General features: G+C 48.1%; 37 protein-coding genes and 2 tRNA genes. 19 read left to right on the forward strand and 20 right to left on the reverse strand.

What is annotated here, in order from left to right:
* Positions 1 to 180: 180 nt before the first annotated feature.
* The 4 genes from BGO59_RS24555 to BGO59_RS24570 form a co-directional block, all read right to left on the reverse strand.
* Positions 181 to 254: transfer RNA gene (locus tag BGO59_RS24555), tRNA-Asn, on the reverse strand.
* Positions 255 to 374: 120 nt separating this feature from the next.
* A complete protein-coding gene (locus BGO59_RS24560; protein ID WP_293687761.1) occupies positions 375 to 680 on the reverse strand; it encodes a hypothetical protein in 306 nt (101 codons plus the stop codon).
* 104 nt (positions 681 to 784) lie between these two features.
* Positions 785 to 1,414 carry a 16S rRNA (guanine(527)-N(7))-methyltransferase RsmG gene (gene rsmG / locus BGO59_RS24565; protein ID WP_293687763.1) on the reverse strand — a complete coding sequence of 210 codons (630 nt, stop codon included), beginning with the start codon at positions 1,412 to 1,414 and terminating at the stop codon, positions 785 to 787.
* A gap of 71 nt (positions 1,415 to 1,485) precedes the next feature.
* The gene (locus tag BGO59_RS24570) at positions 1,486 to 2,679 is read right to left on the reverse strand and encodes a glycosyltransferase (RefSeq protein ID WP_293687860.1); all 1,194 of its coding nucleotides are present in this window, start codon (positions 2,677 to 2,679) and stop codon (positions 1,486 to 1,488) included.
* A gap of 168 nt (positions 2,680 to 2,847) precedes the next feature.
* Here BGO59_RS24570 and tgt point away from each other — a divergent pair, with 168 nt between their 5' ends.
* The 9 genes from tgt (at position 2,848) to BGO59_RS24615 (ending at position 13,758) form a co-directional block, all read left to right on the forward strand.
* The gene (gene tgt / locus BGO59_RS24575) at positions 2,848 to 3,978 is read left to right on the forward strand and encodes a tRNA guanosine(34) transglycosylase Tgt (RefSeq protein WP_293687766.1); all 1,131 of its coding nucleotides are present in this window, start codon (positions 2,848 to 2,850) and stop codon (positions 3,976 to 3,978) included.
* Positions 3,979 to 4,119: 141 nt separating this feature from the next.
* Positions 4,120 to 5,166, forward strand: coding sequence for a GNVR domain-containing protein (locus BGO59_RS24580; RefSeq protein WP_293687769.1), 1,047 nt, complete (start codon positions 4,120 to 4,122; stop codon positions 5,164 to 5,166).
* Between the two features lie 59 nt (positions 5,167 to 5,225).
* Positions 5,226 to 6,260: a glycosyltransferase gene (locus BGO59_RS24585; protein ID WP_293687772.1), complete on the forward strand. Its 1,035-nt coding sequence runs from the start codon at positions 5,226 to 5,228 to the stop codon at positions 6,258 to 6,260.
* A complete protein-coding gene (locus BGO59_RS24590; RefSeq protein WP_293687775.1) occupies positions 6,260 to 7,591 on the forward strand; it encodes a hypothetical protein in 1,332 nt (443 codons plus the stop codon). Before BGO59_RS24585 ends, BGO59_RS24590 begins: the two co-directional genes overlap by 1 nt.
* A gap of 62 nt (positions 7,592 to 7,653) precedes the next feature.
* Positions 7,654 to 8,676, forward strand: coding sequence for a glycosyltransferase family 1 protein (locus BGO59_RS24595; protein ID WP_293687778.1), 1,023 nt, complete (start codon positions 7,654 to 7,656; stop codon positions 8,674 to 8,676).
* Complete coding sequence (locus BGO59_RS24600; RefSeq protein WP_293687781.1) at positions 8,673 to 9,797, forward strand: glycosyltransferase family 4 protein; 1,125 nt, start codon at positions 8,673 to 8,675, stop codon at positions 9,795 to 9,797. Before BGO59_RS24595 ends, BGO59_RS24600 begins: the two co-directional genes overlap by 4 nt.
* A 12-nt stretch (positions 9,798 to 9,809) precedes the next feature.
* The gene (gene wecB, locus BGO59_RS24605; RefSeq protein ID WP_293687784.1) at positions 9,810 to 10,910 is read left to right on the forward strand and encodes a non-hydrolyzing UDP-N-acetylglucosamine 2-epimerase; all 1,101 of its coding nucleotides are present in this window, start codon (positions 9,810 to 9,812) and stop codon (positions 10,908 to 10,910) included.
* Positions 10,907 to 12,556, forward strand: a complete 1,650-nt coding sequence (locus BGO59_RS24610; RefSeq protein WP_293687787.1) for an alginate lyase family protein — start codon at positions 10,907 to 10,909, stop codon at positions 12,554 to 12,556. The genes wecB and BGO59_RS24610 overlap by 4 nt, the downstream gene beginning before the upstream one ends.
* Positions 12,553 to 13,758: a glycosyltransferase family 4 protein gene (locus tag BGO59_RS24615; RefSeq protein ID WP_293687789.1), complete on the forward strand. Its 1,206-nt coding sequence runs from the start codon at positions 12,553 to 12,555 to the stop codon at positions 13,756 to 13,758. Before BGO59_RS24610 ends, BGO59_RS24615 begins: the two co-directional genes overlap by 4 nt.
* An 86-nt stretch (positions 13,759 to 13,844) precedes the next feature.
* On the opposite strand, the gene BGO59_RS24620 is transcribed toward BGO59_RS24615, so the two are convergent.
* Positions 13,845 to 14,330, reverse strand: coding sequence for a thioredoxin family protein (locus BGO59_RS24620; protein ID WP_293687792.1), 486 nt, complete (start codon positions 14,328 to 14,330; stop codon positions 13,845 to 13,847).
* Positions 14,331 to 14,609: 279 nt separating this feature from the next.
* On the opposite strand from BGO59_RS24620, the gene yihA reads away from it, so the two are divergent.
* Both yihA and BGO59_RS24630 read left to right on the forward strand, forming a co-directional pair.
* Complete coding sequence (gene yihA, locus BGO59_RS24625; RefSeq protein ID WP_293687795.1) at positions 14,610 to 15,269, forward strand: ribosome biogenesis GTP-binding protein YihA/YsxC; 660 nt, start codon at positions 14,610 to 14,612, stop codon at positions 15,267 to 15,269.
* Positions 15,270 to 15,366: 97 nt separating this feature from the next.
* Positions 15,367 to 15,888, forward strand: a complete 522-nt coding sequence (locus BGO59_RS24630) for a DUF5606 domain-containing protein (protein WP_293687797.1) — start codon at positions 15,367 to 15,369, stop codon at positions 15,886 to 15,888.
* A gap of 155 nt (positions 15,889 to 16,043) precedes the next feature.
* Here the strand turns inward: BGO59_RS24630 and BGO59_RS24635 are convergent, their stop codons facing one another.
* From BGO59_RS24635 to priA, 6 genes are all read right to left on the reverse strand, one after another.
* Positions 16,044 to 16,907: a transglutaminase family protein gene (locus BGO59_RS24635; RefSeq protein ID WP_293687800.1), complete on the reverse strand. Its 864-nt coding sequence runs from the start codon at positions 16,905 to 16,907 to the stop codon at positions 16,044 to 16,046.
* Positions 16,897 to 19,455: a circularly permuted type 2 ATP-grasp protein gene (locus BGO59_RS24640; protein ID WP_293687802.1), complete on the reverse strand. Its 2,559-nt coding sequence runs from the start codon at positions 19,453 to 19,455 to the stop codon at positions 16,897 to 16,899. The genes BGO59_RS24635 and BGO59_RS24640 overlap by 11 nt, the downstream gene beginning before the upstream one ends.
* A gap of 225 nt (positions 19,456 to 19,680) precedes the next feature.
* Positions 19,681 to 21,117, reverse strand: a complete 1,437-nt coding sequence (gene pyk, locus BGO59_RS24645; RefSeq protein ID WP_293687805.1) for a pyruvate kinase — start codon at positions 21,115 to 21,117, stop codon at positions 19,681 to 19,683.
* Positions 21,118 to 21,223: 106 nt separating this feature from the next.
* Positions 21,224 to 21,622, reverse strand: a complete 399-nt coding sequence (locus BGO59_RS24650) for a type II toxin-antitoxin system VapC family toxin (RefSeq protein ID WP_293687808.1) — start codon at positions 21,620 to 21,622, stop codon at positions 21,224 to 21,226.
* On the reverse strand, positions 21,619 to 21,852 hold the full coding sequence (locus BGO59_RS24655) for a hypothetical protein (RefSeq protein WP_293687811.1): 234 nt from the start codon (positions 21,850 to 21,852) through the stop codon (positions 21,619 to 21,621). Before BGO59_RS24655 ends, BGO59_RS24650 begins: the two co-directional genes overlap by 4 nt.
* Before the next feature lie 35 nt (positions 21,853 to 21,887).
* Positions 21,888 to 24,413, reverse strand: coding sequence for a primosomal protein N' (priA, locus tag BGO59_RS24660; RefSeq protein ID WP_293687814.1), 2,526 nt, complete (start codon positions 24,411 to 24,413; stop codon positions 21,888 to 21,890).
* A gap of 208 nt (positions 24,414 to 24,621) precedes the next feature.
* Between priA and BGO59_RS24665 the strand changes: the two genes are divergently transcribed.
* Positions 24,622 to 28,365, forward strand: a complete 3,744-nt coding sequence (locus tag BGO59_RS24665) for an SdrD B-like domain-containing protein (protein ID WP_293687825.1) — start codon at positions 24,622 to 24,624, stop codon at positions 28,363 to 28,365.
* A gap of 111 nt (positions 28,366 to 28,476) precedes the next feature.
* On the opposite strand, the gene BGO59_RS24670 is transcribed toward BGO59_RS24665, so the two are convergent.
* A complete protein-coding gene (locus tag BGO59_RS24670) occupies positions 28,477 to 29,340 on the reverse strand; it encodes a M12 family metallopeptidase (RefSeq protein WP_293687827.1) in 864 nt (287 codons plus the stop codon).
* A 325-nt stretch (positions 29,341 to 29,665) separates the two neighbouring features.
* On the opposite strand from BGO59_RS24670, the gene BGO59_RS24675 reads away from it, so the two are divergent.
* On the forward strand, positions 29,666 to 30,670 hold the full coding sequence (locus BGO59_RS24675; protein WP_293687829.1) for a YpdA family putative bacillithiol disulfide reductase: 1,005 nt from the start codon (positions 29,666 to 29,668) through the stop codon (positions 30,668 to 30,670).
* Between the two features lie 71 nt (positions 30,671 to 30,741).
* Here the strand turns inward: BGO59_RS24675 and BGO59_RS24680 are convergent, their stop codons facing one another.
* Positions 30,742 to 31,437, reverse strand: coding sequence for a DUF1080 domain-containing protein (locus BGO59_RS24680; RefSeq protein ID WP_293687831.1), 696 nt, complete (start codon positions 31,435 to 31,437; stop codon positions 30,742 to 30,744).
* A gap of 152 nt (positions 31,438 to 31,589) precedes the next feature.
* Between BGO59_RS24680 and BGO59_RS24685 the strand changes: the two genes are divergently transcribed.
* Positions 31,590 to 32,516, forward strand: a complete 927-nt coding sequence (locus BGO59_RS24685; RefSeq protein WP_293687833.1) for a sugar phosphate isomerase/epimerase — start codon at positions 31,590 to 31,592, stop codon at positions 32,514 to 32,516.
* A gap of 138 nt (positions 32,517 to 32,654) precedes the next feature.
* Complete coding sequence (locus BGO59_RS24690; protein ID WP_293687834.1) at positions 32,655 to 33,071, forward strand: response regulator; 417 nt, start codon at positions 32,655 to 32,657, stop codon at positions 33,069 to 33,071.
* Between the two features lie 24 nt (positions 33,072 to 33,095).
* Here BGO59_RS24690 and BGO59_RS24695 read toward each other — a convergent pair whose 3' ends face one another.
* From BGO59_RS24695 to BGO59_RS24725, 7 genes are all read right to left on the reverse strand, one after another.
* Complete coding sequence (locus BGO59_RS24695; RefSeq protein ID WP_293687836.1) at positions 33,096 to 34,412, reverse strand: Gfo/Idh/MocA family oxidoreductase; 1,317 nt, start codon at positions 34,410 to 34,412, stop codon at positions 33,096 to 33,098.
* A gap of 184 nt (positions 34,413 to 34,596) precedes the next feature.
* A complete protein-coding gene (locus BGO59_RS24700) occupies positions 34,597 to 34,842 on the reverse strand; it encodes a type II toxin-antitoxin system HicA family toxin (protein ID WP_293687838.1) in 246 nt (81 codons plus the stop codon).
* An 81-nt stretch (positions 34,843 to 34,923) separates the two neighbouring features.
* Complete coding sequence (locus BGO59_RS24705) at positions 34,924 to 35,133, reverse strand: 2-oxoisovalerate dehydrogenase (protein ID WP_293687840.1); 210 nt, start codon at positions 35,131 to 35,133, stop codon at positions 34,924 to 34,926.
* A gap of 55 nt (positions 35,134 to 35,188) precedes the next feature.
* Complete coding sequence (locus BGO59_RS24710) at positions 35,189 to 36,496, reverse strand: Gfo/Idh/MocA family oxidoreductase (protein WP_293687842.1); 1,308 nt, start codon at positions 36,494 to 36,496, stop codon at positions 35,189 to 35,191.
* Positions 36,497 to 36,587: 91 nt separating this feature from the next.
* Positions 36,588 to 37,358: a hypothetical protein gene (locus BGO59_RS24715; RefSeq protein WP_293687843.1), complete on the reverse strand. Its 771-nt coding sequence runs from the start codon at positions 37,356 to 37,358 to the stop codon at positions 36,588 to 36,590.
* Between the two features lie 88 nt (positions 37,359 to 37,446).
* Positions 37,447 to 37,878 (reverse strand): ABA4-like family protein, encoded by a 432-nt coding sequence (locus BGO59_RS24720; protein WP_293687845.1) that lies wholly within the window; start codon positions 37,876 to 37,878, stop codon positions 37,447 to 37,449.
* 76 nt (positions 37,879 to 37,954) lie between these two features.
* A complete protein-coding gene (locus BGO59_RS24725; protein ID WP_293687847.1) occupies positions 37,955 to 39,163 on the reverse strand; it encodes a dipeptidase in 1,209 nt (402 codons plus the stop codon).
* A 207-nt stretch (positions 39,164 to 39,370) separates the two neighbouring features.
* Here BGO59_RS24725 and ubiE point away from each other — a divergent pair, with 207 nt between their 5' ends.
* The 4 genes from ubiE to BGO59_RS24745 all read left to right on the forward strand — a co-directional run bounded on the left by ubiE (position 39,371) and on the right by BGO59_RS24745 (position 44,281).
* On the forward strand, positions 39,371 to 40,099 hold the full coding sequence (gene ubiE / locus BGO59_RS24730) for a bifunctional demethylmenaquinone methyltransferase/2-methoxy-6-polyprenyl-1,4-benzoquinol methylase UbiE (protein ID WP_080054455.1): 729 nt from the start codon (positions 39,371 to 39,373) through the stop codon (positions 40,097 to 40,099).
* A 5-nt stretch (positions 40,100 to 40,104) separates the two neighbouring features.
* Positions 40,105 to 40,824, forward strand: coding sequence for a porin family protein (locus BGO59_RS24735; protein WP_293687854.1), 720 nt, complete (start codon positions 40,105 to 40,107; stop codon positions 40,822 to 40,824).
* Between the two features lie 235 nt (positions 40,825 to 41,059).
* Positions 41,060 to 44,083 (forward strand): amidohydrolase family protein, encoded by a 3,024-nt coding sequence (locus tag BGO59_RS24740; RefSeq protein ID WP_293687857.1) that lies wholly within the window; start codon positions 41,060 to 41,062, stop codon positions 44,081 to 44,083.
* 123 nt (positions 44,084 to 44,206) lie between these two features.
* Positions 44,207 to 44,281 (forward strand) — tRNA-Val (locus tag BGO59_RS24745).
* Positions 44,282 to 44,432 lie beyond the last annotated feature (151 nt).

Here is a 44,432-nt window from a genome sequence, read left to right on the forward strand (position 1 = left end):
CTAAAGGCAAGAAACTTTCCAAAATGAGCTAGACTTGGGTGAAGCCACAAACCTAGAAAAATACAACGCCCTCCACAAGTATTGGCCTTGATCCCAAGTATTGGCCTTGATCCAGATATTTCATGTGTGTAACGACTGTAACACAAAAAAGCCCCAAATCATAAGATTTGAGGCTTTTTGCTCCCGAAGCTGGGCTCGAACCAGCGACCCTCTGATTAACAGTCAGATGCTCTAACCGACTGAGCTATTCGGGAATCGTGGTGCAAAAGTAAGAGGTTTCGGGATACTACGCAAGCATTTACCCCGAAAAAAAGTCTTTTTTTGATCGACTTTCTGATAACCTAGTGTGAATCAAGCACCCTACTGCACCTTTTTTATCGGAACGCGTCGGGACGATGGTTAGGTACGTTCTCTAAAATCAGTTCCTTTATGCGACGAGCGTCCCCCTTTGAGAAGTTTCGGATTACAATCTCCGGACGAGCACGGGGAATTACCCGGATCGTGGCAAAGAATAATCCGTTATCGATTTCAACGCCGGATATGTCTGAAAAGAAGACGAAATTATCGGTCCCGCCAATGAGCTTGCGCGACCGGAATGTAACGCCTTTGTCATTGAAGGCTACCTCATCCGGTGTGAGGGGATCTTTAAAACTGCTGCTGCGGAATTTTTCGTTTGGCATATGTGGGAGTTGTAGTAGTAAGAACGAATGGTGAGGAACGAGAATGCTGACGCAATAAAGTTATTACCGGATGGATTCCCGCTCCTCACCACTCGCTCCCATTACTACTTTTTTGGTATATAAATCACTTTTTTGGTTTCAAAAAAAGGCTCGTTGAAGTAGTCGGATAAGTCGTAAACCCGGTATCGGTCCGGAATCTCGGCCAACTCTTCGGCTAGGTCGCCCCCTTTGAGATACAGAACACCATTGGGCCGATCGTTGTTGCCTGCTTTATGAATTTTATAACGTACCCAACCTAGAAAGGGCTTTAACCGTGTAACAGCCCGACTCACCACAAAGTCATAGGTGGTATTCAGTTGTTCGACACGCGCTTGCTCCGCCTTTACATTTTGAAGCCCTAACGCATCGGCCACTTCCTGTACCACTTTTATTTTCTTGCCGATACTATCGACCAGGTGAAAATCGACCAAGGGATACAAAATAGCCAACGGAATGCCCGGAAAGCCACCACCTGTACCTACATCCAGAATTTCGGTCCCCGGTTTAAAGTCCACAATTTTGGCAATGCCCAGCGAATGAAGCACATGCTTTTCGTAGAGCGCATCGATATCCTGCCGCGAAATTACATTGATTTTCGCGTTCCAGTCCCGATAGAGCCCATCCAATGCCGCAAATCGCTCTTTTTGCTCAGCAGTCAGGCCTGGAAAATAGTTTAGAATCAGGTCAATGTTCATCAGTAAATGCTAGAGTCTGAATCAGGATGAGTGATTGGATATGTACCAAGCGGCCTCGTAAGTTGATTCAGTTATTTCCAGTAAAGTCGTTTTTTACGCCGAACGAATAGGTTTGCGAGTCCCGATAGTCCGTAATAGATCGCTAATAAGATATCCATCAGCGGCATAATAGCCCAATGTACTGTATGTGCCAAACGATAGCTAACTCGTCCAACAATACCCCAAAAGGCGATCAGCCGAAGTGCAAAAATACCCGTTGCCGTCAGCAAAAATAACCATTCGTTGCTGGTAAACGAACGATGCTGCAATTCATGCGTAAGAACAACCAGGCCAACGGCCATTGCCAGTACCCACGACAATACGTGTGAACCGAGGAGTAACCCCAGCCGTAGTTTATGCCTCTGCTTATAGTATTTACCAGCGTTCAGATGCCGACGCTTCTGTTGGCGCCATTCAGACCATGTTTCTTTGGGAGCCGACCAGGTGAAGGTGTCGGGATGAAGGCATACAGCCGTGTTTTTGCCGGTAGCAACTTCGTTCACGAAGAGGTCATCATCGCCACCAACAACGTTCATGTGCGAATAAAACCCCCGATTGGCGAAAAACAGGCTGGTTCGATAGGCCAGATTTCGGCCAACACCCATATAGGGGCTACCCGCCAGGGCTAAGGAAATATACTGGACAGCGGTAAATAAGGTCTCTGAACGGATTAGCAGATTCAATAAACCCGGTTGGGTATAGTAAGGAGAGAAGCCCAGCGTAATGTCCTTTTGGTTCGTTACCAGTGGCGTTACCATGCCCGCCAGCCAGTTGGTTGATGCAGGGCGGCAGTCGGCATCCGTCAAAAGAACTATCGGATAAACTGCTTTTTTAAGCGCTATGGTAAGGGCATATTTTTTGGGGGTTACATGCTCATGCTCTTTGTCGATACGGATAAACCGTACCCGGCCGAGGTGTGCAATGTCATTTTCCAGAAAAAGCAGTGTGCCATCTGTTGAACGATCGTCCATGACGAGCACTTCAAAATGGGGGTAAACTTGCTCGTTCAGCAACGGTAGCAGCTCCCGTAGATTATCGAGTTCATTACGGGCGCACACAACCACCGTAACGCCCCCTGTAGATTCGTTCAAAAATTGCCGTTGCCCGTTAACATCACCTGGTTCAGACTGTCGATAGAGAGCCGTTCTGGAGTAAACAAAGAAGATGTAAATAAGCTGAATGCCGACTATGACCAGCCAGGCTATCAGTAGTGCCGTAATCACCAGGAGTAAATGTTTATTCGTTAATGCGTTGATTTTGAATGAAGCCGCAAAGATAAGGGAAAAGAGGGTGCAGAATAGGGAAGACCGAAAAGCAGCCAGGAATTTAGCATACTGTGTCGCTCGTATGGCCGCTTCATGTCCCTTCCACCTTTTCCTTTCTATCTTTGCAGTATGACATTTTCTATTACTGCCCATGACCCCCAGTCGAAGGCGCGAACGGGTGCCTTAACCACAGATCATGGCCTTATTCAAACACCAATTTTTATGCCAGTCGGAACGGCTGGCACGGTGAAAGCGGTTCATCAGCGTGAACTGGAAACCGATATTAATGCCGAAATTATTCTGGGCAACACCTATCATCTGTACCTGCGACCGGGGCTCGATATTCTTCGGCAGGCGGGTGGGTTGCACGCGTTTAATGGCTGGCAGCGCCCTATTCTGACCGATTCAGGAGGTTACCAGGTTTACTCATTGTCGGGAACGCGTAAGATTAAGGAAGAAGGAGTCACGTTCAAATCCCATATCGACGGCTCGAAGCACACCTTCACCCCCGAAGGCGTTATGGACATTCAGCGGATCATTGGTGCGGATATTATCATGGCGTTCGACGAGTGTACACCCTATCCTTGTGAGTATGGCTATGCTCGACAGTCGATGGACATGACGCACCGATGGCTCGATCGTTGCATTGCTCAGTTTGATGGTAGTGAAGGGCTGTATGGGTATCGGCAAACCCTTTTTCCTATCGTTCAGGGAAGTACGTATACCGATTTGCGCCGACAATCGGCCGAATATATTGCCAGCAAAGAGCGTGAAGGCAATGCGATTGGTGGGTTGGCAGTGGGTGAACCGGCTGAAGAAATGTATAAAACCATTGAATTGGTCAATAGCATATTACCCGCTGATAAACCCCGCTATCTGATGGGCGTTGGTACACCTGCCAATATTCTGGAAGCGATTGCCCTGGGCGTCGATATGTTCGACTGTGTGATGCCAACCCGCAATGCCCGTCATGGTATTCTGTTTACGACGGAGGGCATTATCAACATCAAAAACGAGAAATGGAGCCACGACTTTAGTCCGATCGACCCGGCGCTAGGTGGATATGCCAGCACATTTTACTCGAAAGCGTATTTACGTCATCTGTTTAAAGCTGAAGAGCTGTTGAGTGGGCAGATTGCCAGCCTGCATAACCTGACTTTTTATTTATGGCTTGTTCGGCAGGCTCGAACGCATATCGAAGCTGGAGACTTCGTAGCCTGGAAAAATGAGATGGTGGTCCAATTTATGCGTCGACTATAGGCCAGATAACCAACTAGTTAGCTAAAAAAAGTCTCCTAAGCACCTTGTTTAGGAGACTTTTTTTATGATTTGTCGTCATAGAGTTTGATTAAGGCCACTTCGGACCTTATAGAAGGATGCTAACTCCCGGACGATCTTAGTATGGTTACATCGACAAAGTTGGAGCCCTCCATACAAACCGGCTGGTGGCTATTACCCGCCGACCAGTTGCTGCCAACGGTGTGGAAAGCTCGGCAACGTGTCCTGCTGTGTACGTCTTTGTTTGCCATACTCGGTGTGGTAACGGCTTTTTTAATACCTCAGGAGTTTCGGGCAGAGGCCCGGATTATACCCGAGATGAATACGAGTGCGGGCAGCTTATTTAAACGACTGTCGTCAGTAGCTGCCTTTGCCGACCTCGACCTATCCAGTACGGAAGGTATGGATGCCGTTCGGCCCGACTTATACCCCAATGTCGTACAAAGTACACCCTTTGCGCTGTACCTGATTGGCCAGACGGTTTATCCGAGTGATGGTTCTGCCACAACGGTTGGCCAGCTTTTACTGCCTGATTCGACGGGCTGGTCACTCAGGAAATGGCTTTCATACAAAAAAGCAATAGCTATACGGCCTGTCTCGAACCGACTGAAGGGAACCGTACGCCTATCAGATCGGCAACAGGAGCTGGTCGAGGAAATCGGCGAACGCGTGAGCGCCAAACTGGATACGAGGTCGGGCATCATTACTATCGTGTCGCGAATGCCCGATGCCGAGGTGGCTGCACAAGTCGCCCAGGCGGCTATGACGTATCTGACGCTCTATGTAACAGACTACCGAACGGAAAAAGCACGGGCCGATTTCGCTTTTTATAGCCGTCAATTGGCCGAAGCCCGTCAACGTTTTCAGGATGCCCAGTTCAAAGTATTCCAGTACAACGATAATCATCGCCATGTAGTGCTTCAAACAGTAGGCATGGAGCGATATCGGTTAGATGCGGATGTGACTACTGCTGAGACCGTTTTTACCGAGTTATCGCGCCAGTACGAACAGGCGAAACTGAAAGTACAGGAGCAGACTCCCATTTTCAAAGTACTCGAACCACCCAAAGTACCGCATCAGCGGACTTCCCCTAAACGGACCATGATCCTGCTCGGTTTTATCCTGCTGGGGTTGATGGTGAGTGTACTGTCGGCTCTTGTCGGACAATAAAGCTTAAAAGCGCGTATCAGAGCGATGATAACCAATGCAAATCCGATGGACGTATCGATATGAATGTAGTCATTGTAGGAAGCAGCCTTGCCGATTCATTGGAGCAACACCTGTGCGATTCGTTTCGGGTACTGGGCCATGCGGCTTTTCTTGTTGATACCGTTGCTATGGGCCCTGTGGGCGCCAGAGGTAACTATTGGCTGTCGCGTTTTGTAGGGTTTTATGATCGACTGATTGGCAGACAGTTAGCAGGTAAAATTGTCAGCCATAAGCCCGATCTGGTGCTGGTGGTATATCGGTGTATGAATCCGATACTGGTAGAGCAGGTGAAGGCTCAATTACCCACTATACCCATTATCCAGCTCAATCCAGATGCCTTATCGAACCTGGAAAAGCAACAAATCATTGCTGCTGATTTTGATTATTACTTCTCGAAAGAGCCTTATATCGTGGAGGCCCTGCGTCACAAAGCCGGGCTAAACGCACATTATTTACCAGAAGGGTTTAACCCTCGGTACCACCAGAAACCACCGATTGAAAAAGCGGTTGCCGAATGGCTCACTGATATTGATGTGTTGGTGTTTGGCAGTTTGTATGCCTATCGCGTTCGGATGATCGAGCAACTAATTCGGGCAGGCATCAAAGTGGTGGTGTACGGAACTAAGGGCCCCTATATGCGTCCAGGTATGCGCACTGTTTTTCAACGCCAGCGCCTGACTGGCCAGTCAAAAAATCGGCTGCTTTACGGTGCCAGAATCGTTTTCAATAACCTTCATTACGCCGAGGTGACGTCGGTCAATCAAAAATATTTCGAGATCAACGGGATTGGCGGCTTTCAGCTCTGCGATTATAAACCGACGGTTGATTCCTATACCGGCGTTCCGGCCGACCTGGTCACCTACCGAACTATGGACGATGCGATTGATAAAATCCGGTATTATCTGGCCCGCCCGGCCCGGCGACACGAACTGGCGGCCCAACAGTACGCCCATTTTCAGGAACACCATACGTTCGACCAGCGTGTTTCGCAGCTTTTGCAAACCGTCGGATTGATGCCACCGATCAATCTGAAAAAAAACAGCGCTACGGACTGATGAAGCAATTACTACTACCATCCGCTGTTTTTCTGGGAGCCCTTTGGCCAGTCTATGGTTCATTTTATGAAGCGATAGCCGTAGGCTTTTCGGCATACACCTTTCAGTGCTTCTTCAATCAGGTTGGCAAGCGCATTGCTATTCTCGAATGCATAGGAGCTATTGCTGCATTTGAAGTTCTGTTCATTCCTGCGGTTACGTACTGGGTATTTGCAGCCTCTATGCCTATCGAATCGGCTACCTATTTCAGCTATGCGACCCCGGCTTGTATGCTATTCTATATAGGGATCAATGGAACGGAAACGTCTGAGTCGGAACCAACTCACCAGACTATCATTCGCTGGGCGTCCAATTATGTTCAGCATCGGCAGGCGGCTGCCGGCATGTTGTTCTTTGTGGGTTTAATCGGCTTTTTGGTGAAACAATTTTGGGCCGATGCGCCTACGTTTATGGGTACCTTACCCATGAATTGCCTGCTTACCAGCGTCCTATACGCTCACTATACCAGAAGCCTATTTCGACTACCACTGATTGGTTTAGTTGTGACAATCTGGCTAGCCAATATGATTCAGACAGGAATGTTTGGTGAGTTGGTATTCTGGCTTTTGTTATGGTTGCTAATTGGCTCCGTTGGGCTAACGCGCTCACTGACAGCATCAGCTAAACTGGGGGCTCTGGGTTTCGGTTTAGGAGCCTTACTGTTAATTCAATCCATAAAAGGCGAGTATCGCTCTCAAACCTGGGGTTATTGGCGCACCGAACGCTCGGCTGATGCCGGGCTGATGATTGATTTAGTGGCAGATCGGCTAGTTCATCCAGACAAGCTTCTGAACATAGCCCAGTTGTTTCGATCATCTGTTCGATTCAATCAGGGCATCCTCATCGGCAGTGCTATGGCTAAAGTACCCACCTATGAAGAATATGCACGTGGTGAAGTGCTTTTGTCCTTTGTATATCCTTTTGTGCCCCGCTTTTTATGGCCCGATAAACCGCTTGCGGGTGGGTTTGCCAATATCAAACGGTTCACGACCCTGCCCCAACTGGAGAATACGAGCATGAACCTTTCGCCCATCGGCGAAGGGTATGTCAACTTCGGCTATGGAGGGGTGCTTTTCGCCTGGCTATATGGCGCCGTCCTGCGCAACTGCTTTCGGGCTGTGATCCAGATGGCTACGCAAGTCCCTTCTGTTGTGTTATGGCTGCCTACGCTGTTTGTTGGATGCATGACGATGGAAACGGATGTGTTTTCGACCTGGGGTAGCCTATTGAACAGCGCGGTGTTCATAATCATCCTGTACGGCGTATTTAAGCCCATTGGCGTGAATTTATAAGATCGTAACGAAGTATGCTGCTGCGAGCCAATTCACAGCATCGACGAAAATGACAATTGTCCATGCAGATTACCTATTTATTTCGAAGCCCAGGCACCGGTTACAGCATTGAAACCTTATTTGGGCATATCAAACAGACGATGCGTCTGAAAAAATCCGCTCGTATACAGTCCATTGACGTACCACATGTTAGTAAAAGCTGGTGGCACGTATGGCAAAATCTACGCTTTGTACGACGATTACAGGCTGATGTGTTTCACATTACAGGCGACATCCATTATACGGCCCTGGCCTTACCTGGATCGCAGACGGTTCTAACGATTCATGACTGTGGGCCCCTCAAAAAGTTCAGGAATCAACCGTTACGATACGGCGCATTCTGGTTGCTCTGGTACTATTTACCCGTACGTCGGGCGCGATACGTAACGGTTGTATCAGAGAAAACCCGGCAGGAGTTAATTCACTATTTGGGAAAGCTTGCCGAAAAAGCGGTAGTAGTTGCCAATGGACACGATCCTCGAATGACCTACGCACCCGCCAGGTTTCGAACCGAACGTCCAGTCTTATTACAGATAGGTACGGCCTCAAACAAAAATCTGATCAGGTTAATAACTGCTCTTTACGGCATTCCCTGCACGCTGGTAATCGTTGGTCCATTGACAGACGATATTCGGGCCTATCTGGAAACGCACCAGATCGACTACCGAAATTATGTTGGGTTGAGTCGAGAAGCCCTTATTGACTGCTATCTCGACTGCGATATGGTTATGTTTTTGTCCACCTACGAAGGGTTTGGTATGCCTCTACTGGAAGCCAATGCCATAGGTCGGGTAGTGCTTACGTCGGCACTCGATCCAATGCGGTCGATTGCCGCTGAAGCTGCCCATTTTGTTGATCCGACAGATACAGTAGCGATCCGCCAGGGTATTTTGCAGTTGATCGAGGACGAAAGTTATCGTGCACAGCTTATCGAAGCAGGTATCAACAATGCACGCCGGTATTCTATCGACAAAACGGCTGACCACTATGATGCTATTTATCAGAAAGCGTCTTGTATTACCCCCGTGGCTGAAGCAATCGTATGAAGATCGTTCTATCGGCTGATTATTTTTACCCTTCGCAAATGGGTGGCCCCAGCAATTCGATTTACTGGCTGGCAAAAGCATTAAAGCAGGCAGGGCATGATGTAACGGTAGTCGCTACTTCTCAAGCCTTGCAATCTGTACCTACAAATACCTGGATTACGCTGGATTGTGGCCAGGTAATCTATACCCAAAACCCTCACCCTTATCTGCCGATAAACCATATATGGTACGGTTGGCAGGCGATCCAGAACGCCAACATTGTTCATGTCAACAGCTTTTTCTACCCTGCTTCTGTGGTTTGGGTGCTTCTGAGCCGAATCAGTAATAAACCCGTCATATGGACTCCTCATGGCGAACTTAACCCCGCTGTGTTAGCCGTTAAGCCCTTTCGTAAACGGCTTATATTGTTACTTGTAAAGCTTGCCAGACCAAAGCTTTGCTTTCATGCCGCCAGCGCCCCCGAAGCAGCCTACATCCAGCAGCATTTTGGAGCTGATGTAGTTGTCCATATCATTCAAAATCGCCTGGAGATACCCGCATTACTCACTCCCGAATCCGTCGATCCGCCGTATCTGCTTTTTATGGGCCGGCTGCACCCCATTAAAGCCATTGATCGATTACTGAAGGCTGTCAGTACATCGCCTTTATTTCTGGAAAGTAGCTTTCGTCTGTTGATCGCTGGGCCGGAAACGCACAAGGCTTACGTGCGAACCCTGAAACAATTGGTAGCAACCCTGGGCCTTTCGGCAAAAGTGTCGTTCATAGGATTCGTTAGCGGAACACAAAAACAGCAATTATATGCCAATGCGTTACTGACGATTCTGCCATCGCACACAGAGAGCTTTGGTAATGTCGTGATTGAATCACTAGCTCAGGGAACGCCGGTCGTCGCATCTACCCACACCCCATGGCAACTGCTCGAAACCGAACGCGTAGGGTCCTGGGTTAGCAACGACCCCGATACCTTACGACAAGCTATTGAACACTATCTGGTAATGCCGTCCGACGAATATCTGGATTACCGCAAGCGTGCTGTCGAGCTTGCCCAGCAGACGTTTTCAATCAGCAATTCCATGGACGAATGGGGGCAGATTTACGACCAGCTACTCCAGCTTAATTAGCAGCTATTCGGTATGAAAATTATCAACGTTGTGGGTGCCCGGCCCAATTTCATTAAGCTTGCTCCATTGCACCGGGCATTCTCCAGCGAAGCAGGAGTATGTTCGAAGATTGTGCATACGGGCCAGCATACTGGTCTGTCGATGAGCGACGTATTTTTTAGACAGTTAGCCCTTCCCGAACCCGATTATCACCTACACATAAATACTGAAAGTCCCACTCGACAGCTGGCCGATATCTTGGTCAGGTTTGAGCAGGTATTGACTGAAGAACAACCTGATTGGGTACTTGTAATTGGGGATGTGACTAGTACACTGGCCTGTGCACTGGCAGCCGCTCAACAGGGCATTCGCATTGCGCATGTCGAAGCAGGCCTGCGTTCGGGAGATCGACAAATGCCGGAAGAACGCAACCGAATCCTGACGGATGCCTTGTCAGAACGTTTATTCGTGACTGAGCAGGCTGGTGTCCAGAATCTCCAACGGGAGGGAATTTCCGCCCACAAAGTCCATTTAGTAGGTAATGTCCTGATTGATGCATTGGTGCAATACCGTTCCCAGGCTACAGAACTAAACATGATAGGACGATTGGGTTTATCGGCCCAAAGCTATGTTTTAGTCACTATCCACCGCCCCTTTAATGTCGATACCGAAACCAGTCTGCGAAAAGTTCTGGAATTAATCGAAACGGTAGCCTTGCAAAAAACGGTAATCTTTCCCGTACACCCACGTACCCAGGCCAATCTGTTGGCATTTGGTCTGGAAGGCCAGCTTATGGATATTCCCAATGTGCGCGTACTGGAGCCCCTCAGTTACCTCGAATTTCTCAATCTTATGGAAAACGCGGCTGCAGTCATTACCGATTCGGGTGGTGTACAGGAAGAAACTACTTACTTACAGGTCCCCTGTTTAACTGTTCGTCCATCAACCGAACGACCAGTTACGCTCACCTTAGGTACCAATCAACTCATTAGTGAACTGAGTAAAGATTCCATCAGACAGTACATGGATGCACTACCGGGCCAGATGCGGCCTCAGATGACTCTCCCCGGTTTATGGGATGGCCGAAGCGCAAATCGCATCGTAAACATACTACTGGCCGCTCATTACGAATGATGTCAACAAAACAACCTGTTCGGGAGTTTCTGGAACCAGTCATACCTGTTCCTATACTACATCGTATGGGGCTACTCTGGCGAACCATACGACACTTATCGGCGCGGCAGATTATTCATCAGATACGACATCGATTACGTGGTCGAGCCAGGCTAAGGTTCTCCAGCCAGATTTCCAAAGGATATTTCCTGCTTATACCCGATGCCGACAAGCCCGTATCATGGCAGTCAGGCTCATTTACGTTTTTGAACCAAACCATTTCGTTTCTGCCGTGGGTAAACTGGAATTTTGACCAGTTGGGTAAACTTTGGAGGTATCATCTCAACTACTTCGATTTTCTGAATCAGCCCCATATAAGCGAGCATAGTGGTTTGAGGCTTATGCGGGATTTTGTTGCCCAAACGCTCTGGCTCCATGATGGATTAGAGGCTTACCCAACCTCGATGCGGATCGTCAACTGGATTTACTTCCTGAGTAGACATCAGATTCAGGATGAAGCTATTGTTCGACATTTGTTTGCACAGGCAGCGTTGCTCAACCGACGGATAGAGTACCATCTGGGAGGAAATCATGTGATTGAAAATGGGTTTGCACTACTGACCGCTGGACTATTTTTTCGGCATACGCATTGGACAACAAAAGCCGAAAAACTACTCCGCAAGCAACTATCCCGACAAATTCTGCCGGATGGTGGACATGATGAACGAAGCCCGATTTATCATCAGCGATTACTCAGCCGATTACTCGACACACTAATCGTTTTACAGGGAGATACCTGGTATGATAACCCCGGTTTTATGCTGTTCCTCACGGAGCGTGCATCCCGAATGCTGGCCTGGTTAAACGCTGTGACATTTCGTAATGGCAATGTTCCAATGGTGAATGATAGTGCCGCTAATATGGCACCTTCAACTGCCCAACTGTGTGCAAAAGCCAAAACGGTGCTACCTGGCTTTATTTGGCAGGAAGCAGTACTCCACGAAAGCGGCTATCGTATGTTTCGGCAGAACCGATATGAGCTTTTTGCAAACGTAGGCGCCATTGGAAAGGCCCATCGCTCGGGCCACGCTCATGCCGACACGTTTTCGTTTATACTATATGTCGATAATCAGCCTATTCTTATTGATGCGGGTACATCGACCTATGAGATTGGAGCCCAACGTTGCTGGGAACGAAGTACAGTAGCCCATAATACGGTAACGGTCGATGATCGAAACTCCTCCGAAGTGTGGGCAAGCTTTCGCGTTGGCCGCCGGGCAAGGGTGAGCCTGCAAATCGATTCGTCCACTGAGCTGTCTGCGTGTCATGATGGCTATAAGACGATGAACATACTTCATCAGCGAACCTGGGCCCTGGCACCCGATCGAATTCTGATTACCGATTTATTATTGGACACACAAACTCGAACTAAAGACGGACTGCAAGGCGTTGCACGTTTCCATTTTCACCCAGCCATTGCCTTACAACTGGCGGGAGATACCATTCAGGCCAATTCAATAAAAATAAACGTCAAATCCGATACTAAACCAGCTTGGCGCGTCTCAACGTTTTCCAGTGCCGAAGGCTTTAATCGTCTTAGTCCAGGCCAATGCCTGGAAGTTAGCTTTACGGGTAGCCTGGAAACATCTTTTCTACTCAGTGGATGAACATACTTTATCTGACGTTTTATTTTGAACCCGATTTGGGGCCGGGAGCTACCCGTAATACCTCAGTGGTCAATGAACTAGCCAGCCAGCTCACACCTAGCGATTCTATTGATGTACTTACAACATATCCCAATCGGTATAACGCTTACCATCCACCTGCCGCAGGTTATGAAGAATGGTATCACGGAGGAGCGGCCATTATGATTCAAAGGGTCAGAGTTTTAGCCCACAAAAGCAGCTTTATTGGACAGATCATTGCGTTTTACACCTATTACCGACGCGTTTGGCAGGCAACCAAAGATCGACAGTATGATCTGGTGGTAGCCTCATCATCCCGATTATTCACTGCTTTTTTAGGAGCCCGCATCAGTCGACACAAGAACATTGCTTTGTTTTTAGACATTCGGGATATTTTTCGGGAAGCGATCCTGGGGGTACTCAATCGTTGGCGGTTCAGTTGGCCCATTACTCGGCTAGCCGATCGGATGCTGCGCCCTATTGAGCAGTACACATTTGGGTATGCCCGGCATATCAATCTGGTATCAAGAGGGTTTACAGACTACTTTAAGCCGTTTACCCAGGCCACATACAGCTATCATACGCACGGTATAGATGAGCTGTTTATCAAGTTGCCACTATCCAAAGAGCGACCAGATTGTACCATTAAAACCATTCTCTACGCAGGTAATATTGGCGAAGGGCAGGGACTTGACATAATTATTCCGCAAGCGGCTCAGCAATTAGGCGACGGCTACCGTTTTGTGATCATTGGCGATGGGAATACCCGATCGAAGCTGGAAAAGGCCATTTGCCTGAACACAATCCAGAACATTGAATTGTACCCGCCAACCAATCGTATCAACTTAATCGCTGCCTATCAAATGGCCGATTACCTTTTTGTGCATCTGAATGACCTGCAAGCGTTTAAGCGGGTCATTCCGTCTAAGTTAGTTGAGTACGGGGCTACCGATAAGCCAATTGTTGCCGGCGTGTCGGGCTATGCAGCTACATTCATCAAAAAATATATACCCAACACGATTGTGTTCAGGCCAGGTGATGTAGCAGAATTTGTGCGCAAATTGCAAGAAACACCTTATGTTACCCAGCCAAGACCTCAGTTTGTTCGCCAGTTTCAGCGGCAGATCATCAACGCGGCTCTAGCCCGCCAGATCCGGCAGGTACTACGAAAAAATAAAGCCTGATGAATTATCCGGTCTATACAACAAGAGGTCGACTTACTTAAGCCGACCTCTTGTTATTGAATCTAGCGAATCGACCAGAGTAAAGCCTACATGGAGGCCGATTTTACACTTTTTCCTATGGCAATCAGGTCTTCAGGCGATTGGTAGCCCAATACCTTTTTCAGCACTTTACCATTGCCATCAATAAACAATAATGTTGGATAGGCTTCAAGCGGATATACCTGCGACAGAGCAGGGCCCTCCCCTTTTTCCATGTCCATTTTTACGTTGATAAACTTGCTGTTGTAGAAATCGCCTACCGCTTTTTTGGTGAACACGTTCTTCTGCAACATCTTACAAGGACCACACCAGCTTGCGTAAGCGTCCAGGAAGATTACCTTTTTTTCAGCCTTGGCCTTTTTCAGCACTTCTTTCCAGGAGGTTTCTGTAAACTGAATACCTTCTGCGTCGTTTTTAGGAGCAATGCTATGGTTGCTGGCTCGGTTAGTACGGGTCGGATGCGATCCAGCCTGAGTTGGTAAAGAAGAAAATCCTACCAGTAATAGCGCAAGTAGCCAAAAAACTTTTTTCATGATTGAACCGGCAATCCGGTGGTCTTTAATGGTTTTTCTGAGTCTATAACGCGTCGACAGGCGATTTTCGTTTCTGATCGCCTGTTTCTGAAGCAAATTAATAGTCTGCTTCTCAATTTACAAATGGTGTGCCATTCTCGGTAATCTTTCCGAACTTTGCAGCCGTTTCAACCAATGTCTGTCATTTAGGGTTATCAGTTGTCATTATTAGTCATGCCAATGGCAGTTCTCGATGAATGATAACGAATGACGAGCAGTGGCGATAAATGACTTCATCGTATGCCTGTTAAGCAAGCCGAATTTTTTGTCAGTAACTCCGACCCCGCTAAATGTCCCAGTCCCGATCGGCCTGAGTATGCATTCATTGGCCGTTCCAATGTTGGCAAATCATCACTGATCAATATGCTGACGGGCCGTTCGGGTCTGGCCAAAATTTCGGGAAAGCCGGGAAAAACCCAGCTGATCAACCATTTTATTATTGACAATGAATGGTATCTGGTCGATTTGCCGGGCTATGGGTATGCACAGGTCAGTAAAACGGAACGGGAAAAGTTTGCGGCACTCATTACCGGCTACCTAACCAACCGGCCTAACTTACTCTGTATTTTTGTTCTGGTTGATTCCCGAATTGAGCCGCAGAAAATTGACCTCGATTTTATGGAAAACCTGGGCGATCGTGGCCTCCCTTTCGTTGTCGTTTTTACGAAAACCGAGAAACTGGGACCAACGAAGTTGCAGGCTACCCTCGACACATACCGGGCAAAGTTGCTGGAAAGATGGGAAGAGGCCCCAACGTTTTTTGTAACCTCAGCCATAACTGGAGCCGGACGTGAAGATATTCTTTCGTTTATTCGCCCCCTGAACGAAGACTATGTGAAAGAGCAAAAGAATGAGCGAAAGAAGCGAAACGCCGGACCTCTTCGAAAAACAGGCAACTAGTCTTTGAGCCATTCGATCAGTCAACAACTCAATCATTCAATCAGTAAACGGGCAATACACCCACCGAAATACGCGTTACCAAATTACAAGTCTCTCTATGGAAGCATTAAAACAGATTGCTAATGTGGCTGGCTACAGCGGCCTTTACCGAATTTTGAAACCGGGCCGGGCTGGCGTTATTGTTGAATCGCTGGACGATAAAAAGGCTAAAACCATGATGGGCCCCACGGCACGGGTGTCGGTCCTGAACGATATTTCTATTTACGTCGATGACGACAGCAAGGAACAATCCATTCCTTTGAGCGAAGTCTTGCTGGCCATCCACGAAAAATATGGCGATACATTGTCGGTCGATCCGAAAGGTTCGCCCGATGAGCTAGCTGAGTTCATGGCGTCGGTCGTGCCGTCTTACGATCGCGAGCGTGTCCGTCAGGCTGATATTAAAAAGCTGATAAGCTGGTATGGCATCTTGAGTCAGTATGCCCCCGAGTTATTTGAGGTAACGGCTGAAGCCGAGGCAGCGTCGGAAGAAAAGTCAGAAGTAACTGAGTCGGTTGAAACGGCACCAGAAGCCTCTGCGGAAGAAAAACCTGCCAAGCAGAAAAAACAAAAAGCATAGATTTTCGCTTTTGTTGATACAGCTATTGTTACCAACGTTCTTATTTTCAGTAAGAACCGAAAAGCCGCGATGACCTTTGGTTTCGCGGCTTTTTAGATAAAATTCAGTCTATTTCCTGGCAACAATCTACATTCAAAGCCTTTACGTAGCGCCAATCAGATGGGTAATACATCGACTTCCACCTGGAATGTATGCCTGCCTGTACTAAAAATGATCCCTTTAAGTGGTGAAACGTCTCCAAAATCGCGTCCCCAGGCCGTGGTGATGTGCCGCTCCTGGGGCACAAGATCATTGGTCGGGTCGAAATCGCACCAGCCAATCTCAGGTACAAAAACCGACACCCAGGCATGAGTAGCATCGGATCCCTGTAGCTTGGGTTCACCGGGTAGCGGTTGCGTTTCCAGATAGCCGCTAACGTATCGGGCCGCAAACCCCAAACTACGCAGGCAGGCAATGGTCAGATGCGAAAAGTCCTGGCAGACCCCTTTTTTTTCGCGCAGTACGGTTTTCAAAGGTGTATAAATGGTCGTAAAGCCAGGCACGTAGGTAAAGGCGCGGTAAATTTTCTGACAAAGAAACCGGGCGCTCTCATAAAAGGGTTCCTGATCGTTAAAACAGTCGGCCCCGAACTGCCTGATCTCGTCGTCCCAATGAACAAAGGGGCTGGGAAGCATATAGTCCAGCAACTCATTGCGGAGTGCCCGATCGGTTTGTAGCCGTTTCCGTACTGCTTCATTGGTTAAGGACGAACGGGGTGGGTTCCCAGCGTGCGTTTGAAGCGTACTTTTCGCAATAATAACAAGTTTGTTATGCGGCTTATAGATCGAAAAATAATGCGTTGTATTGCCATAAAAATCGATTCGTGAATCAATCTCATCAGGGGTAGGGTAAATGGCCAGTGAGAAATCATGGCAGGTCTGATAGCCTATATTTTTCGGCATCACGCACGCCAATCCATGGTAATTATTCACGTTTTCGCTGTAATCGTATTGGGTTTTATGGAATACTCTATAAGTCATTTACGATATCAACAATGGTTTCGGTAATGGAATGCTGCGTTGCTGTGTGATTGAAATACTGATTAGCGGTATAGCTGGAAACGTCGGCAATCAGACCATACACCTGCGAAAGAATACTACTCAGTTTTTCGTAAGCCTGCGTACTGGGTTCAACAGCCGCAATGTCGGAAACATCAATTAGTTTAATTTGAGTAACCGCTTCCAGAATCGCCTTCCGGGATTTGCTCAACCGTTCGGAAGCCTGGGGCAACTGACTGATACTATAATCCAGTGAATCAAGCAGATAGGCTAGCGAAGAGGGGATCTGCCGATCCAGTAAAATCATATCCAGCACATACTCTTTTTCGAAGTTGGTTTTATAAATCGATCGGTAATGCGATAAGGCAAAATGATTCATGAGCACCACCTCCATCAATTCACTTTCGATAATCGGCTCGGTCTTCATGCTGAAAATGGATTGCAGAATCGTGATTTTTGATAAAATCCGCTCGATTAGTTTTCCGGTTTCGAATAAATAGTAGCCATTATTCCGGGGAATCGATTCGTTTACGATTCCGTAGAACGTAAACAGATTACTCTGCAAACTATTCAGGGTATTCTGAATATCGTTGGGATTGTGGCTAGCCTGGATTTGCTGAAGTTTCTGGTTGATGTGTTCAATGACATCGATCGTTCGCCAGGTTACGTTGTTCCAGCGTTCGCGAACAGCCATCATGGCTCTTAAAAACGAATTGACCGATGACGCCACTGTGCCGTTTTTGCTGCTATTGGCAATACTGTCGGCAATGATGGGGAACGGATTTTTGAAGTCGTCCTTGTTCTCGTCCGAAAAACAGGGCTGGATCTGAATGAGGTTGGATACTGTTTTTAGCAGTATTTCAATATGCTGCGTCTTACTCTGATTGCCGAAATTACGCTGGAGACTTAAAGCGTTAAGCGTAAACATCAGAAAAGTGGTAGCACTCATACTGCGCTCGCTGTAGCGAGCTGCCCAGTAAAGATTTTCGGCACTGCGGCTGGGAAGCGATGCCTGCGTTTGGTGATAAACAAATCCGGGTAATTTGATTCGTTCCCGAACCACTTCGGCTTCGTCCGAAATAATCCAGGTGTCTTTCGAAACACTACCGTATTGATTCGAAAAGGTGAATTTGTCTTTCAGTGCCGAACTACGGGTTAGGCCGCCGTCCATCACCTGATAGCCATTAGGCGTAGCCGTCAGAAAAGCACGAATAGCGGCATAACGAGGCTCAATCTGTCCATCTACAAACGTGGGTGTGGTCGAAAAACTAACTTCTTCCTGGGCCACGTACTCGGTCGGATTTTGTAGAAGCTGCTCACGGAGCTGTTGTAGCTGCTTTTTGGTAAGCTCTTTACCGTACACCGATCGGAAGACCTGTTTGCGGTTCGCTTTTTTAATAATCAGACTGTCCAGATGATCGAGCGTGTTCTGAAGTTCTTTGGGCTGGCCACACCACCAGGTAGCCACTGATGGCAGAATCAGTTCTTCACTCAGAAAATAACGGCATAACGACGGCATAAATGCATTGAAGGCTGAATTCTCGACTGCGCTGGTACCTGGTGGGTTAATCACCATCACATTCCCGTTGCGAATTACCTGTAGCAGACCCGGAACCCCCAGTTTAGAGTCGATTCGAAGTTCGAGCGGATCGCACCATTCATCATCAATTCGCCGGATAATAATGTCGACTCGCTGAAGCCCGTCGATGGCTTTCACCCAGACGCATCCATTTTTCACCACCAGATCATCGCCCTGAACCAGCGTATAGCCCAGATAAGAAGCCAGGTATGCCTGCTCAAAGTAGGTTTCGTTGTTAGGGCCAGGGGTTAAATAAACGACGTTCAGATAATCGGACTTTTCACGAAATACTTTAAAAATAGACTGTTGGGCTTGCGTGAAGAAAGGCGAAAGCCGACCGACGTACATATCGCGCGCCAGTTCAGGCATAATTTTGCTGATAATGGCGCGGTTTTCCAGCGCGTAGCCTGAGCCCGATGGAGCCTGTGTTCGATTGTCAACTACCCACATTCGCCCATCAGGGCCACGAGCCATATCGGCGGCATACATGACCAGCTGATTCTGGGTCGGTAGTTTTACGTCGTAGCAGGAGCGAAAAAAGCCTGTATTTGTATAAATCAATTCGGCGGGCAACACCCGATCTTTCAGCATCTTTCGCTCGCCGTACATATCCCGCAGAATCAAATCGAGTAGGATAGCCCGCTGCTGTAACCCTTTCGAGATCGCCTGCCACTCCTGCTGCTCAATCAGGAACGGAATTAAATCGAGCTTCCAAGGGCTGTTGAGGCCATCAGGATGCTGGTATATGTTGTAGGTGACACCGTTCTCTCGAATCTTGTTTTTTATCTCCTGCGCCCGGTTTGCCAACTCGTTGGGGCCGATTTTTTCCAGTGACGAAAAGAGTTTCTGCCAATGAAACTTGATTGTGCCATTGCCGCCTAATAGCTCGTCGTAGGTGTTCAGCTTTGTGCGGTATACGTCGAGCAGACTACTGACAGATTCTGAAACCATTACGCAATACGGATTATAAGAGAATATGGCAATGAAAGTAATTAGAGCGATAAAATTACCCCTATATTATATTTGGCCAACTTTTTTAAGGTTATTATTGGATTAAATAAAATTTTGTTTGCAAGAGTACAATTTTTATCACCCTAAAAGCAGTCGGGCCAGCATCTTTAGGATGCTGGCCCGATGCCATTTGTGTACGTAAAATTCGGTATGCGTAAAAATACGTTAATCGACCATGCTTAATTTCACGGTATTGGTCCGGCGAGACTGGGTTAACGGCATGCTCAGGGTATTGATAAAAATATCACCTGACTGCAGTTTTCCCTGTCCAATCAGTGTTTGTTTGATACCTTCCACTGTTTGATCGACAGTCAGGTCCAGATCGGGTTCATATGGCATAACTTGAACACCCCAGTACAACCCTAGCGTATTCCGTAACTGGGCATCATTCGAAAACACATATAAATCCGCTTTGGGGCGGTGGTGCGAAATCCGTACGGCGGTGTAGCCTGAGTTGGTAATTCCGATAATGGCTTTGGCTTTCGTATCGCGGGCCAGTCGGCAGGCGCTCATAACCACGTTGTCGTTCAGGACATTGTCGGTTGGCTCTTCGTTGACGTGCGCATGGTAGCGATAGTAAATTTTGTCGGTAGTCGCTTCTACCTGCCGGATGGTATTAGCCATACTTTCTACTGCCAGGATAGGATACTTACCGGAAGCCGTTTCGGCACTGAGCATAACGGCATCGGCTCCATCCAGTACAGAGTTGGCAATATCATTGATTTCGGCGCGGGTTGGTCGGGGGGCATCGATCATGCTTTCGAGCATCTGCGTAGCCACAATAACGGGTTTGGCCGCCTTGTTGCACTTCTCAACCAGCATTTTCTGAATCATTGGAACCTCTTCGGCGGGCAGCTCAACACCCAAATCGCCACGGGCAACCATCAGGCCGTCGGTGGCGGCAACAATGGAGTCGATGTTCTGAATCGCTTCGGGCTTTTCAATTTTAGCGATTACCCGACATTTCTTCCCCTGCGATTTGATATATTCTTTAATCTCCAGAATTTCAGAGGCTTCCCGTACAAATGAGAGCGCAATCCACTCAACTTCGTGCTCAAGCCCGAATTTAAGATCGGCCCAGTCTTTGTCGGTAACAGCCGGCATCGACACTTTCGTATTCGGTAGATTCACCCCTTTTTTGGATTTCATTGGGCCACCGTATACCACTTCTGTAACGACATCGGTACCTTCGGTGCGCAGGACGCGAACTTCCAGCTTACCATCGTCCATCAGAATACGTTCGCCCGGATGAACGTCCTTATACATATCTTTATAAGGCGTACTGACGCGTTCGGCCGTCCCCATGATATCATCGTTGGTAAAGACCAGCTCCTGACCGGGTACAATTATGACGCCATCTTTATTCTCCACGTTACCGATTCGGATTTTTGGCCCTTGTAAATCCTGAAGAACACAGAGGTTCAGGTTGTACTCCTGGTTGATTTCGCGAATACGGTTCAGCCGCATCAGGTGGTCTTCATGCGTACCGTGGGAGAAATTGAGTCGGAACACATTTACCCCGGCTTTGGCTAATGCCAGCAATTGCTCTTTGGTTTCGGAAGCCGGGCCAATGGTGGCCACAATTTTGGTTTTCTTAGACATAGGATGGGAAAAATTGGGCAAAATTGGCCAAAGCCGGTGCAAAAATAACCGGATGCCCTAAAAAACGGTCGTATTCATCGAAATTTTACAAGAAGTGTGTACACCTTTATTCCCAGAGAATACGAATCAGATGATTGTACCGAGGGAAGTTATGATCGGATGAAATGACGGCTAAGTCATCTGAAAGGGCCATTGCTAGAATAATTCGATCAAAAGGGTCCCGGTGATTTTCATAAAAAGGGAGTTGGGTGTAGGCTTCAATATGCCTGCCAGATAAAGGCAACCAGGTAAAATTCGAGAGTAAAGCTTCCTGAATAATTCTTTGGATAGGCCACTGGATACCAGTATCTCTACCGATAGCAACTTTGATGGCAGTCTCATAAAAATTGATCGGACTTACATAAACGGTATCAGCTTCCTGAATCCAGCTTCTTGCTTTCGCTGTTAGATTGTCAGAATCCGTAAGTGCCCAGATCAAAGCCTGCGTATCCAGTAAAACATTCATTCCATATAGTCTTTCAAGTCATCAATAGGATCGTTGAACTCTTTTGAAGACCAATATGAATTGGTAAATCCGCCTTTTAAACGGCCTAATTCCCTTACAGGCTTTTCTGTTTTTTCGGACATATCTTCAATAAGCGTCACAAGCACTTTGGCTGTCTTGCTCTTTATGGGCAACGCTTCATCCAGAATAATCTGCCCATTCGTATAAGTTCCTGTTACTGTTGCCAACATAGCCTGGTCACGTTTCCAGCAATAACGTAAAAATCTTACAAACAATCCACATCGGCCACGATGCTTACCTGCCGCAACCCTTTATCGGTCAGGATGTCGTTGATCCGATCCTGAATGTAGGTTTTAACCGCTTTGATGTTGACCTTATCCCGCTCAATTTTAATCAGAATGTCGAACAGAAACTGGTTACGAATCCGTTCAACCAGGGGTTCTTCGGGACCCAGCACCCGACTACTGCCCAGTACATCCGTTAATTCGGCGGCCAACCGTTCGGCAGCCTGATGGCTGATGAGTTTATCTGTATGCCGGATGGTCAGCTTAATGAGCCGGGAGAAAGGCGGGTAGTTAAAATCCTTCCGTTCCTGAATCTCCTCGTCATATAGACCCTTATAATCATTAGTGATAATCTTTTGCAGAATAGGCTGTTGAGGATTATTCGTTTGAATGAGTACCGTTCCCTGTCGGCCGGCCCGTCTTCCCGCCCGACCACTTACCTGCGTAAGCATCTGGAAAGCCCGCTCGGTAGCCCGGAAATCCGGGAAGTGAATCAATCGGTCGGCGTCGAAAATACCAACCAGGCTCACATTATCGAAATCGAGCCCTTTGGTAATCATTTGCGTACCCACCAGAACATCGACCTCGCCACCTTCAAATTCCTGAATAATTTGCTGGTAAGCGTTTTTGGCGCGCGTTGTATCCAGATCCATTCGCAATACCCGCGAAGACGGGAAAATAATCTGAAGCTGATCTTCCAGCTTTTCTGTTCCGAACCCAATGGTGCGGACTTTGGTAGAGCCGCAGGTAGGGCAGGTACGTGGTACAGCTTCCTTATGGCCGCAGTAATGGCAGCGCAACTCGGCATCGCGCTGGTGGTAGGTCAGGCTAACGGCACAGTTCTGGCATTCGGCAGTCCAGTCGCAATCTTCACATTGCATATAGGGCGAATAACCCCGTCGATTCTGGAACAAAATACTTTGCTCCTTTCGCTCCAGATTCATTTCCAGCGCCCCAAGTAGAGCCGACGAAAATTCGTTCTTCATCGTCTTTTGCCGTTTTTCCTGCTGGGTGTTTACCAATACAATATTGGGCAGAGTAGCATCACCAAATCGCTGGAATAGCTCAACGAGCCCATATCGGCCCTGTTTGGCTTGAAAATAGGTTTCGAGCGAGGGTGTAGCCGATCCCAGCAACACTTTAGCCTGCTGCCAGTGCGCCAGCATAATCGCTACGTCGCGAGCATGGTAGCGAGGAGCCGGGTCGTGCTGCTTATAACTCGTTTCATGTTCCTCATCGACAATAATCAGCCCCAGGTTATCGAACGGGAGAAATACCGACGACCGAACACCAACCACGAATTGATACTGCCCCGACACAACGCCTTTCCAAACCTCAACACGTTCATTGTCTGAAAACTTGGAGTGGTAAATCCCCATTTTATCGCCAAAGACTCGTTGGAGCCGCACCACAATCTGGGCCGTCAGGGCAATTTCGGGCAGTAGATAAAGTACCTGCGAGCCACCCAGCAACGCCTGTTGAATGAGATCGATATAAATTTCGGTTTTACCACTGCCTGTAATCCCATGAAACAACACAATGTTCTGGTGCGCAAACTGCTGCATAATCTGGTTAGCTGCTGCCTGTTGGGCATCGGTCAGCCGAATTTCTACCTGTGGCGCCAGATTGTCCGAAAAGCGGGGCTGGATAACCTCAAAGGTTTCGAAAACGCCATTTTTAACCAGCGTCGACAGGGAGGATTGCGAAAGCTCGTCGTCCTGATTAAGAATTGTTTTGTCCAGCCCTTTCTGATTTAACGACGGGTCACGCTGCATAGGAACATGCCGTAGGTAGCGCATCACCACTTCCTGCTGTTTAGGCAGTTTATCGAGCCGCTGAATCAGGGCTAATAGTTGTTCCCGCTCCTCATAGTTGCGGTGCAACCTGATTTTGCGAACCATTTTGGGAATGTATTTCTCCCTGACTTCTTCGAAAACGATAACGGCCTTCTTACCAACCAGCGATTTGATCAGGGCAGGTACATTGGTGTTCTCCCCAGCCAGACGTCCTAATTCTTCGTATGAAAGAGCGGGATGCTTTTTGAGTTCGGTCAGCAACACCTCCTCAAACTCGGTCAGTAGCTCAGGATAATCGAAATCGGGATTGAACTGCACCTTCGACTGACTCGATATTTTAAGTCCCGACGGCAGAGCTACATTCATAACATCGCCAATGCAGCACATGTAGTATTCGGCCATCCAGCGGAACAGTTCCAGTTGATACCCAGTCACTAAGGGATATTCATCCAGAACTTCACTAATATAACGTGCCTGATACGCCGTAGGTGGTGAATTATGCAGTTTGGCCACCACAGCCGTGAGCACTCGGCTATTTTTCTTGCCAAATGGCACAATCACTCTGGCACCAATTTTGAGAATGTCGGCCATTCCTCGAGGAACCCGATAGGTAAACAATTTTGGGACCGGAATTGGCAGAATTAAGTCGGCGAAGAAGGTGATTTCTTCACTTTCAAACGATGAAAATAACGTATTGAGCTGATTTTCCACTTGTTGGATACGGATGGACAGTAAATATACGCAGAAACCTAAAGCGGTCTGGCAAGGCTTTTGTCATACGTACGTCTGTCGATTTTCTTTTTGTAAACAAAAATTTAGATAAAGAAAATCAAAAAAAATATGTCACCAGACAGGCGCGATCATGCATTTATCTGGTACTCAGTACGCATTCCTTTTTCCAACAAAAATTTCTCAAATTATGAAGCTTGTCTACACACTGCTATTCAACCGGTATGGGCGATGGTTAGTCGTTTGTTTTCTCTTTTTTATCAGTACAATAACTACGCAGGCTCAGGTAAAAGGGGTTGTGTTCCGAGACTTTGATTTGAACGGCGTTCGCTCCGACACCCTGCCGATTGAAGTGGGGCTATCGGGCGTTGTCGTGCTGGCTTTTGTCGATCAAAGTAAAACACCCGTATCGACTACAACAGCGGCCGATGGTTCGTATGCGTTTACTAGTAGTGACGTACCGGCAGGACTACCCGTTCGAATTGAATTCAGAAATTTCGCTTCGGGTGATTATAATGGGCCCTATGGAGCCGGTAGTGGCACCAGTGTTCAATTTACGAAAGCCCCGGCAGAACATATCAATCTGGGTGTTAACTATCCCGCCGACTACTGCCAGTCGAGCGGCTTAAAATTGGTAACGCCCTGTTACGTAAATGGAAATTCGCAAATTACTACCGATAAGGATGGCAATCCTGTTCCGGACGACAAACAGTCGGCTCGTGGCGATGCATTAGTCAGCTTTGCCTATGAATCCTCTGGTGTGGCCGGACCGGGTAATTTTATGCCTACCCACCTGGCATCGGCTAGCGAAGTAGGAACGATCTGGGCGCTTGCCTATCAGCGACGGAATAAAACTGTTTTCAGCGCTGCGGTTGTCAAGCGCCATGCAAGCTTTGGTCCCGCAGGCCCAGGCGGAATTTATAAAACAGACATCGTTACGGGTACGACCACGACATTTATGTCGGTTAGTGCCGTTGGTATCGACGTGGGCGAAGATCCACACCAGGACCCGCTGGCCAATCTGTTTGGCGATAAAACTCAGGCTAGTGCTGACCCCAGTTCGATGTCGGCTATGGGCCGTATGAGTTTCGGCGGTATGGATATGTCGGAGGACGATAAAACCCTCTATTTTGTTAATCTTAAAGATCGGAAAGTCTATGGTTTGTTGGTTGGTTCGCCAGCCGTTGCTCCTACGTCGGCAGCCGCCGTTAAGTCGTGGGATATTCCGAATCCGGGTTGTTCGAATGGCGATTTTCGCCCCTGGGCTTTGAAAGTGTACCATGGAGCAGTCTATGTCGGGGTCGTTTGCTCGGCCGAAACGTCGCAGTTGCAAAGTGACCTAAAAGCGACGATTTACCGATTTGACCCCAAGGCGGCTACGCCGGTATTTACAGAAGTACTTTCATTTCCACTTGATTTTCGCCGTGGCTCGGCCGACCTGACGGGCACCTGTATTCAATACGATCACTGGCTTCCGTGGACTGAAAACTGGCCTGCTGCCTGCGGTATCGGAGCCGATCCAAAATTCGTCATGTACCCACAGCCGATTTTGTCGGATCTGGCTTTTGACGACGATGGCTCCATGCTGATTGGCTTTCTGGATCGTTTTGGGCATCTCTCTGGCGTGGCTAACCATGACCCTAACGGCAATGGCTTATATGATGGCTTCACAGGTGGTGACCTGCTACGGGCGTACAACGATAATGGTACATTCCGACTGGAACAGAACGGGAAAGCGGGGAATCTGACAGGTTCAGGCGTTAGTAATAATGAAGGGCCTGGTGGTGGTGAATTTTATGGAAAAGATCGCTGGGTATTCTTCGGCAATGTAGCTCACGCAGAAGTTACAAACGGTGCCTTGACCAAAGTACCGGGTTATGATGATATTATAACCTCAGCATTCGACCCTATTACCGATGTGTATCAATCGGGCGGATTGAAGGTATTTAATGTTAAAACGGGAGCCGAAAGCCGGAATTACGTTTTATACACTATTAACCCTGGCTCATTTGGGAAAGCATCAGGGTTAGGCGATAATCAGCCACTTTGTGACCCGGCACCTGTCGAGATTGGTAATCGGTTGTGGTTTGATGATAACCGCGATGGTATTCAGGATGCGTATGAACCCGGTATCGACGGCATTGTGCTAACCCTGCACGATATGCAGGCAGGCGGAATTCAGATTGCTTCTCAGACAACTCATGACGGCGGTCAGTTTTATTTCAATAGTACCACAGTACCCGGCGGGCTCCAGTTTGGGCATAGCTATGAGATTCGGATGGATACGACTCAGTTACCGCTGCTGGACATAACACTGGCAGGTACCAAACCAATAACCCCAGCCGCTTCGGGTGGACGCTTGTCGGCACGCGGTGCCCGTCTGTCAGCGCCAACCTCACAACGCTATTACTCATTATCGCCAGCCAATCGTGGCAACTTCACGGATGCCGATCTCCGGGATTCTGATGCAAGTCTGGTTGGAGGATCGGCCGTAATTGCCGTAACGACGCTCGATGCCGGCCAGAATGACTTCACCAACGATTTATCAATTTATTCCTGCCCGCAGTTAAAAAACGAAAAGGATACCATTGCTGTCTGTACCGGGGCTCCAATTGACTCCATCGCTGCGGTTGGCAACTATTTCAGTCGTGTCGATTCGGTTCGGTTTGTTCTGTTCACAACTCCTCAATCGGGGACGGCTATGTATGGCAATACAGGCACTGTGCTGGGAACCATAAAACCCGATGCCAACAATCGGGCGGTTTTGCATAGCCCAGGTATCAATACGGCCAATACAACCGCCGACATATCCCGACAATACGTTTATGCGATCATTTATCCAACGCCTGAAAATCCAGCCTGTCGGCAGGCAGGCGAAACCGTTATCGAAATCACGCCAGCACTATCCGTAACGGCAGCCGGGGGCAAGTTGACCTGCTCTGTTAAGTCGGTAACGTTAACTGCACAAGCTTTGTATACCAATGGATCGGCGGCTCCCAATGCAATCTATTCATGGATAGGCCCCAATAGCTTTACAAGTGCGGTTCAAAACCCTGTTGTATCGGAAGCCGGTACATACACAGTAACAATCAGCAGCATCGATTGCCCTAATGCCTTTACAACAGCTACTGCCGTGGTGACAACTGATATCACCAAGCCTGTTCTGGAAGCCTTTGGAGCGGCACTGCCCTGTAAAGGTTGCACTGCGACCTTGTTTGCAGATGCCCCCGGAGCTACTTTATTCTGGACAGGCCCTAATTCATTTACCAGCACCGAAGCTGAGCCCGAAGTAACACTGGCGGGTGATTATACTGTCGTGGCTACGGGTGTAAATGGCTGTAAGGTCGATCTTTCCGTTGAAGTTCAGCCGGTTACCGACGACCCCTGCCCACCGTTATCCATCACCGCTACAGGTGGTAAATTAACCTGTTCGGTCTTATCGGTAACTCTTTCGGCACAAGCTAGTTTACAGGATGGGACCGTTCCGCCGAATCTGGTTTATAAATGGACGGGGCCAGCTAGCTTTACCAGTTCCAGCCAGAATCCAGGCATATCGGTACCCGGCAATTATACCGTAATCGCTTATACACTCGATTGCCCTGATGTAATTGCATCGACTACGGTGGTTGTAACGGCCGATACTGCCAAGCCCGTTCTGGAAGCATATGGAGCCGCTATACCCTGCAAAGGTTGTAGTGCGACTCTGTATGCCAATGCCCCGGGAGCTACGTTACTATGGAGTGGTCCAAATGGATTTACCAGCACCGAAGCTGAACCTGAAGTAACAGTAGCTGGCGATTATACTGTTGTAGCTACGGGAGCCAATGGCTGTAAGATTGATCTCACGGTTGAAGTATCACCACCGGATGGCGATGATCCCTGTACGGGCCGGGAACCAAAATGTTTGCCCATACTGGTTCGTCGGATCAAATAATTGATTGCACGACTCAATACATGAAATGGGGGTCTGTACATAGTATGTACAGACCCCCATTTCGTTTATCAATTATCGCTTGTACATCTATGGATATAATGTGCACTGTGCTTAGTTAGGAGTAGGATACATTAAGTTCACAGTTTGAATATCGGTTTGCGACAGGCCATTCCGCTGGCTGGTGAATGTTGACCCGTCTTTTTTAGTGATCGTAGGCAGTCCATTTTTGGAGAAATCGTATGAGCCATACATCATAACCGACCCGAAATCAAGGCCGCCTTCTGAATCGAAACCATCCGTACCCCGTTGCACATAGGTCTGAAAATCGGTTTCATAGCCTGTAATAATATTGCTCGTATTGATGTTCACGTAGGTATCACGATCAGCGCGGCTGTGTTCGTGCCAAAGGCCAATGGTATGGCCTATCTCATGAATAGTGTTGCCGGTGGTGCAGGCACTGGCCAGATTTACGTATTGCACACTACCCACATACCCAACATTCGCCGAGCACCCTGAGCCCGTCTGAAATAGCACATACCCTCGCTGCGTAGTTCGTTCAACAAATCGAATGGGCGTATTGGCTTCCCAATGGGCAATAGCATCCAGCACGCGCGACGGGTTGGGAAGGGAAGGACTGATGGAATAATAAACGATTTTATTAGGCCACCGCGAAGAGGCTTTCGTACGCCCCGTGCCCTCCACCTGTAAATCATCAGCCTGACGTAAATCATGCTCCGACAAAAGAATGTCGCTCTCAAAAACTGCCTGATCGCCGAACAACTGGTAAATCACGGTTTGCCCGTTGAGTTTGGCGCTCTGAATAGATCCCCGCTGATTTGGGAACGCTTCCTCGGGCCGGGTGCTGACAGACGTTGGCTTTACACTCTGTAAATCACGTTCAGAGACTTCTGGAGAGCAACCAATTGATAGTGTGATTAATGTGAAAAAAAGTGAATAGGATAGTTTGTTTTTCATAATTGTGCAGTATTAAGTTGTCGTGACCAAATAACAATAACGGCACAATAGATGTTATTATATATATTAAACGGTTAATATAACACCAGTTTCATTACTTATAAGTAACCACTAAAAAGTAGTATCTATATATGATTATCTTGTTTTTTTACGTATAAAATATACTCACAGCTATCATTTAATTTGTTTCTAATTGGTTAATCAGGGGACAGACCTAAGCGGCAGGAATTTTTGGGAAGTACTCTTCGTTGCTTTTTTAACTGTCACTACTTACGGTGGGGTGTAGGTCATTGGATTGATTAACCCAGATTTTCTTTAGCAAATCATGCAATTGTTCGACGTCATTATTGTTGGCGGTGGTCCTTGTGGGCTAGCGGCTGGTATCGAAGCAACCAAAGCGGGGTTGAGCCATTTAATTCTGGAGAAGGGAAGTCTTACGGAGTCGATTCGGCAGTATCCACGTCGGATGCGCTTTTTCTCGACAGCCGAAAATATTGAAATTGGTGGTCTCCCCTTTCCTATTTCGGATGTAAAAGCGAGCCGTAATGAGGCATTACAGTACTATCGGAAAGCGGCTGCCTATTATAAACTGAATTTTAACGTATTCCAGGAGGTTTGGGATGTTCAGAAACAGGACGACCTGTTTACCGTTACAACAACGACTGGCCAACAATATCAGGCTCGTAAAGTGATCATGGCAACGGGCTATTTCACCCGTCCGCGCTGGCTCAACATTCCCGGCGAAAATCTGCCACATGTATCGCATTATTACGACGAGCCCTTCAAATATTCGTTCACAAAAGTGGTCATCATCGGGGCCTCAAACTCGGCCGTTGAAGCAGCACTGGAGCTCTACCGGCATGACGTTGATGTAACGGTAGTGCATCGTGGCGAAGATTTTCGCAGCACAGTAAAATACTGGCTGGTTCCCGATGTAAAAAATCGGGTTAAAGAAGGAAAGATCAAGACGGTATTTAGCTGCTGTGTCACTCAAATCGATGAACATTCGGTAACTGTCAACGATCTGAAAACCGGTGAGGAGATTCGTTTACCGGCTGATTTCGTATTTATCCTGACGGGATACATCCCCGATGCTGATTTGCTGACTCGCTGCGGTATCGAGCTTAACCCCGAAACGCAGGTGCCCGTCTACAATAGGGATACGTTTGAAACCAATATTTCCGGCCTGTATGTATGTGGTACGGTGCTGGCTGGTATCTACACCGAAAAGGTATTCATCGAGAATGGGCGAGAACATGCCCAGGCTATTATTGACCACATCATGGGTAGGGAAGTCCATAAGGTGGCAGAGCTTATTCAGCGTATTTAACGACATTGAGTGATTGAGCGAGTTCGTGATTTGGCGGCTATAGCACTCAATCACGAACTCACTCAATGTGTTTAGTGAAGAGGCTTTACGGATACTTCTTTGAAATAAACGATGTCGTGCTCACCGTGATTCTGTAGGCCTATGTACCCCGAATTGGGCCGGATGCCCCGATAAGGCTCAAAGTCAAATTTACGGGGTGGCACTGGCCCGCCTTCCTGATAATCGGTTACTTTTACCCCATTGACATAAACGATTGTGCGGGGTCCATCCAACGTGATATCCATTGTATTCCACTGCGGACCGGGTTTACCGGGCTTGGCAAGGGGTTTGGTCAGCGAATAAAGAGTGCCTGTTACGTGGTATTCATCTTCGTCGGAGGTTTCGGGATGGTTGTCTATCTGCACTTCGTAGCCATAATGCACGGGCATCCATTCTTCGCGTGGCTCAACGGGAATTCGAATGAAAACGCCAGCATTACTATTCTCTTTCTGCATTTTATAGACCACACGTAAAGTGCAATTGCCGAATTTTTCTTTCGTGTAATATAGCAATCCCATACCGCCTTTTCCATGAATTAATCCCTTTTCGACCAGCATACTTCCTTTCCCAACGTGTTTCCAGCCTGTCAGATCTTTGCCGTTAAATAAAGGTCGCCAGCCTGCATTAGCTGTAGACTGAGTTGGTTGTGGGAGTCTGGAAAGAGAGGCATCTGTAGAAACGAAGGCCCCGCTTAGCAGAAGGAGGGCAATCAGAATTCCGTAAGGCATAGTCGTGGGTTTAATTACTTGGTCTATTTGATTGAGTAATAAGTTAAGGACAATGACGAATTTACTGTATAGACCCCTTATTAGTATTTTTAGGCTCATGGACACTTACTAAGGCTGGGTGCAGATAGACAGGATTTTACATTCGTTTGGGTATGTATACAGATTTACCACAACAGGACCGACGTTCGTTTTTCAAAATGGCTTTGGCAGGTACAGTCTGTGTGGCGGCTCCTGAGGGGTATGCTGGAACAGGATCGCTACCGCATTTACCGAGTCGGGTTCGGCTTAGCTGTAATCTCTATTCCTTCAATGAACCGTTGATGAGCAGGCAGATGACACTTGACGACGTGCTAGTCTACTGTGCAGAGCTGGGCTTTGATGCCGTTGACCCAACCGCTTATTACTTTCCAGGCTACCCGACTCCTCCCAATGATGCCTATTTGTATCAAATCAAGCAAAAAGCCTTTCGATTGGGGCTCGACATCAGCGGAACGGGTGTACGAAATGATTTTACCTTACCCGACGCTACCCGCCGAAAAGCCGAAGTGGATCTGGTGACGAAATGGACCGATGTGGCCGCGCGTCTGGGGGCTCCTGTTGTGCGGATTTTTGCAGGGCTAGGAAAAGAACTACCTGCCAACTACAACCGCGAAGAGGTAACCGGATGGGTGGTCGATTCGATTCGTGCGTGTACCGATTATGCAGCCAGCCGGGGGGTAATGATCGTATTACAAAACCATGCTGATTTTATCCAGACGGCCGATCATATACTGGACATCGTTCGTAAGGTTAACTCAAATTGGCTGGCGGTTAACCTGGACATTGGAAGCTTTAAAACTGGCGATCCTTACGCACAAATTGCTCGTGTGGCTCCTTATGCGGCAACGTGGCAACTCAAAGAAAACCTGTTTGTCGATGGCAGGGAAATACCTACCGATCTGGCACGTATTGTACGTATCGTGCGGGAGTCGGGTTATCGGGGTTATTTACCCATTGAGACACTTGGGAAAGGCGACCCTAAAGTAAAAGTGGCCGCTTTTTACGATAGGGTTAAAAAAGCATTAATGACGAACGGGTGAATAAATCTGCCTGTTACTTTTTGGCGTACGGTAAGATTATTATTGATCTTTAAGCAAAATTAACTAAACTAGTTGCCTTTTATTTCGTTAGAAGTAATAATGTCCCTAAAGACTTATATAGAAATCATTTAGTCCCTCATGACAACACAGAATCAACCGTTTGATGTTTTAGTAGTGGACGATGATCCATCTATTTACGACCTATTGCATATGGTAGGGCAGCGAGAGTTTTCTGAAGCTACCTTTAGAAGTGCTGCTACCCCTCAGGATGTGATCAATACAACCGATGAACAATTGCCTCATCTGGTCTTATTAGATATCGATTTTCATCAGGAAAAGGATGGGATTGATTGGCTACCTATGTTGCAAGCTCGCTTTCAGAAAAAAGTCCCTGTCGTTATTTTCTCGCAGTCTGATAGCCAGCAACATATCCAGCAAGCTTATCAGGCTGGTGCGGTCGCCTACACGCAGAAGCCCGATGAGCTGAGAGGGTGGAAAGACTATGTAGTAGCTATGAAGAAATTCTGGTACGAAACGGCCACCATTCCTCAATAAATAGACATTTCTACCCAGTAAAGCTTAAGATAGTTTGGGTAAAGACCAGGGCGCTCGATAATGGGCTTTGGTGAGTGCCTGGGCCGACGTATCACTTACGATACTGGCCTGCGTATCGTCCCAGATGAGCTTATGGCCAGTTCGATAGGCAATGTTGCCCAGATGCGAATGCAGGGCTACATTGCGGCCAGCTTCTGCCGGGCAATTCGGTTGCTGTCTCGATCGAATGCATTCCAGAAAATTTCGGGTGTGGGTGTCCAGATCACTGCCATTGCCATACTGAATCGGTTGGGCAGGGGCCAGATATCGTCCCTGTTCTACTTCAGGTAGTACTTCCCATTTTCCCCGGTCAATCACCACGGTGCCCAGGTTACCAATAAACGCTACGCCATGATCGCGATCGTAGGGGCCACGCATCGTTCCCAGCGACTGTTCCCACAGGATTGAAAACTGACCATAATCATACACAACCTGCATGGTGTCGGGCGTATCGCCATCGTGATCGGGAAAACCAAATTTGCCTCCCGTAGCGACGACCGATTTGGGTGCGGTCACGTTCATGCCCCAAAGGGCAATGTCGATCATGTGAGCTCCCCAGTCGGTCATTAATCCTCCAGCATAATCCCAGTAATAGCGAAAGGTGCCGTGAAACCGATTTCGGTTGAATGGACGACCTGGCGCCGGACCCAGCCACATATCATAATCGACACCGGCAGGTACAGGCTCGTCTGGGCGGGGTGGAAATTCTTTGCCATAACTCATGAACGCCCAGGTTTTCACCGATCGAACCCGACCGATTTTTCCTGACTGAACGTAGTCCAGTGCCGCTTTCCAATGGGCGCCACTCCGCTGCCATTGCCCTACCTGAACAATCCGATTATAGCGCCTGGCGGCTGCTACAATCAGGTTACACTCGTCAATGGTCGTGGCCAGTGGCTTTTCAACGTATACATCTTTCCCGGCCTGGCAGGCATATACGGCTGGCAGACAATGCCAATGATCGGGCGTACCTACGATGACCGCATCAACTGTTTTATCGTCGATCAATTTTCGGAAATCGTTGTATAGCGTAACTTTTTTACCCGTTTGTTTCTCTAGCTCATCCGACCGCTTTTTCAGTACGTTGCTGTCTACGTCGCAAAGGGCAACGCAAACAGCACCGGGATTTTTGAGCATCGACGTCAGATCTGCCCATCCCATGCTGTTAACACCAATCAACCCGATACGGATCGTATCGGATGGAGCTGCTGAACGGCTTATTTCGGGTAGCGTGGCCGACAGACCTAGCCCTGCCGCCAGCTGCGTTGACTGGTGAAGAAAATCGCGTCTTGATGAAGGCATTTTGTTAAAGTAGAAAAGGCTAAGGGCCACCTAAAAAAGGCAACAACAAATCGAAACTACTACCGCTATGAACTGCGATTATTCAGTGGCTGTGTATCGACAACTGTCTGACCTATTACGACGCAAAACGGGCAATATCCTGAACCGAATATTGCCCAATAATGAACAGTGAAAATGAAGTAGCTTATTGGAACAACCGATCGACTAATTGCTCCCGACTTAACCCAAAATGATCGGCTACATCTGACAAGATTTTATTTAATGTACCAAGCCTGACCGGATTATGTTTGGGAACAGTTAGATGGTGGGTACCATTGCGTACAGTGGTTAGCCGGAGATGACTCCCTGCTTGCCGGGTCTGTTCGTAGCCGAAATGCTTTTCTAATAATTTGATAAGTGATTCACCTTTGAGATCGCGAGGTGTTTTCATGAAGATATCAGCTCAATAGCTGAAATAGGCAGCACAATCAGCCCCTTTGACGTGCAAGTATGACGTAAATGTACATATAATTCACACCAAACTCAGGACTTCATCTTTCACGAAATGCAAATGGGCGATTTGTGGAGCTTGTCCTTCATCAAAATGGCAAATAGTTGCTTCCCGAATATTTGCTTTCAGTTCGTCCAATGTGTCGGCCTCCGTAACAATGGATTGGCCAATTGCCGACGCAATATAGCCTCCCTCGTCTGCTTCCTCAATTAGAAAAAAGATTTCTTTCATGTAATCAGAGAGCCGGGCCATCGAAACGGCTCTCTGACAAATATAACGAATAATTCTAAACCGGGTACTGCCACTCGCCACGATAAGCACGGCTGAGTAATTTGTTGGCTTCGGGGTCGTTCGGGATCTGACTGCCATCCCATTCAACGCTTCGGCCAAGTTTTAACGATAGCATTCCCAGCAGGGCCATGTTCGTAGAGCGATGACCAATCTCGATGTCGCAAACAGGAAGTTTGTTGGATTTGATGCTTTGCAGGAAGTTGGCCCAGAGTAAGGCAATGTTCTGGTCATCGGGTTTATCCAGTTGAGCGTCCTGATGGATGATCGGCTTTTTAGAATCAGCCGGATAGAATGTCCAGCCATCGAGCCAGCCCATATGGAAAGTCCCTTCGGTCCCGTAGAAATAGACGCCCACGGCCTGTTGAGGATGAGTTTTCTCTGCGTTATTACCTGCAAAGGTCCGGTGTTCCCAAACAGCCGTGAAATTTTCGAATTCGAACGTAGCCACCTGATGGTCAGGTGCATCGCTATTGTCCTGTTTGATCGCTCGTCCGCCGGTTGAGTATACCTTGCGCGGATGTTTTTCTTCGGTTATCCACAAAATCTGGTCCATCCAGTGGATACCCCAGTCGCCAAGGGTTCCATTCGCATAATTCAAAAAATTACGCCAGCTTCTGGGATGCATGGCTTTATTGTAGGCATGAAGTGGGGCAGGGCCGCACCACATATTCCAGTCAATTTCTGGCGGAGTTTCGCTATCGGGCGTAGGTTGTCCGGCGCCCCCTGCATAATGGACGAAAGCCCGCGCCATGCCGATTTTGCCCGCTTTGCCTGATCTTAAGAATTCCATACCCGAGACATTATGGGGCGATACCCGGCGGTGCATCCCTACCTGACAGATTCGACCCGTTTGTCGGGCTGCTTTTACCATCGCCTTGCCTTCGTTGATGGTATGGCTAATGGGCTTTTCGACGTACACATGGGCTCCTGCCTGCATGGCGGCAATAGCAGCCAATGGATGCCAGTGGTCGGGCGTGGCTACAATCACAATCTGGGGCTTTTCAGCGGCCAGCATTTCCCGGTAATCACGGTACAGCTTTGGCTTATCGGTGGTGAGCTTGTTCAGTTCTTCGCTTGTTTTCTGAAGCTGGCGGCTATCCACGTCACACAGAGCTACTATTTTCGATTCGCCCGCCTGTACGGCACAACGCAGAATATTATTCCCCCACCATCCGGCACCGATCAGGGCAGTACGGTATTTCTGGGCAGGCTGACGGGTAATAAACGCCCGCACTTGGGTAGGGTCGGTAATGAGGGTAGCACCGGCAAGAGCAGACGTTTTCAGGAAATCGGAGCGGTTCATCGGAAGCAAGGTTTCAGTTAGGTCAGAATCAGCCCGGTAGGCAGGCCTTCTATTTATTAAAGCTGAACCTTCTGTTTTTTTACCGTCAATTTTATAACCCTGATAGTACTGGTCGGCCTCCCAGCGCTTCCAAAAGAAGAAAAGTAATGGCTACGGTATATAAAACGGTAAACAGGAAAACCTGAGCTGGCCGTCGGGCAATGTAGTAGCCAAACAAGGGAATCAATTGAAGCGCATGCATACCGAAAAAATGAGCAATGCGTAAATCACCAAATTGGGTAGACCAGTTGGTGATAGGCCATCCTGCCCCCCCATCGGTGCCTCCTACCGTGTGGCTGAGCCGGGTAGCCATGATAAACCCCTCAAATGCAAACACAACAAACAGTAAAATACCTAACCGAATGGCCCACAGATAGCTTGTTGCCAGCGGATTGGTGTGAATACGAAAAAAGAGATAACCAATATAAGCCGTCCAGCCGGTAAGCACCGTAATTGCTATCCCCATTATACTGAATAGCATGCCATCAACAGGTGAGCTGACGTTGAAATGCGACAGCTTTCCCAGGGTTGCCTGTGCCGTTATAATAATGAGTTCGATAGTCATCGCCACAACCACTACCCAGCTATAAATCGCCACATTACGAGTCGGAGGCAGGTAGCCTGTATACCAGGCCATTGTCCAGCAGAACACCGTAATCGACACAAAGAACTTCATGGGCTTAATAAATGCATTGATTCCCAGCACCTGCACATGGGTAGTCAGCGCGAGAATAGCACAAACGAATGTACCAATCAGGCATAGCCAGCCGAAGGAATAGAGCAGGCTATTTCGCTTCTTAAGAATTTCCAGAAAATAGCTCATGTGCAGATCGGTTCAATTGTGCGTATGGCCCCTCATAAACTGAACGATACAAACGCTGACAAGTTTTTGTCTACTCCTTAAAATGCGATTAGATTGATAGCTGACGCGTCCGAATCAACCGAATAATCCAGTATATGAGCAACCCGACCGGCCCGAGCATAAAACAGAAAAACAGCGGAATTACGATGAGCCAATGTGGAATGCTTTTCTCCTGTGCATCCCGCACGATAACACTGCCAACGACCAGATCGAAGGCGAGGTAATGCACCCAGGCAGCCAGTATAACTCCACTGCTTCCGGTGGCAAATAGCCGTTTGATACCCGCCAGTGATCCGAAAGCGCCAAAATCAATAGTGCCGTCGCTAAACAGGTAAACGAGATAAATAACAGCAATACACACCGGAATCAGGTAGCTGTTCATCAGCCAGCGCGTTACGCTCCAGCGTGGGGCAAAGGCCATCAGCAACCACTGAGGCAGCACAAGCGTACTCGCGATCTGAAAAGCGGTTTCGGGCGACATGAGTAGTTAACCGGTTACAGTTTGCAGTGGCTGAAGAACCCTATATCGGCTATATCAGCCACTGCAAACCGAAAATTTATTGAGTAACTTTTGCCTGGCCCAGTACTCGCAGGAGATTGCCGCCCCAAATTTTAGCGATGTCGGCTTCTGAGTAGTTACGGCGAACCAGTTCGGCAGTCAGGTTCTCGATCTGACTCACATCTTCCAGGCCATTGACACCCCCACCCCCATCGAAATCGGAACCAATACCAACGTGGTCGATGCCGACCAGTTTAACAATATGATCGATGTGATCGGCGATGTCGGACAGGCTGGCCCGCTCTGATGCATATACTTTAGAGACCGAATCACTCATAGCCTGAATACGGGCTTCCATTTCTGGTGTTGATACTTTACCAACCCGCGACATTCGTATTTTGGTTTTAGCCGCCCGGTGTTCATCCGACGGTTTTTTCAGGTAATCGCTCACAAAATTGACCTGTACTACACCACCTTTGGCTGCCAGCGCCTTAATCATGTCATCGGTCATGTTACGCGGGAAATCGCAAATGGCCCGACAGTTCGAGTGAGAAGCAATCATGGGCGCTTTCGACAGAGCCAGCGCATCGTAGAAGGTACTATCGGCCACGTGCGACACGTCGATCAGAATACCCAGCCGGTTCATTTCAGCTACGACTTTTTTACCAAACTCGCTCAATCCACCATACATCGGCCCGTCAGGGTCAGTCGATGAATCGCCGATCAGGTTGTTGGCAAAGTGCGTAAGGGTAATGTAGCGAGCGCCCAGGTCATAATACTTCTGGAGCATCGACAGGTCATCACCGACGGGATAGCCATTTTCCATACCGATAAATACCGCTCGTTTGCCCGCTTTCTGAATCCGGTAGGCATCAGCCGGAGAGGTGGCTAATTCGGCCAGATTTGGGTATTTTTTCAGAGCCTGATGAATCAGATCGAACTGGTTCAGCGCATCACGTTTTGCATCGGCATGGCCTTCGGGTGTGCGCGGCCCCTGCGAGGTATATACAGCAAAGAACATGGCATCCATTCCGCCCTGTTTCATCCGCGGAAAATCGATCTGCGATTGATCCCGTTTGGTATCGTGCGTCTGGCCAACATCGAAGCCATCTTTTTTCATCATGATCGGCGCATCGGCATGCGTATCGAGCGTCAGCACGCGCTGATGAATCTTATGAACTTTTTTCGCCACGGGATCATCGCCACCGGAAGGATGAGGGGTCATGAAATTCAGGGCAAGCAGTGCAGGCAAAGCTATTGGAAGCATAATCAGTCAAGTTGTATAGAGAAGAAGAGGATTGTTTCGAAACTACACATTGCCCTTGGAAATGACAAACTTTCGACGGAAACCTACTGTTATGGCACTACCTTTGTACGAAGACTAATTTTGAATGATAGAGTGATTGAATGACTGAATAAATAGCGTATACACTTATTCGATCATTCAATCACTCTATCATTCAATCATTAAAAGATGGCTGTTGTTCCTTATAAAGATAAAGATACGTCGAAGCGCGAACAGGTTGCTGAGATGTTTGATAGTATTTCGCCGAAGTATGATTTACTGAATCACGTACTGAGCGGGGGTATTGATATCCTCTGGCGTAAACGGGCGATTCGCGAATTAAAGCCGTACGCTCCAAAAACGATTCTGGACATTGCTACCGGTACCGGCGATTTTGCCCTCGAAGCCCTGGCGTTGAAGCCAAAAAAAATTATCGGCGTCGATATTTCGGAAGGCATGCTATCGATCGGGCGCGAAAAAATGAAGAAACGCGGTGTCGATTCTGTTATTGACCTGCGTACGGGCGATTCGGAACGTTTACCCTTTGCAGACAATGAATTCGATGCCGTCATCGTTTCGTTTGGTGTACGCAATTTCGAGAATCTGCTCAAAGGCTTAACCGACATGCACCGTGTAACACGTCCGGGTGGGGTTTGTGTAGTACTGGAATTTTCGAATCCACGTCAGTTTCCGTTTAAACAACTTTATTCGTTTTACTCCCGAACTATTCTGCCGCTCATTGGGCGCGTAGTAAGCAAAGACGCATCGGCCTATACCTACCTGCCCGAATCGGTGCAGGCTTTTCCCGACGGTCCTGACTTTCTGCGAATTTATGAAGCAGCCGGATTTACAACTACCAAATGGATACCGCTTACTTTTGGCGTTGCCTCAATTTACATAGGTCACAAGCAGGCTTAGCCGCTATGAATTGGATAAGCCGAACAGGACCAGGTTTAAGCCTGGCTATTGTTCTAAGCATTTTGCTGACAGCGCAGAGCCAGGCACAGACATCGTACAAATACGTTCGAAAACACCTCGAACGCTACGACGAAAAGGAGATTCATTACGGGTTTTTCTTTGCAGCTCCGGTCACACGATTCAGCGTAACCTACAGCCCTGAGTTTATGACGGCCGACTCAGCCTACCGAATTCACTCGCCCAATAAACCCGCTTTTCGAGTTGGTGGGATCATCAATCTCTTTCTCGACGATCGATTTGACCTCCGCTTTACGCCGTCGGTATCCCTGTTTAGCCGGGAAGTACATTACGACTATCCGGGTGGTACTTCCAAAACCGAAACCCGCGAGTCGACCTGGGTCGATTTTCCCCTATTACTCAAATACAAATCCGAACGGCGCAACAATACACGTATGTATCTGCTGGCTGGTGGAACGTTTAGCATCGAAAGTAATGTGCGACGCAAAGAGCTTCAGGGCGCTAGTCGGCTGAGTACCGGAACGATGGATTTTGCGATTGAATACGGTATTGGTCTGGAACAATTCTTTGAATACTTCAAGCTGGCCCCTGAACTACGCTTTTCGCATGGTCTTGTCAATCTCTTTAATCCAACCAATAATGCGGCTGGTGTTGGTATCAGTAAGTTGACCACACATTCGGTTACCTTATTTCTAAATTTCGAATAGACTATTTACGCTAAATAAAAGCGGATCATCGACGTGCGTTGTGATCCGCTTTTTTGTTATCGAATCAGCAAAGAGCTTAATCTATATTTCGCTAAAACAAAGATTGCCTATAAATTATTTTACAATTTCTGTTATATGTAGAATATTGTTTAATAACTATCCATCAATACACTTAATTTAGCAGATGTGGTATTGTATTGTCTTTTACTCCTCTCCTAAGGCTTACTCACGCATCATGACTAAACTACGCATATACTACCAAACCTGTTTTTTACTCCTTATCTGGGCACTGAATCCGGCCGACATCACATCGGTAAAGGCGGAAATAGTTGCCGATTCGATCCGGGTTACGGTTAGAGAAGGGACTAATATGGCCGCCGATCTGTCGCCCGATAAGAAAACAATCGTTATTGATTTACAGGGCACACTCTGGTTATTACCGGCAGTGGGGGGCACCGCCAAACCCATTACCGATGCCTTGGGCGATTGTCGGCAACCGAGTTGGTCACCTGATGGCACCCAGATTGCGTTTCATGCCTTTTGGGATGGCCGCTATCATATCTGGACAGTATCAAAGACCGGCGGAAAACCTCGTCAACTAACCAGCGGATTATCCGACGACCGCGAGCCGCACTGGTCGCCCGACGGCAAAGCAATTGTTTTTTCGTCGGATCGGAGCGGTAATTACGACATCTGGCAGCTAACCCTGGCCGATGGGAAACTCACCCAGCTTACGACCAATACGGCCAACGACTTCAACCCAGCTTTTGCTCCCGATGGAAAACAGATTGCCTTTATCTCCGACCGGACCGATGCGCCCGGCGTGTACACACTAACGCCCGGACGCACAGAAAAACTAATTTCAGCCTCCAACGACAAGCTGGCAAGCCCCTCCTGGCAACCCGATGGAGCAATGCTTTACTATAACCTGCTCAACAAATCACAGAGTGGCTTAGCAGCAGTCAGTTCACAGTCGGGTTCAGCAACGATCCTGACCGAAACGGCTGAAGATGTATTTCCCTTTCGATTAGCCTGGTTTTCGACCGAGGAATATCTATACACGGCTGATGGCCTCCTAAAACGGTGTAAAATCGGGAATAAAACGGCACAGACTATTCCATTTCAAGCTATTATCTCCCTACCTCGCAACACCTACAAACGAAAAACGTACGACTTCGATACAAAAGACCCGCAGCCGGTACTGGGTATCAAAGGGCCCGCGATTTCACCCGATGGGAAACAGATTGCCTTTGCCGCCCTGGGCGACATCTGGCTACTCACCAAAGGCAATAAAAAGCCTAAACCATTGACCAGTGGCTCGTCTATGGAAGTAGACCCTGCCTGGTCGCCCGATGGGACCAAACTAACGTATGCATCGGATCGAAACGGAACAATGGATATATGGATTCACGATCTGAAAACGGGGCAGGAAAAATGCCTCGTCGATATGGCCGAAGATCTTCACTTTCCAACCTGGTCGCCCGATGGCAGCAAAATCGCTTTCTACCAAAGTGACCCACGTAACGCCTGGGGGCGCAGTACACTGTATACGGCCGACGTTACCTACACGGCTGATGTTAATACGCCCAAAACGCAGAAAGTTCACGAGTCGGTGTTTGTACCTAGTCAGGCAAGTTGGTCGCCCGATGGGAAAACGATTGCGGTCTCGGCCCTGCATCCCTATTCGTCGCGGTATCGGGAAGGCGTCAGCGAAGTGCTGCTGATTTCATTCGATGGTAAAAATGATCGGTATGTATCGCCCGCACCCGGCCATAGCTTGGGGACGCGCAGCAAAAACGGCCCCGTTTGGTCGCCCGACGGCACACAGATGGCCTATATTCTGGATGGCTTACTCTGGGTGACGGCGGTTTCGCCCGATGGTGCGCCGGTTGGCCAACCGCGTCAATTAACAACGGAGCAGGCCGAGGCTCCAACCTGGACAGGCGATTCGAAACATCTGTTATTTCTGGCTACTGAGGTGTTGAAAGAAGTGTCGCTGGCTGACGGCCATATCGAAGCTATTCCAATGGAATTGACCTGGAAGCTGAATCAACCTACTGGTCAGACAGTCGTTCACGCCGGGCGTCTGTTTGATGGTCGTTCCAATACGTATCGACAGAACGTAGACATCCTGATCGACGGGCATCGGATTAAAGCCATTCTTCCACATCAGGTGGGTCGTCCAGGAAAATTGATTGATGCCTCTGACAAAACAGTCATTCCCGGTTTATTCGAGATGCACACCCACCAGCACGCCATGACGGGCGAGCGTTTGGGGCGTTTATGGCTATCATATGGCATTACTTCGATTCGCGAACCCGGTGCCGACCCATATGACGCCCTCGAACGGAAAGAATCATGGGCCAGCGGGGCACGTATGGGACCAAGGCAATTTTTTACAGGTGGCCTGACCGATGGAACCCGGATTTATTACGGAGCCGCCACAAGCATCAATTCCGACGAGCAGCTTGACCGAGAACTAAATCGTGCCGTTCGACTCGGCTATGACTTAATCAAAACCTATGTTCGCATGCCCGATGCCATGCAGCAACGTATCACGACCTTCGCTCATGCACATGGACTGCCCGTATCGTCACATGAAATTTTCCCAGCGATGCGCTACGATGTCGACGCAGTTGAACACATTGGTGGAACCAGCCGACGTGGGTATTCGCCAAAGATTACGGCCATGAACCGGAGCTACCAAGATGTTATTGAGCTGTTGGCAAAATCAGGGATGAACATTACCCCTACCGCTTCGTTGCAGGGTGGTTTCTTCGTGATGAGTTCAAAAAATCCAGCGCTTAATGAGAACCTACAATACAAAACGTTCTTTAGCGAAGACTTTCGAAATTCGCTTCAGGCCGGAGCTGCCCAGATCACGAAAATCAATCCGGGTTATTTAACTAACTTCGGCAGCTTACAACAAGGTGTCAAGAAATTGATTGCAGCAGGCGCTCATGTCACGACAGGTACTGATAGCCCCTTCGTTCCGTATGGCTTAAGCCTCCATACTGAGTTGCAATCCTTCGTTGATGCCGGACTCACCCCCTACGAAGCTTTACGATCTGCAACGCTCTGGGCGGCAGAAACGGTTGGGGTCAGTAAAGACCTGGGGTCAATAGAGCCTGGTAAGTTGGCCGATCTGGTCATTGTAAAGGGCGATCCACTCCAGACGGTTCAGGATGCCCTCAATGTGGAGCAGGTAATTAAAAATGGCGAAATTTTTCCGATAAACCACCTGTTAAAACCCCATTGATTGTCAGTTTATTGGCCCTGACCTGAGAAAAAACCGTACTATTTTTCAAATATTTCTCAGTATTTACTTGCAAAACGGCGAAATAGCCTGTTATATTTGCACTCCCAAACAACGGGAACTAAAGGGAGTTTAGCTCAGCTGGTTCAGAGCATCTGCCTTACAAGCAGAGGGTCGGCGGTTCGAACCCGTCAACTCCCACAAAAAAAGAAAAAACCTTCAAAACGATAAGTTTTGAAGGTTTTTTTACTTTACAGACTTACTTACATTAGCATATTGAGGATCAAGGCCAATACTTGTGGAGGGCGTTGTATTTTTCTAGGTTTGTGGCTTCACCCAAGTCTAGCTCATT

The sequence above is a fragment of the Spirosoma sp. 48-14 genome (assembly GCF_001898575.1).
GTDB lineage: Bacteria > Bacteroidota > Bacteroidia > Cytophagales > Spirosomataceae > Spirosoma.

What these genes read in the sequence shown, in the direction of transcription:
- BGO59_RS24705 (WP_293687840.1), bottom strand. Translation starts at nt 35,133, where the DNA reads ATGAAAGAAATCTTTTTTCTAATTGAGGAAGCAGACGAGGGAGGCTAT.
- BGO59_RS24670 (WP_293687827.1), bottom strand. Translation starts at nt 29,340, where the DNA reads ATGAAAAACAAACTATCCTATTCACTTTTTTTCACATTAATCACACTA.
- BGO59_RS24620 (WP_293687792.1), bottom strand. Translation starts at nt 14,330, where the DNA reads ATGAAAAAAGTTTTTTGGCTACTTGCGCTATTACTGGTAGGATTTTCT.
- BGO59_RS24740 (WP_293687857.1), top strand. Translation starts at nt 41,060, where the DNA reads ATGACTAAACTACGCATATACTACCAAACCTGTTTTTTACTCCTTATC.
- BGO59_RS24725 (WP_293687847.1), bottom strand. Translation starts at nt 39,163, where the DNA reads ATGCTTCCAATAGCTTTGCCTGCACTGCTTGCCCTGAATTTCATGACC.
- BGO59_RS24610 (WP_293687787.1), top strand. Translation starts at nt 10,907, where the DNA reads ATGATGTCAACAAAACAACCTGTTCGGGAGTTTCTGGAACCAGTCATA.
- BGO59_RS24675 (WP_293687829.1), top strand. Translation starts at nt 29,666, where the DNA reads ATGCAATTGTTCGACGTCATTATTGTTGGCGGTGGTCCTTGTGGGCTA.
- pyk (WP_293687805.1), bottom strand. Translation starts at nt 21,117, where the DNA reads ATGTCTAAGAAAACCAAAATTGTGGCCACCATTGGCCCGGCTTCCGAA.
- wecB (WP_293687784.1), top strand. Translation starts at nt 9,810, where the DNA reads ATGAAAATTATCAACGTTGTGGGTGCCCGGCCCAATTTCATTAAGCTT.
- yihA (WP_293687795.1), top strand. Translation starts at nt 14,610, where the DNA reads ATGCCTGTTAAGCAAGCCGAATTTTTTGTCAGTAACTCCGACCCCGCT.
- BGO59_RS24640 (WP_293687802.1), bottom strand. Translation starts at nt 19,455, where the DNA reads ATGGTTTCAGAATCTGTCAGTAGTCTGCTCGACGTATACCGCACAAAG.
- BGO59_RS24630 (WP_293687797.1), top strand. Translation starts at nt 15,367, where the DNA reads ATGGAAGCATTAAAACAGATTGCTAATGTGGCTGGCTACAGCGGCCTT.
- BGO59_RS24690 (WP_293687834.1), top strand. Translation starts at nt 32,655, where the DNA reads ATGACAACACAGAATCAACCGTTTGATGTTTTAGTAGTGGACGATGAT.
- BGO59_RS24560 (WP_293687761.1), bottom strand. Translation starts at nt 680, where the DNA reads ATGCCAAACGAAAAATTCCGCAGCAGCAGTTTTAAAGATCCCCTCACA.
- BGO59_RS24580 (WP_293687769.1), top strand. Translation starts at nt 4,120, where the DNA reads ATGGTTACATCGACAAAGTTGGAGCCCTCCATACAAACCGGCTGGTGG.
- BGO59_RS24735 (WP_293687854.1), top strand. Translation starts at nt 40,105, where the DNA reads ATGAATTGGATAAGCCGAACAGGACCAGGTTTAAGCCTGGCTATTGTT.
- BGO59_RS24635 (WP_293687800.1), bottom strand. Translation starts at nt 16,907, where the DNA reads ATGACTTATAGAGTATTCCATAAAACCCAATACGATTACAGCGAAAAC.
- BGO59_RS24695 (WP_293687836.1), bottom strand. Translation starts at nt 34,412, where the DNA reads ATGCCTTCATCAAGACGCGATTTTCTTCACCAGTCAACGCAGCTGGCG.
- BGO59_RS24590 (WP_293687775.1), top strand. Translation starts at nt 6,260, where the DNA reads ATGAAGCAATTACTACTACCATCCGCTGTTTTTCTGGGAGCCCTTTGG.
- BGO59_RS24650 (WP_293687808.1), bottom strand. Translation starts at nt 21,622, where the DNA reads ATGAATGTTTTACTGGATACGCAGGCTTTGATCTGGGCACTTACGGAT.
- BGO59_RS24700 (WP_293687838.1), bottom strand. Translation starts at nt 34,842, where the DNA reads ATGAAAACACCTCGCGATCTCAAAGGTGAATCACTTATCAAATTATTA.
- rsmG (WP_293687763.1), bottom strand. Translation starts at nt 1,414, where the DNA reads ATGAACATTGACCTGATTCTAAACTATTTTCCAGGCCTGACTGCTGAG.
- BGO59_RS24665 (WP_293687825.1), top strand. Translation starts at nt 24,622, where the DNA reads ATGAAGCTTGTCTACACACTGCTATTCAACCGGTATGGGCGATGGTTA.
- BGO59_RS24600 (WP_293687781.1), top strand. Translation starts at nt 8,673, where the DNA reads ATGAAGATCGTTCTATCGGCTGATTATTTTTACCCTTCGCAAATGGGT.
- BGO59_RS24585 (WP_293687772.1), top strand. Translation starts at nt 5,226, where the DNA reads ATGAATGTAGTCATTGTAGGAAGCAGCCTTGCCGATTCATTGGAGCAA.
- BGO59_RS24615 (WP_293687789.1), top strand. Translation starts at nt 12,553, where the DNA reads ATGAACATACTTTATCTGACGTTTTATTTTGAACCCGATTTGGGGCCG.
- BGO59_RS24720 (WP_293687845.1), bottom strand. Translation starts at nt 37,878, where the DNA reads ATGTCGCCCGAAACCGCTTTTCAGATCGCGAGTACGCTTGTGCTGCCT.
- ubiE (WP_080054455.1), top strand. Translation starts at nt 39,371, where the DNA reads ATGGCTGTTGTTCCTTATAAAGATAAAGATACGTCGAAGCGCGAACAG.
- BGO59_RS24655 (WP_293687811.1), bottom strand. Translation starts at nt 21,852, where the DNA reads ATGTTGGCAACAGTAACAGGAACTTATACGAATGGGCAGATTATTCTG.
- BGO59_RS24595 (WP_293687778.1), top strand. Translation starts at nt 7,654, where the DNA reads ATGCAGATTACCTATTTATTTCGAAGCCCAGGCACCGGTTACAGCATT.
- BGO59_RS24715 (WP_293687843.1), bottom strand. Translation starts at nt 37,358, where the DNA reads ATGAGCTATTTTCTGGAAATTCTTAAGAAGCGAAATAGCCTGCTCTAT.
- BGO59_RS24685 (WP_293687833.1), top strand. Translation starts at nt 31,590, where the DNA reads ATGTATACAGATTTACCACAACAGGACCGACGTTCGTTTTTCAAAATG.
- BGO59_RS24680 (WP_293687831.1), bottom strand. Translation starts at nt 31,437, where the DNA reads ATGCCTTACGGAATTCTGATTGCCCTCCTTCTGCTAAGCGGGGCCTTC.
- BGO59_RS24710 (WP_293687842.1), bottom strand. Translation starts at nt 36,496, where the DNA reads ATGAACCGCTCCGATTTCCTGAAAACGTCTGCTCTTGCCGGTGCTACC.
- tgt (WP_293687766.1), top strand. Translation starts at nt 2,848, where the DNA reads ATGACATTTTCTATTACTGCCCATGACCCCCAGTCGAAGGCGCGAACG.